Source organism: Pseudomonas monteilii NBRC 103158 = DSM 14164, from assembly GCF_000730605.1.
GTDB classification, from domain to species: domain Bacteria; phylum Pseudomonadota; class Gammaproteobacteria; order Pseudomonadales; family Pseudomonadaceae; genus Aquipseudomonas; species Aquipseudomonas monteilii.
In genome coordinates, this window is sequence record NZ_BBIS01000037.1 from 55549 (window position 1) to 107387 (window position 51839).

Below are 51839 nucleotides of genomic sequence, written 5' to 3' on the forward strand. Positions count from 1 at the left end.
GAGTAGAAACTGACGCACCTTCTGCGTGTTGCGGTAGTGCTTGTCCAAGGGCGTGGTGCGGGTAATCGGCCCAGCGTGCCAGTCGAAGCCCATGGTCTGTCCCTTGACTATGAAATGAAAAGGGCAAAAGCCCGTGAATGATCATCCATGGGCTTTTGGTCGTTCGAAACGATCGGCCTTCAGGCTATCAACCTTCGAACTGGATAACCATGCGGCCTTTGATCTTGCCTTCCAGCATCTCGTCGAAGATCTGGTTGATGTCCTCGATCGGCCGCAGGGTTACCTTGGGCACTACTTTGCCTTCAGCGGCGAACTGGAAGGCCTCTTGCAGGTCTTGCCGTGTGCCCACCAACGAGCCAACCACTTCGATCCCGTCCAGCACCAGGCGGGGGATATTCAGGTCCATGGACTCTGACGGAAGCCCGACGGCAACCAGGCGGCCGCCTGCGCGTAGCGCGTCCACGGCCGAGTTGAAGGCGGCTTTGGCAACGGCGGTAACCACAGCTGCATGGGCGCCCCCGGTCTTGGCCTGGATGATCTTCGCGGCGTCTTCGGTGCGCGAGTTGATAACCAGGTCGGCGCCCATTTCGCTGGCGAAGCGCAGTTGCTCTTCGTTGACGTCAATGGCGATCACTTTGGCGTTGAACACGTTCTTGGCGTATTGCAGCGCCAGGTTGCCCAGGCCGCCGAGGCCGTAGATGGCGATCCATTGGCCGGGGCGGATGTTGGAGATTTTTACCGCCTTGTAGGTGGTCACGCCGGCGCAGGTAACGCTGCTGGCGGCGGCGGAGTCGAGGCCGTCAGGTACTTTGACCGAATAGTCGGCTTTGACGATGCAGGCTTCTGCCATGCCGCCGTCCACGGTGTACCCGGAGTTTTTCACTTCGCGGCACAGGGTTTCGTTGCCGCTGGTGCAATAGTCGCAATGCCCGCACCCCTGATAAAACCATGCCACGCTGGCGCGGTCGCCCGGCTTGAGCGAGGTAACGCCCGGCCCGACTTCCTGGACCACGCCGATGCCTTCGTGGCCCAGCACGACGCCGGTCTTGTCACCGAAGTCGCCATTTTTCACGTGCAAGTCGGTGTGGCACACACCGCAGCATTGCATCTTCAGCAGCGCTTCACCGTGTTCGAGGGGGCGCAGGGTTTTCTCAACCACATCCACGCGACGGCCTGGCGCAACAACAGCAGCTTTCATAAGAGCCTCCGTGTCTATCCGAGTGAGCTTGGGTTATCGCTGGGTTAGCATAGCCCTTGCGTGGCCGGGCAAAACTGCTCCAGGTCATGGGGTGGGTTAGCGCCACAAAAAGAAAAGCCCGCGGCAATGATGCGGCGGGCTGCAAGAACGTACGGAGCAGGGTTAGTGTGCCCATCCGTTTGTCAGTATTTCGTGAAGCGCAGGTCATGAGGCTGTCATGTGCGCAACACCATAAAAAAGCCCGCCATGAGCGGCGGGCAAAAGACGTTTGAAGGGAGAGCCTGCAGGTTGCGCCCGGCTGGTTAACCCAGGATTAAGTGGCAACGCATTGACCTCGGAAGCTGATCAGCCTATACAGGCCTGCCATCACGCCAGGAGCCAGCATGCACGACGAAGACGACCTGCACGAACCCGAGCACGATCACCTGCTCGACCATGAGTTTCTCTACGACGACGTGGAGCACGAGGCAGATGCCCAAGGCGCCGAGGATGAAGTGGAAGAAGACGAGGAAACGCTGGATGACCTCGATGATGAGGAGCGGGATCACCCAGCCTGGTTCGACGATTGCGAAGACGACTGACCTAGCGGCCGTCCACCGAGAAGCGCCCTGGGCCGCTTACGGCCAGCAATAGCAGGCCGCCCATGATGGCGAGGTTTTTCAGGAACTGGGTCATGTTGGCGCTGCGCTCAGGGTCGACCATGTTCCAGAACGGGTGACCCAGCAGCGCCGTGCCCAGCACGAACAGTGCGAACAGGAACGCCAACGGCCGGGTATAGAAGCCCAGCATCAGCAGGATGCCGACCACGAACTCCATGAGCACGGCAATCGCTGCCGCCAGCATGGGGGCAGGGGCACCCAGCGAGGTCATGTAGCCGACCGTGCCGTCAAAGCCGGTAAGCTTGGCCCAGCCAGACAAGACGAACAGGATCATCAGCAGCACGCGGGCTATCAGGATAATGATGTCGCGTTGGCCATCGAACAGGGAGTAGCGCATGGCGGCGTTCCAGTGGACGAGTACAAGCTCCACTCTAGCAGCTGCGCGAGATATTGCCGGCAGGCAGCAAAAAGGCGCCGCAAGGACGCCTTTTCAACGAAGTTTGGTGCGAGTGGCGGGACTCGAACCCGCAAGGCTCACGCCGACAGATTTTAAGTCTGCTGTGTATACCAATTCCACCACACTCGCACGCTTGAAGGGGTCGTAACGACCGGCTCGCTTCTAAGCAGAAGGGCTTCGCAATCAAGCGCGCTTTATAACCCATCGTTATAGTTGAGTCAACTGCAGCACCTATGATCAACAGAGTGAAGGGTCGAGCGAACGGGTAATTGACACCTTGCTGTCATTACGCCACTGTTGCCCTTTTATTGGATCCAAGAGTATGCGGCGATGACTCAGTCCGACGCTTGCGAGCGTGTCGTGCGCCCACGGCTGATCTGGCGGCTGCGCATCAGCCCGATACTGGTCGAGCCTGAACGGTGACGGCTGTCTGTCGCCGGGCGTGTTCGGCTAAGCTCATTTTGTTCCTCCCGCTGTGCCAGTGGAGTTTGCATGGTTTCAGCTGACTGCCCCGACCACCCCGTCATGCCTGCCCACCGCTACGAGCAGCTGGTTCAGTCGGTGGTGGACTACGCCATCTACATGCTTGACCCTGCCGGCCATGTGGTGTCGTGGAATGCCGGTGCGCAACGGATCAAGGGTTACCGCGCCGATGAAGTGATCGGCAAGCATTTCTCGCTGTTCTTCACGCAGCAGGACTGTGCCGACGGCCGCCCGGAGCGCTTGTTGCGCCAAGCGCTGGAGCAGGGTGTAGCGCAGGATGAAGGGTGGCGGGTGCGCAAGGATGGTACACAGTTCTGGGCCTTGGCGGCGCTGGACGTGATCCGCGACGACCAGGGCCAGATCATCGGCCTGGCCAAAGTTACCCGGGACATCACCGACCGCCGCGAGTCGGCGATGCAACTGGACGCGGTGCGCGCCCAGCTGTTCCAGGCGCAGAAACTGGAGGCCCTCGGCCAACTGACTGGCGGGCTGGCGCATGATTTCAACAACATGCTGACCATCATCATCAGTTCGGCGCGCCTGGCGATAGCCACCCAGGACCCGGCGCGTGCCCAGCGCATGCTGCAACATATTCTGGATGCCGGGCAGCGAGGCACTGAACTGACCCAGCAACTGCTCAGCTTTGCCCGCCACCGCAAACTCGATGTGGCGTGTGTAGCGCCGGCAGACCTTGTAGCTGCCACGCGTGGGCTCCTGGAACATGCCCTGCCCAGTTCGATTGACCTGCAGGTGCAGTTGCAGGCGGACTTGCCGCTGATCGAAGTCGATGCCGGGCAATTGCAGATGGTGCTGCTGAACCTGTTGTTCAACGCCCGCGATGCCATCGCAGGGGAGGGCCGGATAGGCTTGACGGCCGAAGTAGTCGAACTGGCGGGCGAAGTGGAAGGATTGCAGGGCCGTTTCGTGCGTTTTGTGGTGGAAGACAGCGGCGAAGGCATTGCGCCTGAGGTATTGCCACGCATCTTCGAGCCGTTCTTCACGACCAAGCCTTTCGGCAAGGGCACTGGCTTGGGCCTTAGCCAGGTTTATGGCTTTGCCAGGCAGAGCGGCGGCGCCATTTATGTCGACAGTGAGCCCGGCCACGGAACTTCCATGCAACTTTACTTGCCAACGTATCAGGACAAGACCCACAGCAATCTCGACAGGTGAGTATCATGGCGCAGGCACTCAGGCGGCTGGTGACGGGTATCGAAGGGCTCGATGCCTTGCTCAAGGGTGGCTTGGTAGCCGGTGCCTCGTACATCATTCAGGGCCCGCCGGGCGCGGGCAAGACCATTCTCGCCAACCAGCTGGCCTGCGGCCATGTACGCGGCGGTGGCCGGGTGCTGGTGGCCACCTTGCTGAGCGAGTCGCATGACCGGCTGTTCCAGTACTTGGGCACGCTGGACTTCTTCGACCCTGCGCTAGTGGGCGACCAGATCCAGTTTGTCAGTGCCTTCGATACCCTTGAGCAGGAAGGGCTTGATGCCGTTGTGCGGCTGCTGCGCCAAGAAATCGCCCGGCAGCAGGCCAGCTTGCTGATCGTCGACGGTGTACTTAATGCCCGGGTGCGCGCGGAAACTGCGCTGGACACCAAGAAGTTCGTCTCCGAGCTGCAGGGTCATGCGGCCTTCGCCGGCTGCACGGTGCTGCTGCTCACCAGCGCAAGGCTGGACGAGGGCAGCCCGGAGCACACCATGGTCGATGGCGTGATCGAGTTGGGTGAGCAACTGGTGGGCAGCCGCGCCGTGCGCCATATCCAGCTGCGCAAGACGCGCGGCAGTGGGGCGTTGTCGGGGCGCCACGAGTGCCTTATCGATGAAAGCGGCATGCATGTCTACCCGCGCCTTGAGGCGTTGTTCAGCCACCCCAGCCAGCTGGGCAGCGCCATTCCTGCGCGCATCAGCAGCGGTGTGCCAAGCCTGGATGAAATGCTCGACGGCGGCCTGTCCACGGGGTCGGTCAGCTTGCTGATCGGGCCTTCGGGTATTGGCAAGACATCCTTGGGGCTGGCCTTTCTGGGTGCCAGCACTGCGCAAGCGCCGGGGCTGCATTTCGGCTTCTACGAAACACCCGAACGCCTGCGTAGCAAGGCTGCATCACTGGGTTACGACTTGGCAGCGATGGAGCGCGCCGGCAGCCTGCAGCTGTGCTGGCAACCGACCACCGAAGGTTTGTTGGACCAGGTCGGGGCGCGACTGCTCGAACGTGTCGAGGCGCAGGGCTGCAAGCGCGTGCTGGTTGATAGCCTCGGGGCGTTCAGCCGACTGGCTGTTGACCCGGCGCGTCTCAATGCATTTTTCCGCGCCTTGACCGGTGAACTGCGCGCGCGTGATGTGAGTGTGATGCTGACCTGGGAAATGCGCGATATCTTCGGCTCGGAAATCAGCGCCCCGGCCCCGGACCTGTCGAGCATCGTCGACAACCTGATGCTGATGCGCTTCGTCGAGCTGGATTCGCAGCTGCGGCGCATGCTGTCGATCCTCAAGGTGCGTGACAGTCACCATGACCCTGCTTTGCACGAACTGCTTATGGGGCCGCAAGGCATTACCCTGCGCAAGGCGTTCGAAGGCGCCTGTGGCGTGCTCTCGGGAACGCCGGTGCCGCAAGGGGGCGGGTGACGGAGCAGGCCCATGAACACCATCCTGATCGTCGATGACGAGTACCTGATTGCCGATATCCTCGGTTTTGCCCTGGAGGACGAAGGCTACCTGGTGGAAAAGGCGAGCAATGGCTGCAAGGCGCTGGAAGCGCTCAAGGAGAAGCGTGTTCAGCTGGTCATCACCGATTACATGATGCCGCTGCTAAACGGTGAAGAGCTGGTGCGCTCGATGCGTGAAGACCCGGCCTTGAGCGAGTTACCGGTCATCCTCATGAGCGGCGCACAGGCCAACCAGGGATGCCCGGAACTGTTCGCCGCCGTGTTCGACAAACCGTTCGACATGGACTGTATGGTCGCCAAGGTGCACGAACTGCTCGGCACCTGAGGCGTGGGGCGATCAAGCGCGTCCGTGCGGCTTGAGGCAGGTCGCTCAGTGCGAGTCTTCGTGCTTTTCCGGGGCCGGGCTGCCGGCCTGGATGCGCTTGAAGATTTCTTCGCGATGAACCTGAACATCTTTCGGTGCATCGATCCCGATCCTCACCTGCATCCCTTTGACGCCCAGAATGGTGACTTTGATGTCATCGTTGATGACGATGCTTTCGCCAACCTTGCGGGTGAGTATCAGCATGTAGATCTCCTTGGTGATGTAAAAGACCGCCGGGCTAATTGCCTTGGCGGCGGGAGCGGGTCCCTCTTCCTTCTCATTAAAGACGCTTTCGGCGGATAGTAATTCCCCGACAGACAAATTCTGTTGCGAGTCTTCAGTTGCAGGTGCCGAAGCAAACCGTCAGCGTTTTGCCGGTCAAGGTGCTCGGTGGCAAGAATAGGGCGCTTGGCGGCCAATGGGAAATTTCTTCGCATCATGGGGTGAATAGACAGGCTTAATGGTCATCCTGTTCCTCAAGTGCCTGCAGAAATATCAGCAATGCCACTTCTTCGGGGTCCAGCCCTTTGCGCACTCGGCTTTTCGGCAAGTTGGCCAGGCGCCCCAAGGCATAGTGCTCAAGTACCGCAGGGTGTATATAACAACGCCTGCACACTGCGGGCGTATTGCCAAGGCGTTTGGCGACCTGGCGGACTACTGCGGCGACTTGGCGTTTGGCCTCGGCGTCCGGCTCCCAGGCCAAGGGCTTCAGCAGGTCCAGGGCCAGGCTGCTGCCGGCCCAGGTGCGGTAGTCCTTGGCGGTGAAGTCGGCGCCGGTCAGCTGCTGCAGAAACTGGTTGACCTCGCTGGAGCCGACGCTGTGGCGCTGGCCGTCCTCATCCAGGTATTGAAACAGTGCCTGTCCGGGCAGCTCCATGCAGCGTTTGAGCAGGCTGGCAAGCCGCCGATCGTTGAGGGTGACGTTGTGCTCCACGCCGCGCTTGCCGCGGAACTGGAAGCGGATGGTGCTGCCTTTGATCTGCACATGACGGTTGCGCAGGGTGGTCAGACCATACGACTGGTTGTCGCGCAGGTAGCGTTGATTACCAATGCGGATCAGGGTGTGGTCGAGCAAGCTCACTACCAGCGCCATCACTTTTTCCCGGTCCAGGCCTGGCCGTGCCAGGTGGCTCTCCAGTTGTGCGCGCAGTTCAGGCAGGGCCTGGGCAAAGGCCAGCATACGCCCATACTTGTGCTGGTCGCGCAGCTCGCGCCACTGCGTGTGGTAGCGATACTGCTTGCGGCCACGCGCGTCGCGGCCGGTTGCTTGCAGGTGGCCCTGTGGGTCGGTGCATATCCACACATCCGTGTAGGCCGGCGGAATCACTAGCGAAGCGATACGGGCGAGGGTTTCGCTGTCGCGCACCCGTTGGCCATCGGTATCCAGGTAGATGAAACGGTCGCGCCAGCGTCGCCGGGTCAGGCCCGGCTGGCTGTCGTCAACGTAGTGCAGGGTGCGTGGCAGGGGGCAGTCGAGCATGGGCGGCAGGCCTCGATCAAGTCACTGATCAATGGACAACGCCCGTGTAAAGGATGCTCAGCCCAACAGGGCCACCGACTTGATCTGGGCAAACAGCGCCTGGCCCGGGTGCAGGCCGAGCTGGTCTGCCGAGAAGCGGGTGATGCGGGCGAGCAAGGCATTGCCGCCGGCATCCAGGCTCACCAGCACATGGGCCGGGTTATCGGCCGGGCGGCTTTCGCGCACACGCACCGGCAGGCGGTTGAGAATGCTCGATGTGCTGTCAGCCGTCAGCGCCAGGCTGACGTCCCGGGCCTGCACCTTGACCCGCAGGGTGCTGCCCATCACATGTGCCGTGTGGGCGATGCGCAACAGCGGCCCGCCGCTGCCGGGTAGACGCAGGTCGAGCAGGTCGTAGTGCGGGTCATGCCCCACCACCATGCCTTCGAAGACGACGCCGGCATCCTCGCCCTGGGCCAATGACAGATCCAGGCGTGCCAGGGTTTCGCCGATCGGGCCGCTGGCCACCGCCTTGCCTTGCTCCAGCAGTACCAGGTGGTCGGCCAGGCGTGCCACTTCATCCTGGGCGTGGCTGACATACACCAGCGGAATGTCCAGTTCGTCGTGCAGGCGCTCCAAGTAGGGCAGGATCTCGCGCTTGCGGGGCCCGTCCAGGGCCGCCAGGGGCTCGTCCATCAACAGCAGGCGCGGGCTGCTGAGCAGGGCGCGGGCAATGCCCACCCGCTGCGCTTCGCCGCCAGACAAGGTGGCAGGACGGCGTTCCAGCAAGTGGCCGATGCCCAGCAACTGGCACGCCTGCTCCAGGCTGACCTTGCGCTCGGCAGCCGCCACCCGGCGCCAGCCGAACTCCAGGTTGCCGCGCACCGATAGGTGCGGGAACAGGCTGGCCTCCTGGAACACATAGCCAACCGGGCGCAGGTGCGGTGCCTGGAAGTAGCCGCGGGCACTGTCTTCCCAGACTTCGCCGTTAACCTCGATGTAGGCGCTGGCGGCCCGTTCCAGCCCGGCCAGGCAGCGCAGGCAGCTGGTCTTGCCAGAGCCCGAGTGGCCGAACAGCGCGCTGATGCCGCGCCCGGGAAGGTGCAGGTCGACGTCCAGGGTAAAGTCGTCGCGCGCCAGGATCAGGCGCGCCACAATCGATGCGGTCATATCAGCTCCAGCCAGCTTTGCCACGGCGCCCGGCGTACAACAGGAGCAGCACCAGGAAAGAGAACACCAGCATGGCACCGGCCAGCCAGTGGGCTTGTGAATACTCCATGGCCTCGACGTGATCGAAGATCTGCACCGAAACCACGCGGGTCTTGTCGGGGATGTTGCCGCCAATCATCAGCACCACGCCAAACTCGCCGATGGTGTGGGCAAAGCCAAGAATGCTGGCGGTGACGAAGCCGGGACGGGCCAGTGGCAGCACCACATGCACGAAAGTGTCCCACGGGCTGGCGCGCAGGGTGGCAGCGACTTCCAGTGGGCGCTGGCCGATCGCACCAAAGGCATTTTGCAACGGCTGCACCACGAACGGCATGGAATACACCGTTGAACCGATCACCAGGCCCGTAAAGCTGAACACCACGCTGCCCAGGCCAAGCGCCTGGGTAGCCTGACCGAGCCAGCCGTGCGGGCCGAGGGCGATCAGCAGGTAAAAGCCGATCACCGTCGGTGGCAGCACCAGTGGCAGAGCAACCACCGCACCCACCGGCCCGCGCAGCCATGAGCGCGTGCGCGCCAGCCACCAGGCGATGGGGGTGCCGATAACCAGCAGGATCAGGGTGGTCAGGCTGGCCAGTTTAACAGTCAGCCAGATTGCCCCCAGGTCACTGGCATCCAGTGGCATCAGCGTTCATAGCCGTAGGACTTGATTACCGCTGCGGCTTTTGGGCCTTTCAGGTATTCGGCCAGCGCCTTGGCGGCGGCGTTGTCCTTGCCTTTGTTGAGGATTACGGCGTCCTGGCGGATCGGGTCGTGCAGGCTGGCTGGTACGATCCAGGCCGAGCCACTGGTCACCTTGCCGTCCTTGTAGATCTGCGACAGGGCGACGAAGCCCAGTTCGGCATTGCCGGTGGAGACGAACTGGAAGGCCTGGGTGATGTTCTGGCCTTCGACGATCTTGCCTTTGGTGGCTTCGGTGAGCTTCAGCTTGTCCAGCACCTGGGTGGCGGCCAGGCCGTAGGGTGCCGCTTTCGGGTTGGCGATCGACAGGTGTTGGTAGGTGTTTTTCTTCAGTACTTCACCCTTGGCATCTACGTAGCCTTCTTTGGCCGACCACAGGGCGAGGGTGCCGATGGCGTAGGTAAAGCGCGAACCGGGGACGATCTCCTTTTCGTCTTCAAGCTTCTTCGGGGTGGTGTCGTCAGCGGCGAGGAACACTTCGAACGGTGCGCCGTTCTTGATCTGGGCATAGAACTGCCCGGTGGCGCCGTAGGCCGCGACCAGCTTGTGACCGGTGTCTTTCTCGAAGTCCTTGGCAATGGCCTGGATAGGGGCTGTGAAGTTGGCTGCGACCGCGACCTGAACCTCATCGGCCCAGGCAGTGTTGAAGGCGAGCAGGCTGGCCAGGGCGGTGAAGGCCAGGAGGGACGGGCGGATACGCATGAAAACAGCTCCTTGGGGTTATCGTTATATCCTGAACTATATAGCGATAGGCCATTTGCGGGGAAGAGGGTCAGCCTGTTGAAGAAGAAGCCTAACGATAAACAACGGCCAGCGCCTTTTCGGCAATCGCCCGGGTCAAATCCCCGGCCGGCATGTGCCGCCCCAGCCGCAGCGCCTGCCCCGACCACAAGTTGCTGAAATCACTATTGCCCTGCGGCTCGGTAATCGCCCGCAATGGCATCAATGCCCCACCCGCCAGCGGGAAGCGCGGTGCAAGCGCGCTCATCGGCCCCAGCTCACGCATGATGCGGTTGTTGATGCCACGCGCCGGGCGCCCGGTAAACAGGTTGGTCAACGCGGTCTCGCTGGCGGGGGCACTGTCCAGGGCCTTGCGATGAGCCGGCGAAACCTTGGCCTCGGGGCAGAACAGGTAAGCGGTTCCGATCTGGACAGCCGAAGCGCCCAACGCCAGTGCCGCCACCAGGCCGCGGTGGTCACCGATACCGCCAGCGGCGATGACCGGCACACTGACCGCATCCACTACCTGCGGCACCAGGGCGAAGGTGCCGATCTGGCTGGTGATGTCATCGCTAAGGAACATGCCGCGGTGGCCACCGGCTTCGTACCCCATGGCAATGATCGCGTCACAACCGTGGCGTTCCAGCCAAACCGCTTCTTCCACCGTGGTGGCGCTGGACAGCACCTTGGCACCACTGGCCTTCACCCGTTGCAACAGTTCAGCCTGCGGCAGGCCGAAGTGAAAGCTGACCACTTCCGGGCGCAGTTGCTCGACCAGCTGGCAGCTTTGCTCATCGAACGGCGCACGGTTGGACACCGGCGTGGGTGCCGAAAAGTCGGCCCCCGTTTCACTGTAATAAGGTGCCAGGGCCTGCTTCCAGCGTACATCGCGCGCGCTGTCGGGCGCGGGTGGCTGGTGGCAGAAAAAGTTCAGGTTCAGCGGGCGGCCCGGGCAACCGGCGCGGAATGCGGCGATTTCCGCGCGTATCTGTTCGCCGGTAAGCATGGCGCAGGGCAGGGCGCCCAGCCCGCCTGCCAGGCCCACGGCAATGGCCATGGGCGAGCCTGTCGCGCCGGCCATGGGGGCCTGGAGAATGGGCAGCTCGATGCCCAGCAGGTCGAGGATTCGGCGGTCGGGCCAGTGGCTCATGCGGTTCTCCATGTGCGGGGCGGGCGGCGCTACAGGGGCTTGAAGCGGGTTTTACAAGGCCTTGCTGACCTGGATGTCGCTGATCTTCTCGGCGTCTTCGCCGTGGATCTTGCGCAGGGCTTCCAAGGCTTGCTCCTGAGAGGCATCTGGCATGAGTGCGAAGTCCCAGCGGCGCTGGCCGTCGAGCTTGTATTTGATGACGTACTTGATGGTCTGGGTCATGGGGGCCTTACCTGAGTTTCGACGACGAACGACGGATGATCTTGATCTTGTGGGTCAGGGTCGGCTTGCGGGTGACCGAGATCGGGCGGGTTGTGACAGTATCGATGGTGATGTTCCAGAAGCCCGTGCTGGGTACGGTGATTTTCGCCGGGAACTTCTCGAAATGGCCGCCGTGGTAAGTGTGACGGCCGCCATTCTTGAAGCTGCGGAAGTTGGCGTCGTTCATCAGGCGGATATTGCAGCGCTGGGAGCACTCGATGACGACGATGTCGTCCTCGTTCAGGTGCTCGCGCTGGTGTACGAATTTCATGTGATGCTCCGCAAGGTTTGGATCTGCAAAGGCAAAAGATACCACGATGTGCCGTTACACTGCCGCGCTGTTCACCCGGCGCAGATAATTCTGCCAAAGCAGGGAGCAAAACCGCCCGGCTGTGGTCGAACCGAACTCTTGAAGGCAGAGGTGTTGCAAATGAAGTGGATGGTGGCCGCGTTAGCGGTGACGCTCGGTGGCTGCGTGAGCGTTACGGAGCTGGAGCAATCACGCGAAACGCTGGATGTGATTTCTGGCAAGAGTCCGCGTGAATATGCCGACTGCGTCAAGCAGAAGCTGGCCGATACCCGCGACCCGCTGACTGAAGAGCAGCGCGGTGACGGCCTGCGGCTGATCGTGCCGCAAAAGCTCACGTCGGGTGCCGGGCCGGCAGCGCTTGTGGATATCGACAAGCGTGGCAGCGGTAGCAGTATCAAGCTGCACGAACGGCTGAACAACTTCCCCCTGCGCCTGGGCGATGTGCGCACCGCAGCCACCCAGTGCATCTCCGGACATTGATCTGAGGCAACGGACCTTCCGTTCTTTGCTTATATGTTTTAGGCCTAAACATATAACAAAAGAAAAGGAGTTTCGTGATGACACCGTTAAGACGCGTCGTGATCGGCAGCCTGCTGATCCTGGCCTGGCCGATGGCGCATGCCGCCGATGGCCAGAAAATCTTCACCCAGGGTGGGGCCAACCCCGCCGCCATGGCCTGCCTCGGCTGCCATGGCCCGGACGGCAAGGGTATTGCTGCTGCCGGCTTTCCTCGTTTGGCGGGGCTACCGGCCGGTTACCTCAGCAAGCAATTGCATGACTGGCGCAACGGCAGCCGCAAGCAGCCGGTGATGGAGCCGTTGGCCAAGGCCCTGAGCGACGATGAAATCAAGGCGGTCAGCCTGTACCTGGCCAGCCTGCCGGCAGACCCCGTTGGCGACCTGCGCCGCCAGCAGATTGCCGATGACCCTACCACTCGCATGGCCCTCTACGGCGACTGGAGCCGGCAGATTCCCGGCTGCGTGCAGTGTCACGGCCCCGGTGGTGGTGGGGTTGGCGAGCACTTCCCGCCCTTGGCCGGCCAGCCCGCCAGTTACCTGGTGGCGCAGCTCAATGCCTGGCGCGACGGTAGCCGCAGCAATGACCCCAACCAGCTGATGGTCGGCGTGGCCAAGGCCATGACCGATGACGAGATCAAGGCCGTTGCCGAGTTCTTCGCCCACCCCGTCAGCCAGGAGGTCAAGCCATGAAACCGATGATTCCAGCCTTGTTGCTGCTGGCCATGGGCAGCGCCCAAGCCGCGCCGATCGCCATGGAAGACCAGTCGCAGTTGAAGGTGCCCGATGTGCAGGTCGCGCCGCAGTTCATGCCGCCCGCCGAAAGCGAGTTGCCGGACAATGCCTTTGGCAAGATGGTGCGTGAAGGCCATGCCTTGTTCGTGGACACCCGTCGTTTGATGCCAGAGGCCGTGGGCAACGGCATGAACTGCAGCAACTGCCACCTTGATCAGGGGCGGTTAGCCCATTCGGCACCGTTGTGGGGCGCGTACCCGATGTACCCCGCGTACCGCAAGAAGAATGACAAGGTGAACACCTACGCCGAGCGTATTCAGGGGTGTTTCCAGTTCAGCATGAATGGCAAGCCGCCTGCTGCCGACAGCCCGCAGATGACGGCGCTGGCCGTGTACTCATACTGGCTTTCGACCAAGGCACCCATCGGCGTGGAGATTGCCGGGCGTGGTTACCCTGAGGTGCCGCAACCCAAGAGTGGCTACGACTTCAAGCGTGGCCAGCAGGTGTACCGCGAGCAATGCGCGATTTGCCACGGTGACAGCGGCGAAGGGCAGAAGGTGGCGGGCGAATACGTGATGCCACCGCTGTGGGGCAAGGATTCCTACAACTGGGGCGCCGGCATGCACCGTATCAATACGGCGGCGTCGTTCATCAAGTACAACATGCCGCTGGGCAAACCGGGCAGCCTCAGTGACCAGCAGGCCTGGGACGTGGCGGCGTGGATCAACCGTCATGAGCGGCCTCAGGACCCACGTCTGGTGGAGGGCTCCATCGAGAAGACGCGGGTGAAATTTCATGCCAATGATGGCGTGAATCTGTATGGGCAGAAGGTTGACGGGGTGCTGGTCGGGCAGGGCACGGGTAGTTGATGGGGGCCTGTGGCGGCCTCTTCGCGGCGGTTCGATGCCTCGATAAACCCGCGAAAAGGCCGGTACAGGCAACATTATTTTGCTTCATCCATCCGTCATGTATGACCGTAATATTTACGATCCGCCGGAACTATCTACACTGGGATATCTCTATGATGGCATCGGTCGATACCAGGGGGCATTGTAAGGTGACTGCCGCCTGATTAGACTGCGCCGAATTCCACAGGCCTAGCCTTTTGTAAGGACGTTTATGATCAAGAAATGCTTGTTCCCGGCAGCCGGCTACGGTACTCGCTTCCTGCCCGCTACCAAAGCCATGCCCAAGGAAATGCTGCCGGTGGTCAACAAGCCACTGATCCAGTATGGCGTTGAAGAAGCATTGGATGCTGGTCTGAATGAGATTTCCATCGTTACCGGTCGCGGCAAACGCGCGCTGGAAGATCACTTCGACATCAGCTACGAGCTGGAAAACCAGATCAAGGGCACCGACAAGGAAAAATACCTGGTCGGTATCCGTCGCCTGCTCGACGAGTGCTCGTTCTCCTACACCCGCCAGACCGAAATGAAAGGCCTGGGCCACGCCATCCTGACCGGTCGCCCGCTGATCGGCGACGAGCCGTTCGCCGTGGTGCTGGCGGATGACCTGTGCGTCAACCTCGAAGGTGAAGGCGTGCTGGCGCAAATGGTTGCGCTGTACAAGAAGTATCGCTGCTCGATTGTCGCCATCCAGGAAGTCGATCCGCAGGAAACCAACAAGTACGGCGTCATCGCCGGTGAAGAGATCAAGGACGGCATCTTCCGTGTCGACGCCATGGTCGAGAAGCCGAAGCCTGAAGATGCCCCATCGAACCTGGCGATCATCGGCCGTTACATCCTGACCCCGGACATCTTCGAGAAGATCGAACAGACCGAACCTGGCAAAGGCGGCGAGATCCAGATCACCGATGCCCTGATGAAGCAAGCGGCCGAAGGCAACGTGATCGCCTACAAGTTCAAGGGCAAGCGTTTCGACTGCGGTGGTGCCGAGGGCTACATCGAGGCGACCAACTTCTGCTTCGAGAACTTCTACAAGGCTGGCAAGGCTTACTGATAAGCCCTGCTGGTACAAGAGCCACCCTTCGGGGTGGCTTTTTTGTTTGCGGCGGCCAACGGCGTTATGCTGGGCGCCTGCCTAGGAGACTGAATACATGGCCTACGATTTTGATCTGTTTGTGATTGGCGCCGGTTCTGGCGGTGTGCGCGCGGCGCGCTTTGCCGCCGGCTTTGGCGCAAAGGTGGCTGTGGCCGAAAGCCGCTACCTGGGCGGTACCTGCGTCAACGTTGGCTGTGTACCGAAAAAGTTACTGGTGTACGGCGCCCATGTCGCTGACGAACTCGAGCAGGCCGCAGGGTTTGGCTGGACCTTGGAAGAGGGGCATTTCGACTGGGGCACCCTGATTGCCAACAAAAATCGCGAGATCGAGCGCCTCAACGGCATCTACCGCAACCTGTTGGTCAATAGCGGTGTGACCCTGCTGCAGGGCCATGCGCGGCTGACCGGCGCCAATGAAGTGGAAGTCGAAGGCCGGCGCTACACGGCCGAGCATATCCTGATCGCCACCGGTGGCTGGCCACAGGTACCGGACATCACGGGTAAGGAGCTGGCTATCACCTCCAACGAAGCCTTCTACCTCAAGGACCTGCCACGACGGGTGTTGGTAGTGGGGGGCGGTTACATCGCCGTCGAGTTCGCCGGTATCTTCCAGGGCCTGGGGGCCGATACCACGCTGCTCTATCGAGGCGACCTGTTCCTGCGCGGCTTCGATGGCTCGGTGCGCACGCACTTGAAGGAAGAGCTGGAAAAGCGCGGCCTGAACTTGCAGTTCAACGCCGACATCCAGCGCATCGACAAGCTGGAAGATGGCAGCCTCAAGGCCACGTTGAAAGACGGCTGCGAGTTGGTCGCAGATTGTGTGTTCTACGCAACAGGCCGGCGCCCGATGCTGGACAACCTGGGCCTGGAGAACACTGGCGTAGAGCTTGATGCGCGCGGCTACATCCGCGTTGACGCGCAATACCAGACCACCGCGCCGTCGATCCTGGCGATTGGCGACGTGATCGGCCGTGTGCAACTGACGCCGGTGGCCCTGGCCGAAGGCATGGCCGTGGCGCGGCGCCTGTTCAAGCCTGAGCAATACCGCCCGGTGGACTACCAGAACATCCCCACCGCCGTGTTCAGCCAGCCACCGATTGGCACGGTTGGCCTGACCGAGGAGCAGGCGCTGGAGGCCGGGCATAAGGTGCAGGTCTTCGAAAGCCGCTTCCGCGCCATGAAGCTGACACTCACCGATATTCAGGAAAAGACCCTGATGAAGCTGGTGGTCGATGCCGACACCGACAAGGTGCTGGGCTGTCACATGGTGGGCCCTGACGCTGGCGAGATCATCCAGGGCCTGGGCATCGCCCTGAAGGCCGGCGCGACCAAGCAACAGTTCGACGAGACCATCGGCGTGCACCCGACGGCGGCTGAAGAGTTCGTGACCATGCGCACCGTTACCCGCTGATGCTAACGGCCTCATTGCTGGCTTGCCGGCAATGAGGCCCAAGCGCGGCCCGCAATCCTTTGCTCAGCCGATTCCCTTCTATTAATAGACCTCGGTTATAGCCAAAACCAATCGCAAGCATGAGCTTTGCCAATGAGCCTTCAGCGGGATGATTAGTTAGGATTCTATCCATCAACTGATTCCAACCCCATGAAGGAGCGTCTCTCATGCCAATCATCAACAGCCAGGTCAAACCGTTCAACGCCACTGCCTACCACAAAGGCGAGTTCGTTCAGGTCAGCGAAGCCGACCTGAAAGGCAAGTGGTCTGTCGTGTTCTTCTACCCGGCCGACTTCACCTTCGTATGCCCGACCGAGCTGGGTGACCTTGCTGACAACTACGCCGAGTTCCAGAAGCTGGGCGTGGAAATCTACGGTGTGTCCACCGACACCCACTTCACCCACAAAGCCTGGCACGACACCTCGGACACCATCGGCAAGATCGAATACCCGCTGATCGGTGACCCGACCCACGTCATCTCGCGCAACTTCGACGTGCTGATCGAAGAAGCTGGCTTGGCCGATCGCGGTACCTTCGTGATCAACCCGGAAGGCCAGATCAAGATCGTCGAACTGAACGACGGTGGTGTAGGCCGCGATGCTGCCGAACTGCTGCGTAAAGTGAAGGCTGCCCAGTACGTTGCCGCCCACCCAGGCGAAGTGTGCCCAGCCAAGTGGAAAGAAGGCGAAGCCACCCTGGCACCGTCGCTGGACCTGGTCGGCAAGATCTAAGGCCATGTGCATGTCGTGGGCGGTAGCCAGCCGCCAAAGCTGAAGTAGTCACCGCCCCGTAAAAGCGCCCGGGCGACCTCGCCTGGGCGTTTTTGTATCCGAGTTTTGAAAAAAGGAATCGCCCGTATGTTGGACGCCACGCTTAAATCGCAACTGAAAACCTACCTGGAGCGGGTCACCCAGCCGATCGAGATCGTTGCCTCCCTCGACGACGGCGCGAAGTCCCGCGAATTGCATGACCTGCTGGTGGATATTGCCAGCCTGTCAACCTTGATTACTCTGCGCGCGGATGGTGATGACGCCCGTCGTCCATCGTTCTCGCTCAATCGCCCCAATGGCGAGATCAGCCTGCGCTTTGCCGGCATCCCCATGGGCCATGAATTCACCTCGCTGGTGCTGGCGCTGCTGCAAGTCGGCGGCCACCCGTCCAAGGCGAGTGCCGAAGTGATCGAGCAGATCCAGGCGCTGGAAGGCGAGTTCACCTTCGAAACCTACTTCTCGCTGTCGTGCCAGAACTGCCCGGATGTGGTTCAGGCGCTTAACCTGATGGCGGTGCTCAACCCCAATGTGCGCCATGTGGCCATCGACGGTGCGCTGTTCCAGGCAGAAGTGGAAGCGCGCAAGATCATGGCGGTGCCGAGCATCTACCTGAACGGTGAAGTGTTTGGCCAGGGCCGTATGGGCCTGGAAGAAATCCTCGGCAAGATCGACACCAGCGCCGGTGCTCGCCAGGCCGAGAAGATCAACGCCAAGGACGCCTTTGATGTGCTGGTGGTCGGCGGTGGGCCAGCCGGCGCGGCAGCGGCTATTTACGCCGCACGTAAAGGCATCCGCACCGGCGTCGCCGCCGAGCGTTTTGGCGGCCAGGTGCTCGATACCCTGGCCATCGAGAACTTCATCTCGGTGCAGGAAACCGAAGGGCCGAAGTTGGCCACGGCGCTGGAAGAGCACGTCAAGCAGTACGACGTGGACATCATGAACCTGCAGCGCGGCGAAGCACTGATTCCGGCCACCGATGGTGGCCTGCATGAAGTACGCCTGGCCGGCGGCGCCTCGCTCAAGGCCAAGACCGTGATCCTGGCCACCGGCGCCCGCTGGCGCGAAATGAATGTGCCGGGCGAGCAGGAGTACCGCGCCCGTGGTGTCGCCTACTGCCCGCACTGTGATGGCCCGCTGTTCAAGGGCAAGCGCGTAGCGGTGATCGGTGGTGGCAACTCGGGCGTGGAAGCGGCCATCGACCTGGCCGGTATCGTCGCCCAGGTGACGCTGATCGAGTTCGACAGCCAACTGCGGGCCGATGCGGTGTTGCAGCGCAAACTGCACAGCTTGCCGAACGTGAAAGTGATCACCAGCGCGCTGACCACCGAAGTGTTGGGCAATGGTGAGAAAGTGACGGGGCTGCGTTACCAGGACCGCACGACGCAAGCGCAACACGAAGTGGCGCTGGAAGGTATCTTCGTGCAAATCGGCCTGCTGCCGAACACCGACTGGCTGAAAGGCACCGTCGAGCTGTCATCGCGTGGTGAGATCATCGTCGATGCCAAGGGTCAGACCAGCATCCCGGGTGTGTTTGCGGCCGGTGACGTAACGACCGTGCCGTACAAGCAGATCGTGATTGCGGTGGGCGAGGGGGCCAAGGCCTCGCTGGCAGCCTTCGACCACCTGATCCGGACCTCGGCGCCGGCGTAAGCCCGTACCGGCCCTTCGCGGGTAAACCCGCTCCTACACAGGCCTCCACCGCCTTTGAATAAGGTGGAGGCCTGTGTAGGAGCGGTTTTACCCGCGAATGCGTCAGAACAGACAGAGCTTAATCTGAGGGTGTCTATGATTACAGCATCCCCCTCAGGAATCACATCCATGACCCTGATCAGCCGCGAACCCTGGTGGTTAGTCCCTCCAAAGCCCGGGCAAAAAGAGCAGGACCTGCACTGGGGTTACCTGGAAATCTATGCCGACGGCCACACCGTGTTCGTCGACCAGCGCCCCAGTGACCGGGAGCTGGCCGAGCGCAAGAGCTGCCGCAACTTCCCCGACCCGGAGCCGTGACGGCTCAGCCTTCGAGCTCGGCCAGGCGTGCCTCCAGCGCCGCGATGCGGGCTTCCAGGGCTTCGATCCGTTCCTCCGACACACTGGCGCCACTGCTGCGCGCGCCACCTTCCTGCTGGCGTGCAGCGAGGATTGCCTCGATTTCCGCCGGGTCGCCCAACGCATGGGTGTAGCGGTCTTCACGCTGGCCGGCCTGGCGCGGCAGGTGCAAGGCCAGATCCCGCGATATCAGGCGATCCAGCTGGTGCTGGATCTGCTCGGTGTCGTCGAAGTCGTGCAGGCGGTTACTGCGGGTCAGCAGTTCGTTGAGGGTTTGCGGGCCGCGCAGGAACATCAGGCCCATCAGCACCAGTTGGGCCGGTACCAGCTCCAGGGCCTTGTCTACCCGCTGTTCCCAGCGATCGGCACGGCTGCCCATCTGCAGGCGGGTCATGCCTTGCCCTTCGAGGGCACGCAGGGCCTGGCCGACCTGGCCTTGGGTAAGGTTCATCACCGGCTCGCGGCTGGTCTTCTGGTTACAGGCCAGGACCAGGGCATTGAGGGTCAGCGGGTAGCTTTCCGGGCTGGTGGCCTGCTTTTCGATCAGCGAGCCGAGAACGCGGATCTCGATGCTGTTGAAGCGGCCTTCACCTGCGGTTTCGTGTTCTGACATGGCCCTGTCTCAATGGCTGGGGAAAGGCCACTAGGGTAGGTAAAGCCACCGCGTAAGGCAATTGGGGCCGCGATGCGGCCCCGACAATCTCAAGCGTTGCGTCGTTCTTCGGCTTGGCACGCCGCTGCCGTGAACAGCACATCGGTCGAAGAATTCAGCGCCGTTTCGGCCGAATCCTGCAGCACGCCGATAATGAAGCCTACCGCCACCACCGGCATGGCAATTTCACTGGGGATGCCAAACAGGCTGCACGCCAGTGGAATCAACAGCAGCGAGCCCCCGGCCACGCCCGAGGCACCGCAGGCGCAAACGGCTGCCACCACGCTGAGCAGTACGGCAGTTGGCAGGTCCACGGGAATGCCCAAGGTATGCACCGCCGCCAGCGTCAGCACGGTAATGGTGATGGCCGCACCGGCCATGTTGATGGTGGCACCCAGCGGGATAGACACCGAGTAGGTGTCTTCGTGCAGGCCAAGGCGCTCCGAAAGAGCAAGGTTGACCGGGATGTTGGCCGCCGAGCTGCGGGTGAAGAACGCGGTAATGCCGCTTTCGCGCAGGCACAGCAGGGTGAGTGGGTAGGGGTTGCGGCGGATTTTCCAGAACACGATCAGCGGGTTCATGATCAGCGCCACGAACAGCATGCAGCCAATCAGCACCGCAAGCAGGTGCAGGTAGCCGAACAGGGCGTCCAGGCCAGATTGCGCCAGGGTGGAACTGACCAGGCCGAAAATGCCCAGCGGGGCGAAACGGATGACAACCCGCACGATCAGCGTGACGCCGTTGGACAGGTCTTCGACCACGGTGCGGGTGGTTTCACCGGCATGACGCAGGGCCACGCCAAGGCCGATGGCCCAGGTGAGTATGCCGATGAAGTTGGCGTTGAGCAGGGCGTTGACCGGGTTGTCGACCGCGCTCAACAGCAAGTTTTGCATCACTTCAGCGATACCGCCCGGTGCGCTCAACGTGGCCTCGCCAGTACTGAGCGCCAGGTGGGACGGGAACAGCATGCTGGCGACCACGGCTACCACTGCCGCGGCGAAGGTGCCCAGCAGGTACAGCCAGAGGATCGGGCGGATATGGGTTTCCTGGCCGTGGCGATGGTTGGCGATCGAGGCCATGACGAGGATGAACACCAGTACGGGCGCCACCGCCTTCAATGCGCTGACGAACACCTTGCCGAGGAAGGCCAGGTCGCGGGCAACGGCGGGCGCCAGAAGGGCCAAGGCAATACCGGCAAGCAGGCCAATGACGATCTGCGTCACCAGGCTGGTTCGGTTGAGTAGGCGAAGTACAGGGGACATGTGCAGCACAATCTCATTATTGTGAAAGGGCGCGACTTTAGCACAGAGCGTGGCGGCGCAGCCTCGGCTGTGTCGTCGCAGGGGCCAACGTCACCAGTGAAACAACTCCCGCCGTGCGCCTTCGGTAATCGCCACGATCCCCGGGTGCTTGACCTTGCGTTCCACCGAAATGGCATAGAACGACTCATGCACGGCCTCGGTCTGACCGATCAGTTCCACGCCATACTGGCGGCACACTTCGTCGGTAATCACGCTGGGGGCGACGAAAATGCCGCTGCCTGACTGCCCGAACGCCTGCATCAAGGCACTGTCATCGAACTCGCCCACGATCCGTGGCTGCACCTGTTGCTCGCCTAGCCAGCGCAGCAGGCGGCTGCGCACCACGGTCTCCTGGCCGGGAACGAGCAGCGGTGCATCCTGCAGGCAAGCCGGGAAGGGGCCGTCCAGCCGTTGTGCCAGCGTTGGGGTGGCGAAGAAGCTCAGGCCGCATTCGCCCAGCTTCTGGCTGTAGCCTTTGATGTCCAGGTGGCTGGGCATGGGGCTGTCGGAAATCACCAGGTCCAGGCGCTGGATGGCCAGGTCTGCCAGCAACCGCTCGAGTTTGTCTTCGCGGCAGTTGATGCGCAGCACCTCATCCAGCTCCATCGTAGGCGCCAGCAGGCGGTAGACGATGGATTTGGGCACCACGTCGGCCACCCCCACGCGAAACAGAATCTGCTCTTGCGGGCCGGCGCGCAGCATGGCTTCCAGCTCACCGCCGAGCTGGAACATCTGCTCGGCATAGACCAGCGCCTGGCGGCCTGTCTCGGTCAGCTCCAGCTGCCGGCCTGCACGCTGGAACAGCTCCAGGCCATAGGTTTTCTCGAACAGGCTGATCTGCCCGCTGATGGTTTGTGGTGTGAGGTTGAGCTGTTCGCTGGCGCGGGTGATGCTGCCCGTCTTGGCCACGGCCCAGAAGTAATGCAGTTGGCGATAGTTGAGCACCGTCGGTCGCCCCGATTCGTTAAAACCGAAGTATACGCCATGAAAATACGAATTTTCCTGAACTATTGGCGTCTCTAAAATGCACGGCATCAGGCGCTATGCGCCGCCGGGATATTTCATGCGAGGACACCATGCTACAACTCAAATCCATTGGCACCCCGTTGGTGCTGGCGTTGGCCCTGTTCACGCTTGCGGGTTGCGACCAGGCCGAGAAATCCGCCCAGCAGATGCTCGACCAGGCGGCGCAGTCGGCCAAGCAGGCGATCGACGACACCAACAAGGCCGCCCAGCAGGCCTTGAGTGAGGCCATCGGCAAGGAAGGCCACACGCCTGAAGATGCCGACAAGAAAAAAGACACTCAGGAAATCTGACCCCCAACCGCCGCTGCAGGATTTGAACAATGGAATACTTGCTGGAACTCGCCGCTAGCCCTACCGCCTGGGTTGCCCTGGCTACGCTGGTGGCCATGGAAGTTGTACTGGGCATCGACAACCTGATCTTCATTTCCATCCTGACCAACAAGCTGCCAGTGGAATACCGTTCCAAGGCGCGACGCATTGGTATCAGCATGGCCTTGGTCATGCGCCTGGCCTTGCTCAGCACGGTGGCCTGGATCGTTCAGCTGACCGACCCGGTGTTCGAAGTGTTCGGCAACGCCTTCTCGTGGAAGGACGTGATCCTGATTGCCGGTGGCCTGTTCCTGCTGTGGAAGGCGACCAAGGAGATTCACGAAAACGTCGACCCGCACGGCGCCAAGGAAGAAGCCAAGGTGTCGTCGACGGTTACCTTGGGCTTTGCGGCGGCGATCTTCCAGATTTTGCTGCTGGACATCGTCTTCTCGGTGGACAGCATCATCACCGCCGTGGGCATGACCGAGCACTTGCCGATCATGATCATTGCCGTGATCACGGCTGTAATCGTGATGATGGTGGCCGCCGATCCGCTGGCCAACTTCATCAATGACAACCCGACGGTGGTCATGCTGGCCCTGGGCTTCCTGATCATGATCGGCATGACACTGATCGCCGAAGGCTTTGGTGCCCATGTGCCGAAGGGGTATGTGTATGCGGCCATGGCGTTCTCGACCGCGATCGAGGTCCTCAACATCCTGGCTCGCAGGGCGCGATTGAAGCGTGAGGCGGCTGAAGGTTGATAAAAATACGGGGCGCCATGCGCCCCGTTCGCTGTTTCTGAACGCTTAGTGTACCCCGGCATGCCGCCGCGCCCGGCGCACAGGCTGTGGCTTGGCGGAGGCCTGCGGTGGCAGGTGGTGGTGGGAATGACGCCGCACGATACGCAGTACACCCCACAGCATGGCGGCTGCAACGCTCAGCCACATGCCCACCAGCATGAGGATTGCCATGGTCAGGCTCATCTGTGCCTCCATCTCCAAGGGCAGCGCACGGTCAGCCAGCGCTTGCCTTCCAGACACTGCTTTAGTCTAGCCCTTCGCCTGTGACGTTCCATCGAACAAAGGTCTATCTCTGGGTCCGATTTGCTCTAAGCCGCTGTCGGGCTATACCCGCGCCGCTGTGGGACCTATGATCGTTGGTCAGAGCCAGGCGCTGCCTGCCTGGCGTTGAAACAAGCGAGCGTCCATGCAGCAACATTCCTTCAAAACCGTCCCCCGTCGGCTGCTGGCTGCCTGCCTGATTGCGGCCAGCCTGGCCGGCTGTGCCAGTGCGCCACCCGCCAACCTCAAGGGCCTGCCGCAGCGTGTCGAGATCAGCAGCGTGCCGTTCTACCGTGGCAACGCCAACCACAGTGGCGCCATGGCCCTGGCCGCCGTGTTGTCGCAGCAGGGCGCGCCCATCACCCCGGGGCTGCTGGACAAACCGTTGAACCTGCCTCAGGGCGCCGAAGCGCTGGACACCGGCATTCCTCGCGTGGCGCGGGACTACGGCATGGTCGTGTACCCGTTGGACAAGCAGCTGGACGCGCTGCTGGCCCAGGTGGCGGCTGGCAACCCGGTACTGCTGCGTTATGAGGACGGTTCGGCGTGGTGGGGCGAGCCGCGTTATGCGGTGCTGATCGGCTATGACCGTTACAAGCAACGGGTGCTGTTGCGCTCGGGCATGCACCGGCGGCAGGTGATGGCGTTCGATGACTTTGCCTCGGCGTGGGCGAAGCAGGGGAGTTGGGCGGTACTGGTACAGCCGCCACGGCAGCTGCCGGCCCAGGTGGATCGGCAGCGCTGGCTGCAGGCTGCGGATGAACTGGCGCGGGCGGGGCAGGAGATTGCGGCGAAGCAGGCCGTCAATAGCTTGAACAAATAGTTTTGCCTGTACCGGCCCTTTCGCGGGTAAACCCGCGAAGAGGCCAGTCCCGGCTACATCAGAAGCCCAGACGATCGCGCAGGCTGTAGTACCAGGCACCGATGGCGCTGAATGGCACGCGCAGCATCTGGCCACCTGGGAACGGGTAGTGCGGCAGGCCGGCGAAGGCGTCGAAACGCTCAGCCTGGCCACGCAGGGCCTCGGCCAGCACCTTGCCTGCCAGGTGGGTGTAGGTTACGCCGTGGCCCGAGCAGCCCTGGGAGTAGTAGATGTTGTCACCGATACGGCCAACCTGCGGCAGGCGCGACAGGGTCAGCAGGAAGTTACCGGTCCAGGCGTAGTCGATCTTCACGTTCTTCAGCTGCGGGAAGGCCTTGAGCATCTTCGGACGGATGATCGCCTCGATGTTGGCCGGGTCACGCGCGCCGTACACCACGCCGCCGCCGAAGATCAGGCGCTTGTCGCTGGTGAGGCGGTAGTAGTCGAGCAGGTAGTTGCAGTCTTCGACGCAGTAGTCCTGCGGCAGCAGGGTACGTGCCAGTTCTTCGCCCAGAGGCTCGGTGGTGATCACCTGGGTACCGCATGGCATGGACTTGGCGGCCAGTTCCGGTACCAGGTTGCCCAGGTAGGCGTTGCCGGCGACGATGATGAACTTGGCGCGCACTTTACCTTGTGGCGTGTGTACGACCGGGTTGGCACCACGTTCGATGCGCACCGCCGGGGTTTGCTCATAAATGATGCCGCCCAGCGACTCGACCGCAGCGGCTTCGCCCAGGGCCAGGTTGAGCGGGTGGATGTGGCCGCCGCTCATGTCCAGCATGCCGCCGACATAGCTGTCGCAGGCGACCACTTCGCGGATGCGCTTCTGGTCCATCAGCTCCAGCTGGTTGTGGCCGAAACGTTCCCACAGGCGCTTTTGCGACTCCAGGTGGCCCATCTGCTTGCTGGTGAGGGCGGCGAACACGCCACCGTCTTTCAGGTCGCACTGAATGTTGTACTTGGCCACGCGCTCACGAATGATGCGGCCGCCTTCGAAGGCCATGTGGCCCAGCAGTTGCGCCTGCTTGGGGCCAACGGTGCGTTCGATGACGTCAATGTCGCGGCTGTAGCTGTTGACGATCTGGCCGCCGTTGCGGCCCGACGCGCCGAAGCCGACCTTGGCCGCTTCGACGATGCTTACCTTGAAGCCGTTTTCCAGCAGGAACAGGGCGCTGGAAAGGCCGGTGTAGCCGGCGCCGATGATGCACACATCGGTTTCCACCTCACCCTGCAGCGCCGGACGTGGCGGCACCGGGTTGGCCGAGGCGGCGTAGTAGGACTGGGGGTAGGGGGTGTTAGCCATGCTGCAGGAACCTCGTGTTTTATATTTTTAACGAATGTACCGATGCTATCAATAATAATAAACACCCGCTAGTCGTCTGATGAAAATCCTTTACGGGCTAGCTGCCAGCCCATCTATCTATAAAGAGTTTAAGATTCAGTAGCTTAGCGCGAAAAAAAGTGTTGACAGGGTTTTAGGAATGCGTAGAATGCGCACCACACGACAGGCACATAGCTCAGTTGGTTAGAGCACCACCTTGACATGGTGGGGGTCGTTGGTTCGAGTCCAATTGTGCCTACCAAATCGAAGAAGGGGTGATCCGCAAGGGTCACCCCTTTTTTCATTGCCCGGTTTCGGGTGCAGCAAACCGTTGCAGGGGCGCGAAGCGCTTACATTCGAAAGTTTTTGATTTTTCTCAATAAAAAGCTTTACAGGTGTGCATTCGATCTCTAATATGCGCACCACACGACAGGCACATAGCTCAGTTGGTTAGAGCACCACCTTGACATGGTGGGGGTCGTTGGTTCGAGTCCAATTGTGCCTACCAAATCCGAAAAGGGCGATCAGAAATGATCGCCCTTTTTGCATGTGCGCGTGAAGCAGCGTGTAACGTTTGGTCGCGGTTCGGGACAGAGGTCGGCGTGCTAGAATCCGCCCCTTCGAATCTGGAGGTACACGCGTGCGCAAACTGGCTGTGGTAATGGCAGTGCTCGCCCTGGCGGGCTGTGAGAACGAGGTCGAAGGCGTGCACAAGCAGGTGGCCGAACACCTGCACAACCCCAAAACCGCCAAGTTCGGCAACGTACGGATCGACACCCAGGGCACCATCTGCGGCCAGGTCCGTGGCAAGGATGATGCCGGGCAGTACGAAGCCTATCGCAGCTACGTGGCGATCAAGCGCGATGGCCAGTACGACATCATCGTCGACGACACCGGTAACAACCTGCGCATCCGCGAGATGTGCGGCGGTGCCGACCTGCAGCGCCGTGCCGAGGCGCTGGCAGACCAACCGGCACCCGAGGGCTGGGATGTAGAGGTGGTTCAGGGCGCCAACATGGGCGCGTTGAGCGACATGACCGCACGGCTTATCGAAAAGGGCATCCCGTCTTCGGTGGAATACCGCGACGGCAAGCCAGTGGTGCTGATGGGGCCGTTCCCTACCCGCGAAGAAGCACAAGCGCGCAGGGATGAAGTGATGGCCAAGCTGGGCACCGATTCGGTGGTTATCCAGCACGGGGCCACACGCTAACCGCTCCTGTCAGCCCCGCAAGGCACAGTTAACCGTGCGCTAGACAATGTTCACACAAGTTTGGCTATGCTTGGAGTGACGATGCCGAACGGGGAGGGGCCTCATGTCTACACTGGAGCGGGCCATTGCCGTGGCCGCCAGGGCGCATGAAGGGCAATACGACAAGGGTGGGGCGGCTTATATTCTCCACCCGCTACGCGTGATGATGCGGGTGTCCACACCCGAACAACGGATTGTCGCAGTACTTCACGATGTGATCGAGGACACCTCGCTGACCCTGTCCGACCTGGCGCGCGAGGGTTTCGCGCTTAAAATCCTTGCAGCCTTGTTGGCGCTCAGTCGCCGCGAGGGTGAGGCTTATCAGGACTTCGTGGTGCGTCTGGGCGATGACCCGCTGGCGCGAACCGTCAAACTGGCTGATCTGGCCGATAACAGTGATATTTCGCGCATCCCTTGCCCTGGCCCCGCCGACCTGGCGCGGTTGGCCCGCTACCGGGAAGCCAGCGCCTATTTGCAGGCGTTGGTCTGAGGTTCAGCCGCAGGCCTTGAGGTTGACCGGCCCGACGAACTCATTACCCCGGCCCATCACGCAAGCTACCTGCTGGTTGCGTTGCCGCTCCCATGCCTGCGGCGGATAGGTCTTGTTCCAGGCCTCGAACAACTGGCGGTCCTGCCGGGACAAGCGCAGGTTGTACTGCTTGCTCATGTAAAAGTAGGTGCGTGCGATCATGCCGCGTATCGAGGGGCGTGGCATGACCTTCCTGGCTTTGAAGTCGACCTGGGTCAGGCAACTGCCATACTGGCCGCGTTGCTCCGGCAGCCAGCCGAAACTGAAGTTGCTGCGGTCGCCATTGACCTCGCCGATGCTCGGTACAAGGTTATGCAGGTCAGCCTCGGCACGTTTGTACACCTCGTCATGCTGCGAGCACTGCTTGCGCCCGCCGTCCTGCCAGCACTGGCGCTGATGGCCGATCTGCCAGGCGGGCACGATGTGCTCCCACTCGATACGTGACGCGCGCTGGGCGTTCTTGCGCGGGGCATAGCCGCAGGACGCCAGGTCGACCTTGTTGCCTTTGTATTTGCAGCCGCAATAAAACTCGGTCGATTGCCGCGCATACAGCTTCCAGGCGACCTTCTTGGCCTCCTGAAAGGTGCGTGGGGCATCGGCTTGGGCTAGTGAAGCGGTCAGTAACAGGCAGGCTGCGGCAAAAAACGAAACTCTCATGCGGGGTCAGTCTTCCTTCGGTACGGTCCAGAAAACCTGTACGCCGCCATCGTCGCGGTGAGCGAGGGTGACGTTGTCGTTTTCTGCGATCTCCTCCAGCAAGGTTTCCCAGTCTTCCGGGCTTTCCTGTTCCAGGCGGAAGATCAGCGCCGCTCGGCTACGCTGGGCGGTAGGGCTGTTGATGATCTTTTGGATGCGTACACCCAGCTGTTCATAGCTGCTCGGGGTGGCGGAGGCGGTGCTGGACACAGGCATTTCCTTGTTTTGCTGTATGCACATACAGTATTTCACTGTAAGTAAATTCGCAACAGCTTGTCGGGGGAAATCCTTTCTTGGCCAGTCATGGCTATGACGTCAGGTAAAGCGTTCGAAACGGTAAGGCGCTGGGTCTATCAGCGGAGTTGCCTGGGACACCAGGTCTGCTGCCAGCTGGCCGGCCGCAGGCGAGGTGCCGAAGCCATGCCCGGAAAAACCGGTGGCCAGGGTCAGGCCCGGAAGACTGGCCACCGGGCCGATCACCGGGTTGGAGTCGGGGGTGACGTCGATGGTCCCGGCCCAGGCGCTGGCGATACGTGCCTGTTCGAACACGGGCCAGGCCGCCTTGAGGTTGCGCATGGCTTCGTCGTTGAGTGCCGGGTTGGCGAGCGGGTCTTGCGCCAAGCTCACCCCCGGGGAGTACCGCCAGCGGCAGGTGGGCTTGCAGTGAAGGGGCCATGGCAGCGTACCCGGGATGTGTTGTTGTTTGCAGCGGATGGTCGCAGCCCGCGCGCCAGGCTTGAATGGGTTTTCCGTGGAACAGATTGCACTTTCCATCGTGCATGCCCTTAAATTCGTGAACAGAGAAAAACCACAGGCTTGACCACGACCAAGACGCAACCTTCGCTCACGCTGAGCCTTCTGCAGGCCCGGGAAGCCGCAATGGCATTTTTCAGGCCGTTGTTGAACGAGCACGACCTGACCGAGCAACAATGGCGGGTGATCCGAATCCTCAAGCAGCATGGTGAGCTGGAGAATTACCAACTGGCAGAGCTGGCCTGCATCCTCAAACCGAGCATGACCGGGGTGCTGGGGCGGCTGGAGCGCGACGGGCTGGTGCGGCGGCAGAAGGCCGCGCGGGACCAGCGACGTGTTTTCGTGACGCTGACCGAGCGCGGGGAGGCGTGCTTTGCCTCGATGAAGGAGGGGATGGAAGCCAATTACCAGAAGATTCAGGCGCAGTTTGGCGAAGAGAAACTGCAGCAGCTGATGGGGTTGTTGAATGACCTGAAACGCATCGCGCCCTGAGCCCTCCCAAGGCAGCGTAATACCCCCCAGAGCCGGCGAACCGGCCCTGAGGGCGGAACGATCAATACTCCCAGAAGATCCGCTGCAGCTCTTTGCTGTCCTGGGTCTTGGTCATCGCCACCATCGCCAGAATCCGCGCTTTTTGCGGGTTCAGGTCATGGGCCACGACCCAGTCGTTCTTGTCATCCGGCTGTTCGGCGTTGCGCAGCACGAAACCACCCTGGTTGACGTGCGACGAGCGGATGATCTGCACGCCATTCTTGCGCAGCTCCTGCAGCGCCGGCACTACGCGCGACGATACCGAGCCGTTGCCGGTACCGGCATGGATCAGCGCCTTGGCACCGTTCTGCGCCAGCGCCTTGTAGGCCGTGTCGGTCACGTTGCCATAGCCATAGGCGATGTCTACCTGCGGCAGGCTGCTGATCTGCTTGATGTCGAACTCGGAATTGACCGTATGGCGCTTGGCCGGGAGGCGGAACCAGTACGACTTGCCTTCCACTACCATGCCCATCGGGCCCCAGGCGCTCTTGAAGGCTTCGGTCTTGATGTTGACAGACTTGCTCACGTCACGGCCGGACTGGATTTCGTCGTTCATGGTCACCAGCACGCCCTTGCCGCGCGATTGCTTGTCGCTGGCCACGGCCACGGCGTTGTACAGGTTGAGCATGCCGTCGGCAGACATGGCCGTGCCCGGGCGCATCGAGCCGACTACCACGATCGGCTTGTCGGTCTTTTCCACCAGGTTGAGGAAGTAGGCGGTTTCTTCGAGAGTGTCGGTGCCGTGGGTGATGACAATGCCGTCGACGTCTTTGCTTTCGGCCAGTTCGGCAACGCGCTTGCCCAGCTTCAGCAGGTCTTCGTTGGTGATGCTCTCGGATGCAATCTGCATCACTTGCTCGCCGCGTACGTTGGCCAGGTCGGCCAATTCAGGCACACCGGCAATCAGCTTGTCGACGCCCAGCTTGGCGGCCTGGTAGGTGGCACTGTTGGCGGCGCTGGCACCGGCACCGGCAATGGTGCCGCCGGTGGCAAGGATGACCACGTTGGCCAGCTTCTGCTGGGTTTCGGCTTCTTTGGCCGAGGCGGTGGTGGGCAGGATCAGCAGCAGGGCGAGGGCGCTGGGGGCGAAGGTTTTAAGTACAGCATTCATCGTTATTGTTCTCTCTCTTCCTAGTGAGATTTTTTGTATGTCGCACAGTACTCAAGGCATGTTTCATACCAGCTTGTGCGAATGAGTGATAGCGCGGCCTTGTGCCGCGAACGGGGACAGTATTCCATTCGAAATTCCGAACAGGCGTAGGAAAAGGTGTTCGGTTTTCCGGAAAAATTCTGGATAATCGGCACCAGCAGCACTCAGCCCACCGAACGCCAAACGGATTTGACAAACTCCGGTCTTGTTTCCATAGTTAGGCAACGCAAACGTTTGCGATCCGATAAAAAACACAAGATTCGGAGTCATCGTCCATGAAACTGCCGTTCCCCGGTCGTCTGCTGGCCCTCGCTGTCGTTTCCACCTTGTCCCTCGCCCTGCCGTTTTCCGCCGCCCACGCCGAAGACAAGCCCAAGGTCGCCCTGGTGATGAAGTCACTGGCCAACGAATTCTTCCGCACCATGGAAGACGGCGCCAAGGACTACCAGAAAACCCACTCGGATGAATTCGACCTGATCGCCAACGGCATCAAGAACGAGACCGATACCGGCGAGCAGATCCGCATCGTCGAGCAAATGGTCAATGCCGGCGCCAAGGCGCTGGTGATCGCCCCGGCGGATTCCAAGGCACTGGTCTCCGCAGTGAAAAAGGCCATGGACCAGGGCGTGGTGGTGATCAATATCGACAACCGCCTGGACCCCGAACTGCTCAAGAGCAAAGGCATCAGTGTGCCCTTCGTTGGCCCCGATAACCGCAAGGGCGCGCGCCTGGTCGGTGACTACCTGGCCAACGAGAAACTCAAGGCCGGTGACCAGGTCGGCATCATCGAAGGCGTGCCGACCACCACCAATGCCCAGCAGCGCACCGCCGGCTTCAAGGACGCCATGGACGCCGCACAGATGAAGATCGTCTCGGTGCAAAGCGGCAACTGGGAGATCGACAAGGGCAATGCCGTCGCTGCCTCAATGCTCAACGAATACCCCGACCTGAAAGCCCTGCTGGCCGGCAACGACAGCATGGCCCTGGGCGCTGTGTCGGCCGTGCGCGCGGCCGGCAAGACTGGCCAAGTGCAAGTGGTGGGCTACGACAACATCAACGCCATCAAACCCATGCTCAAGGATGGCCGCGTGCTCGCCACCCTCGATCAGGCGGCCAGCCAGCAGGCGGTGTACGGCATTCAGGCGGCGTTGAAAATGGTCAAGGGCGAGAAGCTGGACGTGGGTGCCGACAACGTCATCCAGACCCCGGTCCAACTCATCACCAAGCCCTGATTGCTGGCAGGAGAAACGGCCATGCCTGCATCGGCCAACGAAGTGGTACTCGCCGCCAGCGGGTTGGGCAAGACCTACGCCCAGCCCGTGCTCGGCGAGGTCAGCCTGAACCTGCGGGCCGGCGAAGTGCTGGCCCTGACCGGTGAAAACGGTGCGGGCAAGAGCACCCTGTCCAAGCTCATCAGTGGCCTGGAAACCCCGACCACCGGGCACATGACCTACCGCGGCCAGGCCTACGCGCCCGGCAGCCGCAGCGAGGCCGAGCGCCTGGGTGTGCGTATGGTCATGCAGGAGCTGAACCTGCTGCCCACGCTGACCGTGGCGGAAAACCTGTTCCTCGATAACCTGCCCAGCCGCTTCGGCTGGATCAGCCAAAAGCGCCTGCGCCAGCTGGCCACGGCTGCCATGGCGCAGGTCGGGCTCGATGCCATCGACCCGGATACGCCGGTCGGTGAGCTGGGCATCGGCCACCAGCAGATGGTCGAGATCGCCCGTAACCTGATCGGCGACTGCCGTGTGCTGATTTTCGACGAACCCACCGCCATGCTCACCGCCCGCGAGGTGGAGCTGCTGTTCACCCAGATCGAGCGTCTGCGTAAACGTGGCGTGGCCATTGTCTACATTTCGCACCGCCTCGAAGAGCTGCAGCGGGTGGCCCAGCGCATCGTCGTGCTGCGTGACGGCAAGCTGGTGTGTGACGAGCCGATCCAGCGCTACAGCAGCGCCGAGCTGGTCAACCTGATGGTCGGCCGCGAGCTGGGCGAGCATATCGACCTGGGCCGCAGGCAGATTGGCGCGCCCTTGCTCAAGGTCGACAAGCTTAGCCGCGCCGACAAGGTGCGCGACGTGTCGTTCGAAGTCAGGGCAGGGGAGATCTTCGGTATCTCCGGCCTGATAGGTGCCGGCCGCACCGAGCTGTTGCGCCTGATCTACGGTGCCGACCGCGCCGACAGCGGCAGCATTGCGCTAGGCCAGCCACCCCAGGCCGTTAACATCGATTCGCCCAAGGCGGCTGTGCGGGCGGGTATCGCGCTGATTACTGAAGACCGCAAAGGCGAAGGCCTGCTGCTGACACAGTCGATCAGCGCCAATATCGCCTTGGGCAACCTGGGCGCGGTATCGCGGGCCGGCATACTCGATGGCGAGGCAGAAAAGGCCCTGGCCGAGCGCCAGATCCAGGCCATGCGCATTCGCAGTGCCGGCGCGCAGCAAGTGGTGGGCGAGCTGTCGGGCGGCAACCAGCAGAAGGTGGTGATCGGCCGCTGGCTGGAGCGCGACTGCCAGGTGCTGCTGTTCGACGAGCCCACCCGTGGCATCGACGTCGGCGCCAAGTTCGACATCTACGGCCTGCTGGCCGAACTGGCACGTCAGGGCAAGGCTTTGGTGGTGGTGTCCAGCGACCTGCGCGAGCTGATGCTGATTTGCGACCGCATCGCCGTGCTGTCTGCCGGTCGCCTGATCGACACCTTCGACCGCGATCATTGGAGCCAGGACCAGCTGTTGGCCGCCGCCTTTGCCGGTTATCAGAAACGTGACGCACTGCTGCACGATGCAGCCCCCAGGATGGATGCATGAAAACCACCCCGCTAAACAGCCAGGGCGCCGCCCCTGTGCGCCGCAGTGGCACCTATTTTGGCCTGGGCACCTACCTGGGCCTGGCCGGCGCCTTGCTGGCGATGATCGTGTTGTTCTCGTTCCTCAGCAGCCACTTCTGGTCGTACAACACCTTCAGCACCCTGGCCAACCAGATTCCCGACCTGATGGTACTGGCGGTGGGCATGACTTTCGTGCTGATCATCGGCGGCATCGACCTGTCGGTGGGCTCGGTGCTGGCGCTGGCGGCTTCCACGGTGAGCGTGGCGATTCTTGGCTGGGGCTGGGGCGTTTTGCCCTCGGCGCTGCTGGGCATGGCCGTGGCCGCGCTGGCCGGTAGCATCACCGGTGGCGTCACCGTAGCCTGGCGCATTCCGTCGTTCATCGTCTCGCTTGGCGTGCTGGAGATGGCCCGTGGCCTGGCCTACCAGTTCACCGACTCGCGCACCGCCTATATCGGCGATGCCTACGCCTGGTTCTCCAACCCGGTCGCCTTTGGCATTTCGCCGGCGTTCATCATTGCCTTGCTGGTCACCGTGCTAGCCCAGCTGGTGCTGACCCGTACCGTGTTCGGCCGCTACCTGATCGGCATCGGCACCAACGAAGAGGCCGTGCGCCTGGCCGGTATCGACCCACGCCCGTACAAGGTGCTGGTATTTGCCCTGATGGGCCTGCTCGCCGGCCTGGCTGCCCTGTTCCAGATTTCTCGACTGGAGGCGGCCGACCCCAATGCCGGCTCAGGCCTGGAGCTGCAGGTGATCGCAGCCGTGGTCATCGGCGGCACCAGCCTGATGGGCGGGCGCGGCTCGGTCATCAGCACCTTCTTTGGCGTACTGATCATTTCGGTGCTGGCCGCCGGGCTGGCGCAGATCGGTGCCAGCGAACCGACCAAACGCATCATCACCGGGGCGGTGATCGTCATCGCCGTGGTGCTCGACACTTACCGTAGCCGGCGCGCAGGCCGGCGGAACTGACAACATGGCAACCATCAAAGACGTCGCGGCACTGGCGGGCATTTCCTACACCACCGTGTCCCATGTGCTGAACAAGACTCGACCCGTCAGCGAACACGTGCGGCAGAAGGTCGAAGCCGCCATCCTCGAACTGGACTACGTGCCCAGCGCCGTGGCGCGTTCGCTCAAGGCGCGCAGCACGGCCACCATCGGCCTGTTGGTGCCCAACAGCGTCAACCCGTACTTCGCCGAGCTGGCACGGGGTATCGAAGACGCCTGCGAGCGCAACGGCTACTGCGTGATCCTGTGTAACTCCGACGACAACCCGCAGAAGCAACGCAGTTATCTGCGCGTGCTGCTGGAAAAGCGCATCGACGGCCTGGTGGTGGCGTCGGTAGGCCAGGACAGTGACCTGCTGCAAAGCCTGGCCAGCGTGCGCACGCCAATGGTGATCGTCGACCGCGAGCTGGAGGGCGTCGATGCCGACCTGGTACGCATCGACCACGAGCAGGGCGCCTATCTGGCTACCCAGCATTTACTGGAACTGGGGCATCGAGATATCGCCTACATCGGCGGCCCCGCCGAAACCGGGGTTACCCAGCTGCGCCTGAGCGGCTTCCGTCGGGCCATGGCCGAGGCCGGGGCACAGGTGCAGGGCAATCGTGTGCTGCACTGCGACTTCACCAGCCCCGGCGGCCATGCGGCGGCGGCGCAGGTGCTGGAAGGCAAGCCGCCCACGGCGATTTTTGCCGGCAACGACATGATCGGGTTTGGTGTGCTGCGTGCTGCCGCCGAGCGCAATATCAATGTACCCGGTGAGCTGTCGGTGATCGGCTTCGACGATATCGAGCTCAGCCGCTACGTGTACCCGCCGCTGACCACCGTGGGCCAGTCCATCCGAGAGCTGGGCGAAAATGCCGCGTCGCTGTTGCTGGCACGCATCGCGGCACCCCGGCAAGGCGCGGCAGAGCAACGCATCGTCGCCCCGCGCATCATACTGCGCGAATCCACCGGGCCACGCTCGGACCTGTTCAACGATTACCGCTAACGCTAAGGAAATGTCATGAGTGCCAAGGTCGTGGTGGTGGGTAGCCTGAATATGGACCTGGTGGCCCGCGCCCAGCGCTTGCCCCGGGCCGGCGAGACCCTTCCCGGCGAGAGCTTTTTCACCGTGCCGGGCGGCAAGGGCGCCAACCAGGCTGTGGCCGTGGCGCGGCTGGGCGGCAGCGTGGCCATGATCGGCAACGTGGGTGACGATGACTATGGCCGGCAGTTGCACCGCGCCTTGTATGTCGAGGGCATCGACTGCCAGGGTGTCAGTACCTGCCCTGGGGTATCCAGTGGTGTGGCGCTGATTACCGTGGATGCGGCCAGCCAGAACTGCATCGTCATCATCCCCGGCGGCAACGGCCTGTTGACGCAACAGTCGGTACAGCGCTTCGATGCACTGTTGCAAGCGGCCGAGGTGGTCATCTGCCAGCTTGAGGTGCCGGTGGACACCGTGGCCTGGACCTTGGCCAGGGCGCGTGAGCTGGGCAAGCAGGTCATTCTTAACCCGGCGCCTGCCACCGGCCCCTTGCCGGCGGAGTGGTTCGCCCGCATCGATTACCTCACGCCCAACGAAAGCGAGGCTGAAACCCTGACTGGCATGCCGGTAACCGACCAGGACAGTGCCCGGCGCGCAGGCGAACGCTTGCGGCAGATGGGGGCAGGTAAAGTGATCATCACCCTGGGGGCTCAAGGGGCCTTGCTGGTGACTGAACAGGGCCACCAGCATTTCCCGGCGACTGTGGTGCAGCCGCTGGATACTACTGCCGCCGGCGACACCTTCATCGGTGGTTTCGCCGCCGGTCTGGTTCGGGGCTTGGGGGAGGGCGAGGCCATCGCCTTTGGCCAGCGTGCGGCGGCATTATCGGTTACCCGCGCCGGTGCACAGCCATCGATTCCCTATCTGGCGGAGCTTACGCCATGAAGAAAACCCCGCTGCTGAACGTTGCCCTGTCGCGGACCATTGCGGGCATGGGGCATGGCGACATTCTGGTGATCGGCGATGCCGGGCTGCCGGTACCGCCAGGTGTGGAGCTGATCGACCTGGCCGTTACGCCAGGCCTGCCGGATTTCGCCAGTGTCTTGCGGGCGGTGCTGAGCGAACTGCAGGTAGAGCGGCATGTACTGGCCGAAGAAATGCAGAAAGTGGTGCCACCGGCACTGGTCGAGATCGAGCGGTTGAAAGGCAAGCTGGGCAAGCGGGAATGGCTGAGCCACGAAGATTTCAAGGTGCTGTCTCGCAGTGCCCGCGCTGTGGTGCGTACGGGAGAGTGCCAACCCTACAGCAACATCGCCCTGATCTCCGGTGTTACGTTCTAACTTATCGTCCTGGCCCGAGAAGATCCCTGTGGGAGCGGGTTCACCCGCGAACACCGGCGAAGCCGGTGCCATCCACCGCGCTGGACTCTTCGCGAGTACAAGGTACTGCGGTAATTCAGGAATATTTGTTCAGGCAACAAGGAGTGCCACCCCATGCTCAAACCGCTGCTACAAGGACTCGCCCTCATGGCCACCGCCACCACCCTCCAGGCCGCCCCGATCGACCTTATCATCGACACCGACCCTGGCGCCGACGACGTGGTTGCGCTGTTCCTGGCCATGGCCTCGCCCGACGAACTCAGCATCCGCGCCATCACCACCGTGGCCGGCAACGTGCGGCTGGACAAAACCTCGCGCAACGCGCGCCTGGCCCGTGAATGGGCCGGCCGTGAAGACATCCCCGTCTACGCCGGTGCCGCCCGCCCGCTGGTACGCACGCCCATCTACGCCGCCGACGTCCACGGTGAAGAAGGCCTGACCGGCGTCCGCGTACACGAACCGAATATGCCCTTGGCCCAAGGCAACGCCGTGCAATATCTGGTCGACACCCTCGGCGCCGCCAAACCGCACAGCATCACCGTGGCCATGCTGGGCCCACAGACCAACCTCGCCCTGGCACTGGTCCAACGCCCGGAAATCGCCAAAGGCATCAAGCAAGTGGTCGTCATGGGCGGCGCCCATTTCAACGGCGGCAACATCACCCCGGCAGCGGAATTCAACCTCTACGCCGACCCGCATGCGGCCCAAGTGGTGCTGGCCAGTGGTGTACAGCTCACCTACCTGCCGCTGGACGTCACCCACAAGCTGCTGACCAGCGACGCTCGCCTCAAGCAACTGGCCGCCGTGAACAATCAGGCCAGTAAACGGGTGGTGGATATCCTCAACGCCTACATCACCCACGACATGGACTTGTACGGCATGCCCGGTGGCCCGGTGCATGACGCCAGCGTCATCGCCTACTTGCTAAAACCCGAGTTGTTCAGCGGCCGGCGCATCCACATGAGCATCGACAGTCGCGAAGGCCCGACCTTCGGCCAGACCCTTGCCGACTGGTACGGCGTGCTTAAGCAGCCGGCCAATGTGATGTGGGTGGAGCAGGGCGATGCCCAGGGCCTGTTCGACCTGCTCAGCGCCCGTTTGGCGCGATTGGAATAGCCGCGTGCGGCGCGAAGCGCTCAAGCACCTGGTCGACGAAGCTGCGTGCCGCTTCGGCGCCGCGGTCGCGCACCAGCAGGTCGATAGCGATCAGCAGCAACTCTTCCGGCGTGCCAGGGCTGTACGCGCTTTGGCCTTCGGCCCATTTGACCTTGATATCGGCATCGATGCTGTGGCTGCTCATGAAAGGCTCTCGCTTGGGCCCGGGGCGGAGGGGCGAATACCGGATCCTGGTATTCGGGGAGGCACTGTGCCTTCACTTCCTAAAGTAAATCATGACTTTGCAGCGCAAACCAAGCGCCTCGTCGGCTGACTGGTAAAATTCGGTCACGATTGCCTTTCGCTCAGGGCGCCCGGTTCAGGCAGACTTGCGCGGTTTTGCAACGAATTCTTGGTGGCACTGTCGGAACAGACAGTTCCCAGATCGATTTAGGAGGCTTCATGTTCCGTACCCGTGCAATGTTGGCAACCCTGGCGGTGGCTGCTGTCTTGGCTGGTTGCAGCACTGGCGGTAGTTCTGATGACGGCAAGGCGCCCGTGGCGGCGGCCGGTAACGATGGCCGCTGCGAAGCCAGCGGCGCCGACTTCGCCATTGGCAAGCAGGGCAGTGCCGAGCTGCTGGAGCAGGCACGCAAGGCCAGTGGCTCGCAGATGGCACGTATTCTCAAACCGCACGACGTGGTCACCCTGGAGTATCGCTCCGAGCGCCTGAACCTGAATGTGGACGAGCAAGGCAAGGTCACCCGCGTTAACTGCGGTTGATGCAAGGGCTGTACAGGCGGGTGCGACACCCATAAAAAAACCCGCCACCAGGGCGGGTTTTTTTACAGCTATCCGAATTACTCCGGACGAACCTGTGCAGCCTGCATGCCCTTCTGGCCGCGCTCGGCGACGAAGGAAACAGTCTGGCCTTCTTTCAGGCTCTTGAAGCCGTCAGATTCGATGGCTTTGAAGTGAACGAACAGGTCGTCGCCGCCGCCTGCTGGGGTGATGAAGCCGTAGCCTTTCTCATCATTGAACCATTTGACGGTGCCTTGTTGGCGATTGGACATGGGTGAATCTCCAGAACATTTAGTTTTTTCAGTGGTGCAATGCGGCCGAGGCTACGGAGCACGGGATACATCATAGTCTAATTCTGCGCATCTAGCGCCTTTTACCTTCGCAGGATATTGATCCAGCTCAAAGAATGGCTGGCTTGCCCTGGCTTTAAGGTTTCAGCTCTTCGGCTTGCACGCCTGCTGAACGACCGTCTGGGCCTTCTGCATCAGCTTGGCATCCACGCCGTCATTGCTGTCGAGGTCGGCAATCTCCGCGTCGGTGAAATTCTTTTTGATGGCCTGGGCGCCGCAGTCGCAGTGTTTTTTCGCGGTCGTGGCGTCAACACCCTGGCCGCTGGCCACTTGCGTGCACTGGGCCATGTAGCCAGCTTCCTTGCCTGGTGGGAAGTTGCCAGCGTTCGCCGCCATCGGCAGCAGCAGGGCCCCAGCGGCCGCCAGGGCCAGAAGAGACGGAACTCGCATAACCAGTTACTCCTTGGGTTAGGGTCTCATCAAGAGTAGGTTGCTTCCCAAGGTCTGATAGGAATTTTTCCGCGTTAGTTCAGCCGAAGTCCGTAATTTCCAAATATTTCTGCCTGGCGTGCAACCCGCGTGCTAGCATGCCCGGCTTGCAGCTGACAACGTTCAGCTTGCAGCTATCTTTTTTCTTTCCAGTCACTCTGGTTCGTCCCTCGCAAGCCGAAAGGCTTCTGCCACTGTGAGGCAGGCTTCCTTTAAGGAGGGCAGGTCGGATCTTGTACTGGCTCATCCCAACCCACGTGACCTTTGGTAGGGGTCACCACTAGGAGAGGAGGCGCCATGCCCGTTATTACTCTTCCCGATGGCAGTCAACGTTCGTTTGATCACGCCGTATCCGTAGCCGAAGTCGCCGCATCCATCGGCGCCGGCCTGGCCAAGGCCACCGTGGCCGGCAAGGTCGACGGCAAGCTGGTCGACGCGTGCGACCTGATCAGCCACGACGCCACCCTGCAGATCATCACCCCTAAAGATGCAGAGGGACTGGAGATCATTCGTCACTCGTGTGCCCACCTGGTTGGCCACGCCGTGAAGCAGCTGTACCCGACGGCCAAGATGGTGATCGGCCCGGTCATCGATGAAGGCTTCTACTACGACATCGCCTACGAGCGCCCCTTCACCCCAGAAGACATGGCCGCCATCGAAAAGCGCATGATGGAGCTGATCGACAAAGACTACGACGTGGTCAAGAAAGTGACCCCGCGTGCCGAAGTCATCGACGTGTTCACCGCCCGTGGCGAAGACTACAAGCTGCGCCTGGTCGAAGACATGCCGGACGAACAGGCCATGGGCCTGTACTACCACGAAGAATACGTCGACATGTGCCGCGGCCCGCACGTGCCGAACACCCGCTTCCTCAAGGCATTCAAGCTGACCAAGCTGTCTGGCGCCTATTGGCGCGGCGATGCCAAGAACGAGCAGCTGCAACGCGTGTATGGCACTGCCTGGGCCGACAAGAAGCAACTGGCGGCGTACATCCAGCGCATCGAAGAAGCCGAAAAGCGCGATCACCGCAAGATCGGCAAGCAGCTCGACCTGTTCCACCTGCAGGAAGAAGCCCCGGGCATGGTGTTCTGGCACGCCAACGGCTGGACCGTGTACCAGGTACTCGAGCAGTACATGCGTCAGGTTCAGCGCGTCAACGGCTACCAGGAAATCAAGACCCCGCAGGTTGTCGACCGGATCCTCTGGGAGCGTTCCGGCCACTGGTCCAACTACGCCGAAAACATGTTCACCACTTCGTCGGAAAGCCGTGACTACGCGGTAAAACCGATGAACTGCCCGTGCCACGTGCAGGTGTTCAACCAGGGCCTGAAGAGCTACCGCGACCTGCCACTGCGCCTGGCCGAGTTCGGTGCCTGCCACCGTAACGAGCCGTCCGGCGCCCTGCACGGCATCATGCGCGTGCGTGGCTTCGTGCAAGACGACGCGCACATCTTCTGCACCGAAGAACAGGTGAAGAAAGAAGCCGCCGACTTCATCAAGCTGACCCTGGACGTGTACAAGGACTTCGGCTTCACCGACATCGCCATGAAGCTGTCGACCCGCCCGGCCAAGCGTGTGGGCTCCGAAGAGCTGTGGGACCGTGCCGAAGGTGCGCTGGCCGACGCCCTGAACGAATCCGGCCTGGAGTGGGAATACCAGCCAGGCGAAGGCGCCTTCTACGGCCCGAAAATCGAGTTCACCCTTCGCGACTGCCTCGGCCGTAACTGGCAGTGCGGTACCCTGCAGTACGACCCGAACCTGCCAGAGCGCCTGGATGCCAGCTATATCGCCGAAGATAACAGCCGAGTTCGCCCGGTCATGCTGCACCGCGCCATCCTTGGTTCGTTCGAGCGCTTCATCGGCATGCTGATCGAGCACTATGCTGGCGTGTTCCCGGCCTGGCTGGCACCTACCCAGGCTGTGATCATGAACATCACCGACAAACAGGCCGATTTCGCCCTTGAGGTGGAAAATACCCTGAACGGTAGCGGTTTCCGTGCCAAGTCGGACTTGAGAAATGAGAAGATCGGCTTTAAAATCCGCGAGCATACTTTGCTCAAGGTCCCGTACCTTTTGGTTATAGGGGATCGCGAAGTCGAAACGCAAACCGTCGCTGTGCGTACTCGCGAAGGCGCTGACCTGGGCTCCATGCCCGTCGCCCAGTTCGCTGAGCTCCTGACACAAGCGGTTTCCCGGCGTGGTCGCCAAGAATCGGAGTAATGACTATTAAGCGTGAAATGAGAAACGATAAGCGTGCTGTACCGAAGGCCCCGATCAACGAGAATATCTCGGCCCGCGAGGTTCGGTTAATTGGCGCAGACGGCGAGCAGGTTGGCATCGTCTCGATTGATGAAGCGCTCCGTATCGCTGAAGAAGCGAAGCTGGATCTGGTGGAAATCTCTGCAGACGCGGTACCGCCTGTCTGCAAGGTGATGGACTACGGCAAGCACCTCTTCGAGAAGAAGAAGCAGGCCAACGAAGCCAAGAAAAACCAGAAGCAGATCCAGATCAAAGAAATCAAGTTTCGTCCAGGGACGGAAGAAGGGGATTACCAGGTAAAACTACGCAACCTGGTACGTTTCCTTACCGATGGGGACAAGGCCAAGATCTCTCTGAGATTCCGCGGCCGTGAGATGGCCCACCAGGAGCTGGGCATGGAGCTGTTGAAGCGGGTCGAAGCTGACCTCGCCGAATACGGCGCCGTTGAGCAGCATCCTAAGATGGAAGGACGCCAGCTTATGATGGTCATCGCCCCCAAAAAGAAGAAGTAATCTCCCGGGCACGGCAGGCCTGATGATTATTGTGTAATTTTTATCGAATGCGGAGTTCCAACATGCCAAAAATGAAAACCAAGAGCGGTGCTGCGAAGCGCTTCCTGAAGACCGCTTCCGGCTTCAAGCACAAGCACGCTTTCAAGAGCCACATCCTGACCAAAATGTCGACCAAGCGTAAGCGTCAACTGCGCGGTGCCAGCCTGCTGCACCCGTCTGACGTGGCAAAAGTCGAGCGCATGCTGCGCGTACGTTAATTCTGGTTTAGATAGAGGAAGTTACTCATGGCTCGTGTTAAGCGTGGCGTCATCGCTCGTAAGCGTCACAAGAAAATTCTGAAACTGGCTAAAGGCTACTACGGTGCACGCTCGCGCGTATTCCGCGTTGCCAAGCAGGCTGTCATCAAGGCTGGTCAATATGCCTACCGTGACCGTCGTCAGAAGAAGCGTCAGTTCCGCGCACTGTGGATCGCTCGTATCAACGCCGGTGCCCGCACCAACGGTCTGTCCTACAGCCGTCTGATTGCTGGCCTGAAAAAGGCTTCGATCGAAATCGACCGTAAGGTTCTGGCCGATCTGGCAGTGAACGAAAAAGCGGCGTTTGCTGCGATTGTCGAGAAAGCTAAAGCCGTTCTGGCTTAAGTACCCGAGGCAATCACCCGGCGGCGCTAGCGCCGTCGGGCATTGAACGTCATCGATAGGGGAAGAGCCTTCAAAGCTCTTCCCCTATTTTCGTATCTGGAGTCTGTACATGGAAAACCTGGATGCGCTGGTCTCTCAAGCCCTGGAGGCCGTGGAGCGCGCTGAAGACATCAATGCCCTGGAACAGATCCGGGTAAATTATCTCGGCAAGAAGGGCGAGCTGACCCAGGTGATGAAGACCCTGGGCAACCTGCCAGCCGAAGAGCGCCCGAAAGTCGGCGCGCTGATCAACGACGCCAAAGAGCGCGTCACCGTTGTGCTCAATGCCCGCAAGGCCGCCTTCGAAGAGGCAGAGCTCAGCGCTCGCCTGGCTGCCGAATGCATTGACGTCACCCTGCCAGGCCGTGGCCAGGCCACCGGTGGCCTGCACCCGATCACCCGTACACTCGAGCGCATCGAGCAGTTCTTCACCCACATCGGCTACGGCATTGCCGAAGGCCCAGAGGTGGAAGACGACTACCACAACTTCGAAGCGCTCAACATCCCCGGCCACCACCCGGCCCGGGCGATGCACGACACCTTCTACTTCAATGCCAACATGCTGCTGCGCACCCACACCTCGCCGGTGCAGGTGCGGACCATGGAGTCCACCCAGCCGCCGATCCGCATTGTGTGCCCGGGCCGCGTATACCGCTGCGACTCGGATATCACCCACTCGCCGATGTTCCACCAGGTCGAAGGCCTGCTGATCGATCGCGACATCAACTTCGCCGACCTCAAGGGCACCATCGAAGAATTCCTGCGCGTGTTCTTCGAAAAAGAACTGGCGGTACGTTTCCGCCCATCGTTCTTCCCCTTCACCGAGCCGTCCGCTGAAGTCGATATCCAGTGCGTGATGTGTTCCGGCAATGGCTGCCGCGTGTGCAAGCAAACCGGCTGGCTCGAAGTGATGGGCTGCGGCATGGTGCACCCGAACGTGCTGCGCATGTCTGGCATCGACCCGGAAGAGTTCCAGGGCTTCGCCTTCGGCATGGGCGCCGAGCGCCTGGCCATGCTGCGCTATGGCGTCAACGATTTGCGTCTGTTCTTCGACAACGACCTGCGCTTCCTCGCGCAATTCCGCTAGGTCAATGCCCGACGCAACTTTCAGGAGAACAGCATGAAATTCAGTGAACAGTGGCTGCGCGGTTGGGTAAACCCGCAAGTCTCCCGTGACGAACTGGTCGCCCGCCTGTCCATGGCCGGCCTCGAAGTCGACAGCGTAACCCCCGCTGCCGGCCAGTTCAGCGGCATTGTCGTGGGCGAAATCCTCGCCACCGAACAACACCCGGACGCCGACAAGCTGCGCGTGTGCCAGGTAAGCAACGGCCAGGAAACCTTCCAGGTCGTGTGCGGCGCCCCGAATGCCCGCCCAGGTATCAAGATCCCGTTCGCCATGATCGGCGCCGAACTGCCAGGCGACTTCAAGATCAAGAAGGCCAAGCTGCGTGGTGTCGAATCCTTCGGCATGCTGTGCTCGGCCGCCGAGCTGCAGATCAGCGAAGAAAACGACGGCCTGCTGGAACTGGCTGCCGACGCCCCAGTTGGGGAAAACATTCGCACCTACCTGAGCCTGGACGACGCCAGCATCGAAATCGGCCTTACGCCGAACCGTGGTGACTGCCTGTCCATCGCCGGCCTGGCCCGCGACGTCAGCGCCCTGTACGACACCCCGGTCACCCGCCCGGTGGTGCCAGCCGTACCGGCTGCCCACGACGAAGTGCGCCCTGTCGAAGTCAGGGCCCCGGCTGCCTGCCCGCGCTACCTGGGCCGCGTCATTCGTAACGTCGACCTCAGCAAACCGACCCCATTGTGGATGGTCGAGCGCCTGCGCCGCAGCGACGTGCGCAGCATCGACGCCGCCGTCGACATCACCAACTACGTGATGCTCGAGCTCGGCCAGCCGATGCACGCCTTCGACCTGGCAGAAATCAACGGCGGCATCCGCGTCCGCATGGCTGAAGAGGGCGAAAAACTCGTCCTGCTCGACGGCCAGGAAGTCGCCCTGCGCGCCGACACCCTGGTCATCGCCGACCACACCCGCGCCTTGGCCATCGCCGGCGTCATGGGTGGCGAGCACAGCGGTGTAAACACCGAAAAAACCCGCGACCTGTTCCTGGAGAGCGCCTTCTTCGAGCCGATTTCCGTCGCCGGTAAAGCCCGTTCCTACGGCCTGCACACCGATGCCTCGCACCGCTACGAGCGGGGCGTCGACTCGCAGCTGGCCCGCGAAGCCCTCGAACGCGCCACTCAGCTGGTACTGGACATCGTCGGCGGTGAAGCCGGCCCGGTAGTCGAAGCCGTTAGCGAACAGCACCTGCCAAGTGTGGCCCCGGTCACCCTGCGCGACGAACGCATCACCCAGATGCTCGGCATGCAAATGGACCCAGCCCAAGTCGAGCAACTGCTCAACGCCCTGGAGCTGACCACGACCAAGAACGGGGAAGGGCAGTGGACCGTAACCGTCCCAAGCCACCGCTTCGACATCAGCCTGGAAGTGGACCTGATCGAAGAGCTGGCCCGCCTGTACGGTTACAACAACCTGCCGGTACGTTACCCGCAAGCCCGCCTGGCCCCACAAGGCAAGCCGGAAACCCGTGGTGACCTGCCAACCCTGCGCCGCCTGCTGGTTGCCCGCGGCTACCAGGAAGCCATCACCTACAGCTTCATCGATCCGAAACTGTTCGAACTGTTCAGCCCGGGCGTGGAGCCACTGCTGTTGGCCAACCCCATCTCCAGCGACATGGCCGCCATGCGCGCGTCCCTGTGGCCGGGCTTGGTCAAGGCGCTGCAGCACAACCTGAACCGCCAGCAAGACCGCGTGCGCCTGTTCGAAAGCGGCCTGCGCTTCGTCGGCCAGCTGGGTGACCTGCAACAGCAGCCAATGATTGCTGGCGTTATCACCGGCAGCCGCCTGCCAGAAGGCTGGGCCAACGGCCGCGATGGCGTCGATTTCTTCGACGTTAAAGCCGACGTGGAAGCCCTGCTGGGTTACTCCGGCGCCCTTAGCGACTTCACCTTCAGCGCCGGCAAGCACCCCGCCCTGCACCCTGGCCAAACCGCCGCCATCGAGCGCGACGGCAAACTGGTCGGCTACCTCGGCGCCATTCACCCGGAGCTTGCCAAAGCCCTGGGCCTGGACCGCCCGGTGTTCCTGTTCGAGCTGGTGCTGGGTGATGTGGTCGAAGGCCGCCTGCCGAAATTCAGCGAACTGTCCAAGTTCCCGGAAACCCGTCGTGACCTGGCGTTGATTGCAGGACGTGATGTCGCTTCTAGCGCGGTGCTTGAATTAATTCGTGACAATGCAGGCGAATGGCTCACAGACCTCAGGCTGTTTGATGTCTACCAAGGTAAAGGCATTGATCCTGATAGAAAAAGCCTTGCCGTCGGCTTGACCTGGCAGCATCCATCGCGCACTCTTAACGACGATGAGGTGAACACTACCCTGCAAAACATCCTCACCTCGCTCGAACAAAGGTTGAACACCACGTTAAGGAAATAACGGCATGGGTGCTCTGACGAAAGCTGAGATGGCCGAAAGGCTGTACGAGGAGCTGGGGCTTAACAAGCGTGAGGCCAAGGAGCTGGTCGAGCTGTTTTTCGAAGAAATTCGGCACGCACTTGAAGAGAACGAGCAGGTGAAGCTGTCCGGTTTCGGCAACTTCGACCTCCGCGACAAACGCCAGCGGCCGGGCCGCAACCCCAAGACAGGGGAAGAAATCCCGATCACTGCACGGCGCGTCGTCACCTTTCGTCCAGGGCAGAAGTTGAAGGCCCGGGTTGAGGCCTATGCTGGAACCAAGCCATAACGACGAACTGCCCCCCATACCGGGCAAACGCTACTTCACCATTGGTGAAGTGAGCGAGCTGTGTGCAGTAAAGCCACACGTGCTGCGGTATTGGGAGCAGGAGTTCGACCAGCTTAACCCCGTGAAGCGGCGGGGGAATCGGCGGTATTACCAGCGGCAAGACGTGCTGATGATTCGCCAGATTCGTGCGCTGCTTTATGACCAGGGGTTCACCATTGGCGGGGCGCGGTTGCGGCTTTCCAGTGATGAGGCTAAGGATGAATCGAGCCAGTACAAGCAGCTGATTCGGCAGATGATTGTTGAATTGGAGGATGTGTTAGTGGTGTTGAAGAAGTGAGCTGGGCTTTTCCTGATGAATGGAAATTTTTTTGAGAAAAAGCTTTCATTTATCAGAGAGTTAGGTTAGATTCTTCATCGTTCTCAGAGGTTGTGAGAATGTAGTCGGGGCGTAGCGCAGCCCGGTAGCGCACTTGCATGGGGTGCAAGGGGTCGAGTGTTCGAATCACTCCGTCCCGACCAATAATCCCAATGACTTAGCCACCTTCTGGTGGCTTTTTCATTTCTGGGCATAGTGACTTTTCGAGTGACTTTGCCTTTTTCCTCATCCGATCCTCCTCTTCAAAATTGTCAGCACCGGTCCGCGCGAGTCGGTTGCCGACACCTTGTTTGCTGCTTCTATCAGCTGACCAAGCTCCGCGCCGGAGTAGTGACTGGTCACGCTGCCGTTCTTGTGGCCCAATAACGACTTGCGGTCCTCTTCAGTAACGCCTGCTGCTTTTAGCCTCCTGCCGAAAGTGTGCTTGAGGTCATGAATGCGTATGGATGCGAACCCGGGGTGTGCCGGTCGTAAGTGTTGCTCCTGCCAGAGCTTCGCCGCGCGCACCCGAGCTTTCTTCCAGGCTGAGTCGTTCATGCGATGCATCGCCGTGCCGTTGTAGGGAAAAACCCACTCACGACTGATGCCTCGCTGACTGTCTACTACCGACTTCGCCACGCTGTTCAGCACTACCAGACGCTCATCCCGATTCTTGACCCCAGAGTTTTCATGTCGGCCGCCAAACTCGGCCGGTATCAGAAATACGCTGGTGCCAAGTTCCGGCACGAAGATTTCCCAGTCCCACCTCAGCTTGCAGACCTCTTGCTCGCGGCAACCTGTATTCACCTTGAACAGGGCCATGCGCTGCAGGTGGTCCGGCAACTCCCCGAAGAGAATCGACTGCTCCTCCCAGGTCATGGGGTAGGGCTTTCGGCTCGCCTTCTTCTCTTCCAGCTTGGTCAGCAGCGGCACGCTGTCGAGCCAAGGCCTGCGCTCCTCGTCCCGCCACTTCCTGCAAGCCAGCGACAACACGCGAATCGCACGCTCAATCGCGATGTTGATCGTCCGGTTGCTCACTCCCTTCTTTATCGTCCCGTCCGGCAGAACGCTGTCCGCCTTCCGGTCCCGGATAAACGGTGCCAGTGCCTCATCATCGATATGCGTCAGAGGCAGGTGGCCGATGTAGTCATCCAACTGGCCAAGGTAGGTTGCGGTGACCTTGAATGACGGCTGGTCCTTGTGTTCTATCAGGTACCGGGCAGCCGCTGCACTGAAGGTCTTGATCTCGCGCACGCCATACACCTTGCGTAGCCGCATCTTCTCCAGGATGTGGATCAGATACTGCTCGGCCTCTACCCGGTCAGTAGTGCCAGTGCTCTCTTGAATTCGCTCCCCCCTGTAGACTTTGTCGATTTTCCAGATGCCGTTCGGCATTTTCTGGAGCCCTGTGATTGCCTTTTTGGCCATGGAGTCTCCTTGGATTCCCCGGCCATACTTCCGCTGCGGGGTCGATTGTTGTCCTGATTGCTTGCCTTTTCAACGGCCATGGCTTCGATGTAGGCGTCTGCCCAGGCATCCAACTCTAGGCGGTCGAAGCCGATGCCCTGTTTCCCGATCGGAAACTCACGGACATGCGGCCTGACGGTATTCTTGAATTCGTCCTTGCACATGCCGAGGTAGCCTGGCGCGTCTTTCGCGCGCAGGAACCTTGGCTGCAAGGCTGTCGGTGCAGCTGCAGTGGCGTTTGCCATGTGTGTCTCCTGCGGCCGATCAGGCCAAGAAGTGTTGCCCGACCTTCGCCGCCTTGGCGGCTTCCTCGGTGCGGAACATGAGCTTGGTCTTGCTGGTGCTGCCCCAGCTGTTGTATTCGACGTCGACCCACCAGGCGCCGAACTTGCGGTACGGCTCGCCGAGGATCTTCGTGACGTAGCAGTCGATCAGGTTCATGGATGGTCTCCAGGCCGCCGGTGGCGGCAGGTTGTGGTCAGTCGCAGCTGCTGGAGCTGGAGCCGCTATCGCTGGAACTGCTGCTGTGGCTCGACGAGTAGCTGCCGCTGTCGTAGCTGCTGTAGTCCCGGCTGGAGCAGGAGCTGCTGGTGCTGCGCGATGGTTCGTAACTGTCTGCTTGGTAGGCGGGATGCAGTGGGCTGACGGGGCTCAACGGATTGAGCGGATCAAGCATCGGGTCTTGCCTGCCTGATGCCGGGCTGTGGCCGCGTGCGAATCCGGTCGGTGCCAGAGCCGGACGCGGCTCGGGCTTCTTCTTTCGCTTGAAGATGCGAGTCAAGAAGTTGAGCATGAGTCTCTCCATGCCCGCGCATGTCGGCGGGCTTGAGTAGTAGGGGGGGTGGTTAGGCTTTCCGAGGTATTTCGCCGGCTGTCCGGGCTTTCAGCATCAGCGCTTCTATAGGTTCCCGTTTTTCTGGATGCTTCCTGTGCCAGGCAGCATCACCAATCACATAATCGCCACCAGGTGAGCCGCGCCTGATGCGCTCGGGGTATTTACCGTGCTGGCGGTACCACTCCAGCTCGAAAAGTCTTGGGTTGCTCATCGCGGCCCCCTGTAGATCAGGTAGGCCATGTAGGCGAGGGCGATCATGGCGTCACCTGCTTGCGGTAGCCCGCGTCGTAGAGCTTCAGGCCCATATTGATCTGCCCGGGGGTTGGAGCTTCATGCCCGGCATCCAGGCACATTTGTCGCGCAGCACGCTGGCGTTCTTCAGCCGCCCGTTGCTCAGGAGAGCTGAGCGGCCGGAAATCGTACTCGCTGAGATGGCCGCAGTTCTCTTCGCCGCCCTCGCGGTAGGTGACCAGAAACAGCTGTGTGCCCATGGCGGTGATGGTCACTTCCTGAAATCCAGGCCGAGCCCAATCTTCTGTGGAGCGTTTGTTCTTCATTTCGATCTTCTGGCCAATCGGCGGCAGGCCTTCGCCATCCCAGCGCGCCGGCCGCGGCGTGATGTACTGCACCTGGCCCCGGGTGAAGTTGTGCCGCGTCTCGCCCGCGCCACCGCCATATGGATAAGCGCGATCCTCGGCTCCGACCACGGCGTACTGGTCCATGTTGATCCACACCTCGGTTATGCCGTGATGGGCGACTAGGCCATGGCCGTCTGCCCATTCTGGCGCTTTGCTCCAGTCGATCTTGCTCACAGCTGATACCTCTCATCAATCCAGCGCCCAGGCGCCAGAGCGGGTGTAGGTTCGGGTTGGGTTTCGTGCGGGGAGAGCTGGCGCTGGTTGCCGGCCTGCAGCTGGCTGTCGGGGATGCAGCTGATGCCGACCCCATTGAGCAGGTAGCAGGTGACGCCGCGCTGGCTGTCGTGCTGTACGTCGATGACGTTCTCTTCGGGTTGAGGTGCTGCGCCGGCGCCGGTGGCCAGCAGCAGGAGGCAGAGGGCAAGGCGGGTCATGCCTGGGCCTCCTGGCGCTCGCTGGCAACCATATCGATGAATGCTTGGGGTAGCTCAACCGCTTCGTAGCCTGGCGACCATGACAATGGCGGACACTTGGCGATCATTTCGTTGAGCAGTTCGAACGCGGCCAGCAGCTGATCGTCATTCACCTCGCCGTCTTCCGGCAGGTCATCGCAGAAGTGGTCGTTCGGATCAATCTGACTGGGGTAGTTCGGGGTGCAGAACACCAGCTTCAGGTCGGCCAGGTCCACCTCATGCTCAATGAGGTAGTCCCGGAGGTCTTCCTCGTCGAAGAAGTACTGGTCGCCGTCGTACTCGGTGATCACTTCGCCGGCCCATACACGGCTCGGCATGGCTGCGAACTTGGCCGCCCGGCTCTCTGCGTGACAGGTCGCGCACCACCCGTTTGTGGCATGGATGGGGTGCTCTGGGTTCTTCGCGCAGTGGCGGTGGGTTGACCCGCAGTAGCGGGCCATGTGCTCGTCCTTGCCCCAGAACCGGCCGGACGGGTCGACCCAGCCGGTAACGGTCTGGAGGCTGGCGGCTTCGGGGGATTCGTACATCACGACTTTTTCTTCGCGCACGGGGATTCCTTAGCCGCCATATCGCGGCAGTGAATAGAGGGGAGAGGGGTTACAGCGAAGGAGTACGGATGTACTCCAGCGGTCAGGACGGCTTGCGCTCCAGGGCGGCGCGGGCTAGCCATCCAATCCAAATGTCGTTGGCCTTCATGGATTCGTAAACAACCCCGGTCTTGAATCCTATATCGGCGACTCTTCCATCCGAGCAGGCCAACTCAAACTCCGCCCGCTCATCGCGCTCAATCGGAGCGATCGGCTCTAACCCACGATAAATAATCGCAGGCTTGGTATCTTGGTCGTGCGCCAGCTGAATCAACTGACCTCTGAACCGGCCCTGAGTAACTACTGCTGCGCACAGCGCCTTGATCTTGGATTTGCTCCACTCGCCTGGGGTTCCAGGCTCATCACAAACAAAGCCTCTCGGCGCGATCGGCTCTGCGCTGGCGGATAGGGCGTGCGCGGCCACAGCATCATCAACCTGGCGGAACACCCTGCCATCGAAGCCGTCGGGAAAACCGTTGCCGAATCGCTTGAACTGATCTTTCACCGACGAAAGCACTGCAACCGTTTCGGCTAACTGTTTGCGTGTCATGTCGAGTTCGGAACGCTGGTCGCAGACAACTTTCCAGTGCCTGCTGATGCCATCCCTCAGGCGCTCAACCTCAGCGGTATCGGTCATCGGTCCAAGCCCGACAATCGGCAGCCCAGTCGCCGCCGCATCCCTCTCCGCCTCTTCTTTGGTCCACCAGAAGGCAGTACCAACCATCCAGGCTATAGGCTCGGGGTGGATGTGCTGGGCCGGCTTATCCAGCCATGCCCGCACGCGACGGGAGAAGTCGAATATCTGCGCTTTGGCGAAGCGCGCGCATGCGGCTTC

At 61.5% G+C, this 51839-nt stretch carries 64 protein-coding genes, 4 tRNA genes and 1 pseudogene (2 of these 69 only partly in view); 37 read left to right on the forward strand and 32 right to left on the reverse strand.

Annotation, left to right across the window (positions count from 1 at the left end):
• Together PM2_RS18985 and adhP are read right to left on the reverse strand one after the other, a co-directional pair.
• A protein-coding gene (locus tag PM2_RS18985; RefSeq protein ID WP_016711432.1) for a DUF6434 domain-containing protein crosses the window boundary here: on the reverse strand, positions 1 to 93 show its start. Its footprint begins 114 nt before the window's first position; the window shows 93 of its 207 coding nt (coding positions 1–93); the start codon lies at positions 91 to 93; its stop codon lies beyond the left edge, outside the window.
• Between the two features lie 94 nt (positions 94 to 187).
• On the reverse strand, positions 188 to 1198 hold the full coding sequence (adhP, locus tag PM2_RS18990; RefSeq protein WP_016711431.1) for an alcohol dehydrogenase AdhP: 1011 nt from the start codon (positions 1196 to 1198) through the stop codon (positions 188 to 190).
• A 383-nt stretch (positions 1199 to 1581) separates the two neighbouring features.
• Between adhP and PM2_RS18995 the strand changes: the two genes are divergently transcribed.
• The gene (locus PM2_RS18995) at positions 1582 to 1779 is read left to right on the forward strand and encodes a hypothetical protein (RefSeq protein ID WP_016711430.1); all 198 of its coding nucleotides are present in this window, start codon (positions 1582 to 1584) and stop codon (positions 1777 to 1779) included.
• A 1-nt stretch (position 1780) separates the two neighbouring features.
• Here the strand turns inward: PM2_RS18995 and PM2_RS19000 are convergent, their stop codons facing one another.
• Positions 1781 to 2194 (reverse strand): DoxX family protein, encoded by a 414-nt coding sequence (locus PM2_RS19000; protein ID WP_028699464.1) that lies wholly within the window; start codon positions 2192 to 2194, stop codon positions 1781 to 1783.
• A gap of 104 nt (positions 2195 to 2298) precedes the next feature.
• Positions 2299 to 2383: transfer RNA gene (locus tag PM2_RS19005), tRNA-Leu, on the reverse strand.
• Positions 2384 to 2746: 363 nt separating this feature from the next.
• Between PM2_RS19005 and PM2_RS19010 the strand changes: the two genes are divergently transcribed.
• Genes PM2_RS19010 through PM2_RS19020 form a run of 3 tightly spaced genes read left to right on the forward strand, consistent with a single transcriptional unit; the run spans position 2747 to position 5724 of the window.
• Positions 2747 to 3907 carry a two-component system sensor histidine kinase NtrB gene (locus tag PM2_RS19010; protein ID WP_028699463.1) on the forward strand — a complete coding sequence of 387 codons (1161 nt, stop codon included), beginning with the start codon at positions 2747 to 2749 and terminating at the stop codon, positions 3905 to 3907.
• 5 nt (positions 3908 to 3912) lie between these two features.
• The gene (locus PM2_RS19015) at positions 3913 to 5358 is read left to right on the forward strand and encodes an ATPase domain-containing protein (protein ID WP_016711426.1); all 1446 of its coding nucleotides are present in this window, start codon (positions 3913 to 3915) and stop codon (positions 5356 to 5358) included.
• 12 nt (positions 5359 to 5370) lie between these two features.
• A complete protein-coding gene (locus PM2_RS19020) occupies positions 5371 to 5724 on the forward strand; it encodes a response regulator (protein ID WP_016711425.1) in 354 nt (117 codons plus the stop codon).
• A gap of 45 nt (positions 5725 to 5769) precedes the next feature.
• Here PM2_RS19020 and csrA read toward each other — a convergent pair whose 3' ends face one another.
• From csrA to PM2_RS19055, 8 genes are all read right to left on the reverse strand, one after another.
• On the reverse strand, positions 5770 to 5967 hold the full coding sequence (gene csrA / locus PM2_RS19025) for a carbon storage regulator CsrA (protein ID WP_012051904.1): 198 nt from the start codon (positions 5965 to 5967) through the stop codon (positions 5770 to 5772).
• Positions 5968 to 6220: 253 nt separating this feature from the next.
• Complete coding sequence (locus PM2_RS19030) at positions 6221 to 7243, reverse strand: DNA topoisomerase IB (protein ID WP_016711424.1); 1023 nt, start codon at positions 7241 to 7243, stop codon at positions 6221 to 6223.
• Between the two features lie 57 nt (positions 7244 to 7300).
• On the reverse strand, positions 7301 to 8392 hold the full coding sequence (modC, locus tag PM2_RS19035; protein WP_028699462.1) for a molybdenum ABC transporter ATP-binding protein: 1092 nt from the start codon (positions 8390 to 8392) through the stop codon (positions 7301 to 7303).
• A gap of 1 nt (position 8393) precedes the next feature.
• Positions 8394 to 9074 (reverse strand): molybdate ABC transporter permease subunit, encoded by a 681-nt coding sequence (gene modB, locus PM2_RS19040; RefSeq protein ID WP_016711422.1) that lies wholly within the window; start codon positions 9072 to 9074, stop codon positions 8394 to 8396.
• Positions 9074 to 9832 carry a molybdate ABC transporter substrate-binding protein gene (modA, locus tag PM2_RS19045; protein ID WP_016711421.1) on the reverse strand — a complete coding sequence of 253 codons (759 nt, stop codon included), beginning with the start codon at positions 9830 to 9832 and terminating at the stop codon, positions 9074 to 9076. The genes modB and modA overlap by 1 nt, the downstream gene beginning before the upstream one ends.
• Before the next feature lie 91 nt (positions 9833 to 9923).
• Entirely contained in the window at positions 9924 to 11000 is a 1077-nt protein-coding gene (locus PM2_RS19050; protein ID WP_028699461.1) for an NAD(P)H-dependent flavin oxidoreductase, read from the reverse strand.
• 51 nt (positions 11001 to 11051) lie between these two features.
• The gene (locus tag PM2_RS31210; RefSeq protein ID WP_012051910.1) at positions 11052 to 11222 is read right to left on the reverse strand and encodes a hypothetical protein; all 171 of its coding nucleotides are present in this window, start codon (positions 11220 to 11222) and stop codon (positions 11052 to 11054) included.
• A 7-nt stretch (positions 11223 to 11229) separates the two neighbouring features.
• Positions 11230 to 11532 (reverse strand): DUF1883 domain-containing protein, encoded by a 303-nt coding sequence (locus PM2_RS19055; protein ID WP_003250918.1) that lies wholly within the window; start codon positions 11530 to 11532, stop codon positions 11230 to 11232.
• Between the two features lie 159 nt (positions 11533 to 11691).
• Here PM2_RS19055 and PM2_RS19060 point away from each other — a divergent pair, with 159 nt between their 5' ends.
• From PM2_RS19060 to PM2_RS19095, 8 genes are all read left to right on the forward strand, one after another.
• Positions 11692 to 12051, forward strand: a complete 360-nt coding sequence (locus PM2_RS19060; protein WP_016711419.1) for a hypothetical protein — start codon at positions 11692 to 11694, stop codon at positions 12049 to 12051.
• 77 nt (positions 12052 to 12128) lie between these two features.
• Complete coding sequence (locus PM2_RS19065) at positions 12129 to 12779, forward strand: c-type cytochrome (RefSeq protein ID WP_016711418.1); 651 nt, start codon at positions 12129 to 12131, stop codon at positions 12777 to 12779.
• The gene (locus PM2_RS19070) at positions 12776 to 13690 is read left to right on the forward strand and encodes a c-type cytochrome (RefSeq protein ID WP_016711417.1); all 915 of its coding nucleotides are present in this window, start codon (positions 12776 to 12778) and stop codon (positions 13688 to 13690) included. Before PM2_RS19065 ends, PM2_RS19070 begins: the two co-directional genes overlap by 4 nt.
• Positions 13691 to 13940: 250 nt before the next feature.
• On the forward strand, positions 13941 to 14780 hold the full coding sequence (galU, locus tag PM2_RS19075) for a UTP--glucose-1-phosphate uridylyltransferase GalU (RefSeq protein ID WP_016711416.1): 840 nt from the start codon (positions 13941 to 13943) through the stop codon (positions 14778 to 14780).
• Positions 14781 to 14877: 97 nt separating this feature from the next.
• The gene (gene gorA / locus PM2_RS19080; RefSeq protein ID WP_028699460.1) at positions 14878 to 16233 is read left to right on the forward strand and encodes a glutathione-disulfide reductase; all 1356 of its coding nucleotides are present in this window, start codon (positions 14878 to 14880) and stop codon (positions 16231 to 16233) included.
• Between the two features lie 206 nt (positions 16234 to 16439).
• Positions 16440 to 17003 carry an alkyl hydroperoxide reductase subunit C gene (ahpC, locus tag PM2_RS19085; RefSeq protein ID WP_003250537.1) on the forward strand — a complete coding sequence of 188 codons (564 nt, stop codon included), beginning with the start codon at positions 16440 to 16442 and terminating at the stop codon, positions 17001 to 17003.
• 126 nt (positions 17004 to 17129) lie between these two features.
• Positions 17130 to 18692 (forward strand): alkyl hydroperoxide reductase subunit F, encoded by a 1563-nt coding sequence (gene ahpF / locus PM2_RS19090; protein WP_016711414.1) that lies wholly within the window; start codon positions 17130 to 17132, stop codon positions 18690 to 18692.
• Positions 18693 to 18860: 168 nt separating this feature from the next.
• The gene (locus PM2_RS19095) at positions 18861 to 19049 is read left to right on the forward strand and encodes a hypothetical protein (RefSeq protein WP_016711413.1); all 189 of its coding nucleotides are present in this window, start codon (positions 18861 to 18863) and stop codon (positions 19047 to 19049) included.
• A 4-nt stretch (positions 19050 to 19053) separates the two neighbouring features.
• Here the strand turns inward: PM2_RS19095 and PM2_RS19100 are convergent, their stop codons facing one another.
• The 3 genes from PM2_RS19100 to nhaR all read right to left on the reverse strand — a co-directional run bounded on the left by PM2_RS19100 (position 19054) and on the right by nhaR (position 21986).
• Complete coding sequence (locus tag PM2_RS19100) at positions 19054 to 19701, reverse strand: YceH family protein (protein ID WP_016711412.1); 648 nt, start codon at positions 19699 to 19701, stop codon at positions 19054 to 19056.
• Positions 19702 to 19790: 89 nt separating this feature from the next.
• Complete coding sequence (sstT, locus tag PM2_RS19105; RefSeq protein ID WP_028699459.1) at positions 19791 to 21002, reverse strand: serine/threonine transporter SstT; 1212 nt, start codon at positions 21000 to 21002, stop codon at positions 19791 to 19793.
• 90 nt (positions 21003 to 21092) lie between these two features.
• Positions 21093 to 21986 (reverse strand): transcriptional activator NhaR, encoded by an 894-nt coding sequence (gene nhaR, locus PM2_RS19110; protein ID WP_016711410.1) that lies wholly within the window; start codon positions 21984 to 21986, stop codon positions 21093 to 21095.
• Between the two features lie 131 nt (positions 21987 to 22117).
• Between nhaR and PM2_RS19115 the strand changes: the two genes are divergently transcribed.
• Complete coding sequence (locus tag PM2_RS19115; protein WP_016711409.1) at positions 22118 to 22357, forward strand: hypothetical protein; 240 nt, start codon at positions 22118 to 22120, stop codon at positions 22355 to 22357.
• 29 nt (positions 22358 to 22386) lie between these two features.
• Positions 22387 to 23139 (forward strand): TerC family protein, encoded by a 753-nt coding sequence (locus tag PM2_RS19120; RefSeq protein WP_003250551.1) that lies wholly within the window; start codon positions 22387 to 22389, stop codon positions 23137 to 23139.
• A 45-nt stretch (positions 23140 to 23184) separates the two neighbouring features.
• Here the strand turns inward: PM2_RS19120 and PM2_RS31215 are convergent, their stop codons facing one another.
• Positions 23185 to 23361: a hypothetical protein gene (locus tag PM2_RS31215; protein ID WP_016711408.1), complete on the reverse strand. Its 177-nt coding sequence runs from the start codon at positions 23359 to 23361 to the stop codon at positions 23185 to 23187.
• 223 nt (positions 23362 to 23584) lie between these two features.
• On the opposite strand from PM2_RS31215, the gene PM2_RS19125 reads away from it, so the two are divergent.
• Positions 23585 to 24262: a peptidase C39 family protein gene (locus tag PM2_RS19125; RefSeq protein WP_025753713.1), complete on the forward strand. Its 678-nt coding sequence runs from the start codon at positions 23585 to 23587 to the stop codon at positions 24260 to 24262.
• 58 nt (positions 24263 to 24320) lie between these two features.
• On the opposite strand, the gene PM2_RS19130 is transcribed toward PM2_RS19125, so the two are convergent.
• The gene (locus tag PM2_RS19130) at positions 24321 to 25604 is read right to left on the reverse strand and encodes an NAD(P)/FAD-dependent oxidoreductase (protein WP_009682777.1); all 1284 of its coding nucleotides are present in this window, start codon (positions 25602 to 25604) and stop codon (positions 24321 to 24323) included.
• A 203-nt stretch (positions 25605 to 25807) separates the two neighbouring features.
• Between PM2_RS19130 and PM2_RS19135 the strand changes: the two genes are divergently transcribed.
• From PM2_RS19135 to PM2_RS19150, 4 genes are all read left to right on the forward strand, one after another.
• Positions 25808 to 25884 (forward strand) — tRNA-Val (locus PM2_RS19135).
• A 169-nt stretch (positions 25885 to 26053) separates the two neighbouring features.
• Positions 26054 to 26130, forward strand: a tRNA-Val gene (locus PM2_RS19140).
• A 132-nt stretch (positions 26131 to 26262) separates the two neighbouring features.
• Entirely contained in the window at positions 26263 to 26832 is a 570-nt protein-coding gene (locus tag PM2_RS19145; RefSeq protein WP_016711406.1) for an SPOR domain-containing protein, read from the forward strand.
• A 103-nt stretch (positions 26833 to 26935) separates the two neighbouring features.
• Entirely contained in the window at positions 26936 to 27361 is a 426-nt protein-coding gene (locus PM2_RS19150) for a GTP diphosphokinase (RefSeq protein WP_016711405.1), read from the forward strand.
• 3 nt (positions 27362 to 27364) lie between these two features.
• Here PM2_RS19150 and PM2_RS19155 read toward each other — a convergent pair whose 3' ends face one another.
• From PM2_RS19155 to PM2_RS19165, 3 genes and pseudogenes are all read right to left on the reverse strand, one after another.
• Positions 27365 to 28057 carry an endonuclease gene (locus PM2_RS19155; RefSeq protein WP_028699458.1) on the reverse strand — a complete coding sequence of 231 codons (693 nt, stop codon included), beginning with the start codon at positions 28055 to 28057 and terminating at the stop codon, positions 27365 to 27367.
• A gap of 6 nt (positions 28058 to 28063) precedes the next feature.
• A complete protein-coding gene (locus PM2_RS19160) occupies positions 28064 to 28306 on the reverse strand; it encodes a DUF1654 domain-containing protein (RefSeq protein ID WP_016711353.1) in 243 nt (80 codons plus the stop codon).
• 105 nt (positions 28307 to 28411) lie between these two features.
• Positions 28412 to 28711, reverse strand: a pseudogene (locus PM2_RS19165) (NAD(P)/FAD-dependent oxidoreductase); the annotation flags it as partial.
• Positions 28712 to 28912: 201 nt separating this feature from the next.
• Here PM2_RS19165 and hpaR point away from each other — a divergent pair.
• Positions 28913 to 29341: a homoprotocatechuate degradation operon regulator HpaR gene (gene hpaR, locus PM2_RS19170; RefSeq protein WP_100213974.1), complete on the forward strand. Its 429-nt coding sequence runs from the start codon at positions 28913 to 28915 to the stop codon at positions 29339 to 29341.
• Positions 29342 to 29402: 61 nt separating this feature from the next.
• Here the strand turns inward: hpaR and PM2_RS19175 are convergent, their stop codons facing one another.
• Positions 29403 to 30491, reverse strand: coding sequence for an asparaginase (locus PM2_RS19175; protein WP_016711350.1), 1089 nt, complete (start codon positions 30489 to 30491; stop codon positions 29403 to 29405).
• Positions 30492 to 30805: 314 nt separating this feature from the next.
• Here PM2_RS19175 and PM2_RS19180 point away from each other — a divergent pair, with 314 nt between their 5' ends.
• The 7 genes from PM2_RS19180 to PM2_RS19210 all read left to right on the forward strand — a co-directional run bounded on the left by PM2_RS19180 (position 30806) and on the right by PM2_RS19210 (position 37830).
• Positions 30806 to 31762, forward strand: coding sequence for a sugar ABC transporter substrate-binding protein (locus PM2_RS19180; protein ID WP_016711349.1), 957 nt, complete (start codon positions 30806 to 30808; stop codon positions 31760 to 31762).
• A gap of 21 nt (positions 31763 to 31783) precedes the next feature.
• On the forward strand, positions 31784 to 33337 hold the full coding sequence (locus tag PM2_RS19185; protein ID WP_016711348.1) for a sugar ABC transporter ATP-binding protein: 1554 nt from the start codon (positions 31784 to 31786) through the stop codon (positions 33335 to 33337).
• Complete coding sequence (locus PM2_RS19190; RefSeq protein WP_016711347.1) at positions 33334 to 34329, forward strand: ABC transporter permease; 996 nt, start codon at positions 33334 to 33336, stop codon at positions 34327 to 34329. Before PM2_RS19185 ends, PM2_RS19190 begins: the two co-directional genes overlap by 4 nt.
• Positions 34330 to 34333: 4 nt before the next feature.
• Positions 34334 to 35356, forward strand: coding sequence for a LacI family DNA-binding transcriptional regulator (locus tag PM2_RS19195; protein WP_028699455.1), 1023 nt, complete (start codon positions 34334 to 34336; stop codon positions 35354 to 35356).
• 15 nt (positions 35357 to 35371) lie between these two features.
• Complete coding sequence (gene rbsK, locus PM2_RS19200; protein WP_028699454.1) at positions 35372 to 36280, forward strand: ribokinase; 909 nt, start codon at positions 35372 to 35374, stop codon at positions 36278 to 36280.
• On the forward strand, positions 36277 to 36675 hold the full coding sequence (rbsD, locus tag PM2_RS19205) for a D-ribose pyranase (RefSeq protein WP_016711344.1): 399 nt from the start codon (positions 36277 to 36279) through the stop codon (positions 36673 to 36675). Before rbsK ends, rbsD begins: the two co-directional genes overlap by 4 nt.
• 153 nt (positions 36676 to 36828) lie before the next feature.
• On the forward strand, positions 36829 to 37830 hold the full coding sequence (locus PM2_RS19210) for a nucleoside hydrolase (RefSeq protein WP_028699453.1): 1002 nt from the start codon (positions 36829 to 36831) through the stop codon (positions 37828 to 37830).
• Here the strand turns inward: PM2_RS19210 and PM2_RS19215 are convergent.
• Positions 37802 to 38014 carry a hypothetical protein gene (locus PM2_RS19215; protein WP_016711342.1) on the reverse strand — a complete coding sequence of 71 codons (213 nt, stop codon included), beginning with the start codon at positions 38012 to 38014 and terminating at the stop codon, positions 37802 to 37804. The genes PM2_RS19210 and PM2_RS19215 overlap by 29 nt on opposite strands.
• Before the next feature lie 257 nt (positions 38015 to 38271).
• On the opposite strand from PM2_RS19215, the gene PM2_RS19220 reads away from it, so the two are divergent.
• Entirely contained in the window at positions 38272 to 38592 is a 321-nt protein-coding gene (locus PM2_RS19220) for an I78 family peptidase inhibitor (RefSeq protein ID WP_028699452.1), read from the forward strand.
• 77 nt (positions 38593 to 38669) lie between these two features.
• Here PM2_RS19220 and PM2_RS19225 read toward each other — a convergent pair whose 3' ends face one another.
• A complete protein-coding gene (locus PM2_RS19225) occupies positions 38670 to 38882 on the reverse strand; it encodes a cold-shock protein (RefSeq protein ID WP_003250656.1) in 213 nt (70 codons plus the stop codon).
• 162 nt (positions 38883 to 39044) lie between these two features.
• On the reverse strand, positions 39045 to 39350 hold the full coding sequence (locus PM2_RS19230; RefSeq protein ID WP_028699451.1) for a hypothetical protein: 306 nt from the start codon (positions 39348 to 39350) through the stop codon (positions 39045 to 39047).
• Positions 39351 to 39686: 336 nt separating this feature from the next.
• Here PM2_RS19230 and thrS point away from each other — a divergent pair, with 336 nt between their 5' ends.
• The 9 genes from thrS to PM2_RS19275 all read left to right on the forward strand — a co-directional run bounded on the left by thrS (position 39687) and on the right by PM2_RS19275 (position 47168).
• A complete protein-coding gene (thrS, locus tag PM2_RS19235) occupies positions 39687 to 41609 on the forward strand; it encodes a threonine--tRNA ligase (protein ID WP_016711339.1) in 1923 nt (640 codons plus the stop codon).
• The gene (gene infC / locus PM2_RS19240; RefSeq protein ID WP_016711338.1) at positions 41609 to 42160 is read left to right on the forward strand and encodes a translation initiation factor IF-3; all 552 of its coding nucleotides are present in this window, start codon (positions 41609 to 41611) and stop codon (positions 42158 to 42160) included. Before thrS ends, infC begins: the two co-directional genes overlap by 1 nt.
• Positions 42161 to 42222: 62 nt before the next feature.
• Positions 42223 to 42417 carry a 50S ribosomal protein L35 gene (gene rpmI / locus PM2_RS19245; RefSeq protein ID WP_003250667.1) on the forward strand — a complete coding sequence of 65 codons (195 nt, stop codon included), beginning with the start codon at positions 42223 to 42225 and terminating at the stop codon, positions 42415 to 42417.
• Between the two features lie 27 nt (positions 42418 to 42444).
• Complete coding sequence (gene rplT / locus PM2_RS19250; RefSeq protein ID WP_003250671.1) at positions 42445 to 42801, forward strand: 50S ribosomal protein L20; 357 nt, start codon at positions 42445 to 42447, stop codon at positions 42799 to 42801.
• A gap of 109 nt (positions 42802 to 42910) precedes the next feature.
• Positions 42911 to 43927: a phenylalanine--tRNA ligase subunit alpha gene (gene pheS, locus PM2_RS19255; protein WP_003250674.1), complete on the forward strand. Its 1017-nt coding sequence runs from the start codon at positions 42911 to 42913 to the stop codon at positions 43925 to 43927.
• A 33-nt stretch (positions 43928 to 43960) separates the two neighbouring features.
• A complete protein-coding gene (gene pheT / locus PM2_RS19260; RefSeq protein WP_028699450.1) occupies positions 43961 to 46342 on the forward strand; it encodes a phenylalanine--tRNA ligase subunit beta in 2382 nt (793 codons plus the stop codon).
• A gap of 4 nt (positions 46343 to 46346) precedes the next feature.
• A complete protein-coding gene (gene ihfA / locus PM2_RS19265; RefSeq protein ID WP_003250679.1) occupies positions 46347 to 46649 on the forward strand; it encodes an integration host factor subunit alpha in 303 nt (100 codons plus the stop codon).
• Complete coding sequence (locus PM2_RS19270; RefSeq protein ID WP_003250681.1) at positions 46630 to 46986, forward strand: MerR family transcriptional regulator; 357 nt, start codon at positions 46630 to 46632, stop codon at positions 46984 to 46986. Before ihfA ends, PM2_RS19270 begins: the two co-directional genes overlap by 20 nt.
• A gap of 105 nt (positions 46987 to 47091) precedes the next feature.
• Positions 47092 to 47168: transfer RNA gene (locus PM2_RS19275), tRNA-Pro, on the forward strand.
• 82 nt (positions 47169 to 47250) lie between these two features.
• On the opposite strand, the gene PM2_RS19280 is transcribed toward PM2_RS19275, so the two are convergent.
• The 8 genes from PM2_RS19280 to PM2_RS29540 all read right to left on the reverse strand — a co-directional run.
• A complete protein-coding gene (locus tag PM2_RS19280; RefSeq protein WP_028699449.1) occupies positions 47251 to 48432 on the reverse strand; it encodes a tyrosine-type recombinase/integrase in 1182 nt (393 codons plus the stop codon).
• A gap of 303 nt (positions 48433 to 48735) precedes the next feature.
• On the reverse strand, positions 48736 to 48912 hold the full coding sequence (locus tag PM2_RS31220; RefSeq protein WP_169739399.1) for a hypothetical protein: 177 nt from the start codon (positions 48910 to 48912) through the stop codon (positions 48736 to 48738).
• A gap of 37 nt (positions 48913 to 48949) precedes the next feature.
• Positions 48950 to 49264 carry a hypothetical protein gene (locus tag PM2_RS19285; protein WP_028699448.1) on the reverse strand — a complete coding sequence of 105 codons (315 nt, stop codon included), beginning with the start codon at positions 49262 to 49264 and terminating at the stop codon, positions 48950 to 48952.
• 52 nt (positions 49265 to 49316) lie between these two features.
• A complete protein-coding gene (locus PM2_RS30785; RefSeq protein ID WP_154670333.1) occupies positions 49317 to 49517 on the reverse strand; it encodes a hypothetical protein in 201 nt (66 codons plus the stop codon).
• 43 nt (positions 49518 to 49560) lie between these two features.
• Positions 49561 to 50118: a hypothetical protein gene (locus tag PM2_RS19290; protein WP_028699447.1), complete on the reverse strand. Its 558-nt coding sequence runs from the start codon at positions 50116 to 50118 to the stop codon at positions 49561 to 49563.
• On the reverse strand, positions 50115 to 50378 hold the full coding sequence (locus tag PM2_RS19295) for a hypothetical protein (RefSeq protein ID WP_028699446.1): 264 nt from the start codon (positions 50376 to 50378) through the stop codon (positions 50115 to 50117). The genes PM2_RS19290 and PM2_RS19295 overlap by 4 nt, the downstream gene beginning before the upstream one ends.
• Entirely contained in the window at positions 50375 to 50965 is a 591-nt protein-coding gene (locus PM2_RS19300) for a hypothetical protein (RefSeq protein ID WP_028699445.1), read from the reverse strand. Before PM2_RS19300 ends, PM2_RS19295 begins: the two co-directional genes overlap by 4 nt.
• Before the next feature lie 82 nt (positions 50966 to 51047).
• Positions 51048 to 51839: the 3' portion of a hypothetical protein gene (locus PM2_RS29540; RefSeq protein ID WP_154670332.1), read on the reverse strand. Its footprint extends 60 nt past the window's final position; only the last 792 of its 852 coding nucleotides appear in the window; its start codon lies beyond the right edge, outside the window — the gene reads right to left on this strand; its stop codon occupies positions 51048 to 51050.

Bases quoted from the DNA above. Each gene is read 5' to 3' on its own strand.
- PM2_RS19030 (WP_016711424.1), bottom strand. From the start codon at position 7,243: ATGCTCGACTGCCCCCTGCCACGCACCCTGCACTACGTTGACGACAGC.
- pheT (WP_028699450.1), top strand. From the start codon at position 43,961: ATGAAATTCAGTGAACAGTGGCTGCGCGGTTGGGTAAACCCGCAAGTC.
- PM2_RS19280 (WP_028699449.1), bottom strand. From the start codon at position 48,432: ATGGCCAAAAAGGCAATCACAGGGCTCCAGAAAATGCCGAACGGCATC.
- PM2_RS19120 (WP_003250551.1), top strand. From the start codon at position 22,387: ATGGAATACTTGCTGGAACTCGCCGCTAGCCCTACCGCCTGGGTTGCC.
- PM2_RS31210 (WP_012051910.1), bottom strand. From the start codon at position 11,222: ATGACCCAGACCATCAAGTACGTCATCAAATACAAGCTCGACGGCCAG.
- ahpC (WP_003250537.1), top strand. From the start codon at position 16,440: ATGCCAATCATCAACAGCCAGGTCAAACCGTTCAACGCCACTGCCTAC.
- PM2_RS19270 (WP_003250681.1), top strand. From the start codon at position 46,630: ATGCTGGAACCAAGCCATAACGACGAACTGCCCCCCATACCGGGCAAA.
- PM2_RS31220 (WP_169739399.1), bottom strand. From the start codon at position 48,912: ATGAACCTGATCGACTGCTACGTCACGAAGATCCTCGGCGAGCCGTAC.
- PM2_RS19070 (WP_016711417.1), top strand. From the start codon at position 12,776: ATGAAACCGATGATTCCAGCCTTGTTGCTGCTGGCCATGGGCAGCGCC.
- PM2_RS19220 (WP_028699452.1), top strand. From the start codon at position 38,272: ATGTTCCGTACCCGTGCAATGTTGGCAACCCTGGCGGTGGCTGCTGTC.
- adhP (WP_016711431.1), bottom strand. From the start codon at position 1,198: ATGAAAGCTGCTGTTGTTGCGCCAGGCCGTCGCGTGGATGTGGTTGAG.
- PM2_RS19190 (WP_016711347.1), top strand. From the start codon at position 33,334: ATGAAAACCACCCCGCTAAACAGCCAGGGCGCCGCCCCTGTGCGCCGC.
- rbsK (WP_028699454.1), top strand. From the start codon at position 35,372: ATGAGTGCCAAGGTCGTGGTGGTGGGTAGCCTGAATATGGACCTGGTG.
- PM2_RS19000 (WP_028699464.1), bottom strand. From the start codon at position 2,194: ATGCGCTACTCCCTGTTCGATGGCCAACGCGACATCATTATCCTGATA.
- PM2_RS19180 (WP_016711349.1), top strand. From the start codon at position 30,806: ATGAAACTGCCGTTCCCCGGTCGTCTGCTGGCCCTCGCTGTCGTTTCC.
- rpmI (WP_003250667.1), top strand. From the start codon at position 42,223: ATGCCAAAAATGAAAACCAAGAGCGGTGCTGCGAAGCGCTTCCTGAAG.
- PM2_RS31215 (WP_016711408.1), bottom strand. From the start codon at position 23,361: ATGAGCCTGACCATGGCAATCCTCATGCTGGTGGGCATGTGGCTGAGC.
- galU (WP_016711416.1), top strand. From the start codon at position 13,941: ATGATCAAGAAATGCTTGTTCCCGGCAGCCGGCTACGGTACTCGCTTC.
- PM2_RS19020 (WP_016711425.1), top strand. From the start codon at position 5,371: ATGAACACCATCCTGATCGTCGATGACGAGTACCTGATTGCCGATATC.
- PM2_RS19050 (WP_028699461.1), bottom strand. From the start codon at position 11,000: ATGAGCCACTGGCCCGACCGCCGAATCCTCGACCTGCTGGGCATCGAG.
- modB (WP_016711422.1), bottom strand. From the start codon at position 9,074: ATGCCACTGGATGCCAGTGACCTGGGGGCAATCTGGCTGACTGTTAAA.
- PM2_RS19130 (WP_009682777.1), bottom strand. From the start codon at position 25,604: ATGGCTAACACCCCCTACCCCCAGTCCTACTACGCCGCCTCGGCCAAC.
- PM2_RS19115 (WP_016711409.1), top strand. From the start codon at position 22,118: ATGCTACAACTCAAATCCATTGGCACCCCGTTGGTGCTGGCGTTGGCC.
- PM2_RS19295 (WP_028699446.1), bottom strand. From the start codon at position 50,378: ATGACCCGCCTTGCCCTCTGCCTCCTGCTGCTGGCCACCGGCGCCGGC.
- PM2_RS19150 (WP_016711405.1), top strand. From the start codon at position 26,936: ATGTCTACACTGGAGCGGGCCATTGCCGTGGCCGCCAGGGCGCATGAA.
- PM2_RS19285 (WP_028699448.1), bottom strand. From the start codon at position 49,264: ATGCTCAACTTCTTGACTCGCATCTTCAAGCGAAAGAAGAAGCCCGAG.
- sstT (WP_028699459.1), bottom strand. From the start codon at position 21,002: ATGTCCCCTGTACTTCGCCTACTCAACCGAACCAGCCTGGTGACGCAG.
- rplT (WP_003250671.1), top strand. From the start codon at position 42,445: ATGGCTCGTGTTAAGCGTGGCGTCATCGCTCGTAAGCGTCACAAGAAA.
- ihfA (WP_003250679.1), top strand. From the start codon at position 46,347: ATGGGTGCTCTGACGAAAGCTGAGATGGCCGAAAGGCTGTACGAGGAG.
- PM2_RS19015 (WP_016711426.1), top strand. From the start codon at position 3,913: ATGGCGCAGGCACTCAGGCGGCTGGTGACGGGTATCGAAGGGCTCGAT.
- PM2_RS19210 (WP_028699453.1), top strand. From the start codon at position 36,829: ATGCTCAAACCGCTGCTACAAGGACTCGCCCTCATGGCCACCGCCACC.
- PM2_RS19010 (WP_028699463.1), top strand. From the start codon at position 2,747: ATGGTTTCAGCTGACTGCCCCGACCACCCCGTCATGCCTGCCCACCGC.
- PM2_RS19100 (WP_016711412.1), bottom strand. From the start codon at position 19,701: ATGTCAGAACACGAAACCGCAGGTGAAGGCCGCTTCAACAGCATCGAG.
- PM2_RS19055 (WP_003250918.1), bottom strand. From the start codon at position 11,532: ATGAAATTCGTACACCAGCGCGAGCACCTGAACGAGGACGACATCGTC.
- PM2_RS19230 (WP_028699451.1), bottom strand. From the start codon at position 39,350: ATGCGAGTTCCGTCTCTTCTGGCCCTGGCGGCCGCTGGGGCCCTGCTG.
- rbsD (WP_016711344.1), top strand. From the start codon at position 36,277: ATGAAGAAAACCCCGCTGCTGAACGTTGCCCTGTCGCGGACCATTGCG.
- PM2_RS19125 (WP_025753713.1), top strand. From the start codon at position 23,585: ATGCAGCAACATTCCTTCAAAACCGTCCCCCGTCGGCTGCTGGCTGCC.
- PM2_RS19155 (WP_028699458.1), bottom strand. From the start codon at position 28,057: ATGAGAGTTTCGTTTTTTGCCGCAGCCTGCCTGTTACTGACCGCTTCA.
- csrA (WP_012051904.1), bottom strand. From the start codon at position 5,967: ATGCTGATACTCACCCGCAAGGTTGGCGAAAGCATCGTCATCAACGAT.
- PM2_RS19060 (WP_016711419.1), top strand. From the start codon at position 11,692: ATGAAGTGGATGGTGGCCGCGTTAGCGGTGACGCTCGGTGGCTGCGTG.
- pheS (WP_003250674.1), top strand. From the start codon at position 42,911: ATGGAAAACCTGGATGCGCTGGTCTCTCAAGCCCTGGAGGCCGTGGAG.
- PM2_RS19215 (WP_016711342.1), bottom strand. From the start codon at position 38,014: ATGAGCAGCCACAGCATCGATGCCGATATCAAGGTCAAATGGGCCGAA.
- PM2_RS30785 (WP_154670333.1), bottom strand. From the start codon at position 49,517: ATGAGCAACCCAAGACTTTTCGAGCTGGAGTGGTACCGCCAGCACGGT.
- gorA (WP_028699460.1), top strand. From the start codon at position 14,878: ATGGCCTACGATTTTGATCTGTTTGTGATTGGCGCCGGTTCTGGCGGT.
- PM2_RS19175 (WP_016711350.1), bottom strand. From the start codon at position 30,491: ATGAATGCTGTACTTAAAACCTTCGCCCCCAGCGCCCTCGCCCTGCTG.
- PM2_RS19225 (WP_003250656.1), bottom strand. From the start codon at position 38,882: ATGTCCAATCGCCAACAAGGCACCGTCAAATGGTTCAATGATGAGAAA.
- ahpF (WP_016711414.1), top strand. From the start codon at position 17,130: ATGTTGGACGCCACGCTTAAATCGCAACTGAAAACCTACCTGGAGCGG.
- PM2_RS18995 (WP_016711430.1), top strand. From the start codon at position 1,582: ATGCACGACGAAGACGACCTGCACGAACCCGAGCACGATCACCTGCTC.
- PM2_RS19095 (WP_016711413.1), top strand. From the start codon at position 18,861: ATGACCCTGATCAGCCGCGAACCCTGGTGGTTAGTCCCTCCAAAGCCC.
- PM2_RS19185 (WP_016711348.1), top strand. From the start codon at position 31,784: ATGCCTGCATCGGCCAACGAAGTGGTACTCGCCGCCAGCGGGTTGGGC.
- PM2_RS19065 (WP_016711418.1), top strand. From the start codon at position 12,129: ATGACACCGTTAAGACGCGTCGTGATCGGCAGCCTGCTGATCCTGGCC.
- modC (WP_028699462.1), bottom strand. From the start codon at position 8,392: ATGACCGCATCGATTGTGGCGCGCCTGATCCTGGCGCGCGACGACTTT.
- thrS (WP_016711339.1), top strand. From the start codon at position 39,687: ATGCCCGTTATTACTCTTCCCGATGGCAGTCAACGTTCGTTTGATCAC.
- modA (WP_016711421.1), bottom strand. From the start codon at position 9,832: ATGCGTATCCGCCCGTCCCTCCTGGCCTTCACCGCCCTGGCCAGCCTG.
- PM2_RS19195 (WP_028699455.1), top strand. From the start codon at position 34,334: ATGGCAACCATCAAAGACGTCGCGGCACTGGCGGGCATTTCCTACACC.
- infC (WP_016711338.1), top strand. From the start codon at position 41,609: ATGACTATTAAGCGTGAAATGAGAAACGATAAGCGTGCTGTACCGAAG.